The 57,671-nt window shown below is 45.7% G+C and carries 45 protein-coding genes and 1 pseudogene (1 of these 46 running past the window's edge); 10 read left to right on the top strand and 36 right to left on the bottom strand.

Annotation, left to right across the window (positions count from 1 at the left end):
- Nucleotides 1-128: 128 nt before the first annotated feature.
- The 3 genes from ACYVD3_RS00770 to ACYVD3_RS00780 form a co-directional block, all read right to left on the bottom strand.
- Nucleotides 129-941, bottom strand: coding sequence for a MurR/RpiR family transcriptional regulator (locus ACYVD3_RS00770; RefSeq protein WP_460640603.1), 813 nt, complete (start codon nt 939-941; stop codon nt 129-131).
- Between the two features lie 177 nt (nt 942-1,118).
- The gene (locus ACYVD3_RS00775) at nt 1,119-1,766 is read right to left on the bottom strand and encodes an N-acetylmannosamine-6-phosphate 2-epimerase (RefSeq protein ID WP_460640604.1); all 648 of its coding nucleotides are present in this window, start codon (nt 1,764-1,766) and stop codon (nt 1,119-1,121) included.
- Between the two features lie 15 nt (nt 1,767-1,781).
- Entirely contained in the window at nt 1,782-3,275 is a 1,494-nt protein-coding gene (locus ACYVD3_RS00780; RefSeq protein WP_460640605.1) for a PTS transporter subunit EIIC, read from the bottom strand.
- A gap of 472 nt (nt 3,276-3,747) precedes the next feature.
- Between ACYVD3_RS00780 and ACYVD3_RS00785 the strand changes: the two genes are divergently transcribed.
- Nucleotides 3,748-5,715 (top strand): methyl-accepting chemotaxis protein, encoded by a 1,968-nt coding sequence (locus tag ACYVD3_RS00785; RefSeq protein ID WP_460640606.1) that lies wholly within the window; start codon nt 3,748-3,750, stop codon nt 5,713-5,715.
- A gap of 167 nt (nt 5,716-5,882) precedes the next feature.
- On the opposite strand, the gene ACYVD3_RS00790 is transcribed toward ACYVD3_RS00785, so the two are convergent.
- Genes ACYVD3_RS00790 through ACYVD3_RS00800 form a run of 3 tightly spaced genes read right to left on the bottom strand, consistent with a single transcriptional unit; the run spans nt 5,883 to nt 11,112 of the window.
- A complete protein-coding gene (locus ACYVD3_RS00790) occupies nt 5,883-7,748 on the bottom strand; it encodes a hypothetical protein (protein WP_460640607.1) in 1,866 nt (621 codons plus the stop codon).
- Between the two features lie 3 nt (nt 7,749-7,751).
- A complete protein-coding gene (locus ACYVD3_RS00795; protein ID WP_460640608.1) occupies nt 7,752-10,022 on the bottom strand; it encodes a glycosyltransferase in 2,271 nt (756 codons plus the stop codon).
- Complete coding sequence (locus ACYVD3_RS00800; RefSeq protein ID WP_460640609.1) at nt 10,015-11,112, bottom strand: GtrA family protein; 1,098 nt, start codon at nt 11,110-11,112, stop codon at nt 10,015-10,017. Before ACYVD3_RS00800 ends, ACYVD3_RS00795 begins: the two co-directional genes overlap by 8 nt.
- A gap of 401 nt (nt 11,113-11,513) precedes the next feature.
- On the opposite strand from ACYVD3_RS00800, the gene ACYVD3_RS00805 reads away from it, so the two are divergent.
- On the top strand, nt 11,514-13,193 hold the full coding sequence (locus ACYVD3_RS00805) for a methyl-accepting chemotaxis protein (RefSeq protein WP_460640610.1): 1,680 nt from the start codon (nt 11,514-11,516) through the stop codon (nt 13,191-13,193).
- Nucleotides 13,194-13,282: 89 nt separating this feature from the next.
- Here the strand turns inward: ACYVD3_RS00805 and ACYVD3_RS00810 are convergent, their stop codons facing one another.
- The 4 genes from ACYVD3_RS00810 to ACYVD3_RS00825 form a co-directional block, all read right to left on the bottom strand.
- Entirely contained in the window at nt 13,283-13,810 is a 528-nt protein-coding gene (locus tag ACYVD3_RS00810) for a shikimate kinase (protein WP_460640611.1), read from the bottom strand.
- Entirely contained in the window at nt 13,807-14,445 is a 639-nt protein-coding gene (locus tag ACYVD3_RS00815) for a flavin reductase family protein (RefSeq protein ID WP_460640612.1), read from the bottom strand. Before ACYVD3_RS00815 ends, ACYVD3_RS00810 begins: the two co-directional genes overlap by 4 nt.
- 16 nt (nt 14,446-14,461) lie before the next feature.
- Nucleotides 14,462-16,132: a putative manganese-dependent inorganic diphosphatase gene (locus tag ACYVD3_RS00820; RefSeq protein ID WP_460640613.1), complete on the bottom strand. Its 1,671-nt coding sequence runs from the start codon at nt 16,130-16,132 to the stop codon at nt 14,462-14,464.
- A 459-nt stretch (nt 16,133-16,591) separates the two neighbouring features.
- Nucleotides 16,592-19,867 (bottom strand): DUF5107 domain-containing protein, encoded by a 3,276-nt coding sequence (locus ACYVD3_RS00825; protein ID WP_460640614.1) that lies wholly within the window; start codon nt 19,865-19,867, stop codon nt 16,592-16,594.
- Nucleotides 19,868-20,029: 162 nt separating this feature from the next.
- Here ACYVD3_RS00825 and ACYVD3_RS00830 point away from each other — a divergent pair, with 162 nt between their 5' ends.
- The gene (locus tag ACYVD3_RS00830; protein ID WP_460640615.1) at nt 20,030-20,878 is read left to right on the top strand and encodes a helix-turn-helix domain-containing protein; all 849 of its coding nucleotides are present in this window, start codon (nt 20,030-20,032) and stop codon (nt 20,876-20,878) included.
- Nucleotides 20,879-20,931: 53 nt separating this feature from the next.
- On the opposite strand, the gene ACYVD3_RS00835 is transcribed toward ACYVD3_RS00830, so the two are convergent.
- The 3 genes from ACYVD3_RS00835 to ACYVD3_RS00845 all read right to left on the bottom strand — a co-directional run bounded on the left by ACYVD3_RS00835 (nt 20,932) and on the right by ACYVD3_RS00845 (nt 24,568).
- Entirely contained in the window at nt 20,932-22,008 is a 1,077-nt protein-coding gene (locus tag ACYVD3_RS00835) for an arabinose ABC transporter substrate-binding protein (protein WP_460640616.1), read from the bottom strand.
- Between the two features lie 68 nt (nt 22,009-22,076).
- Nucleotides 22,077-23,063, bottom strand: a complete 987-nt coding sequence (locus ACYVD3_RS00840) for an ABC transporter permease (RefSeq protein ID WP_460640617.1) — start codon at nt 23,061-23,063, stop codon at nt 22,077-22,079.
- On the bottom strand, nt 23,063-24,568 hold the full coding sequence (locus ACYVD3_RS00845) for a sugar ABC transporter ATP-binding protein (RefSeq protein ID WP_460640618.1): 1,506 nt from the start codon (nt 24,566-24,568) through the stop codon (nt 23,063-23,065). The genes ACYVD3_RS00840 and ACYVD3_RS00845 overlap by 1 nt, the downstream gene beginning before the upstream one ends.
- 285 nt (nt 24,569-24,853) lie before the next feature.
- On the opposite strand from ACYVD3_RS00845, the gene ACYVD3_RS00850 reads away from it, so the two are divergent.
- The 4 genes from ACYVD3_RS00850 (at nt 24,854) to ACYVD3_RS00865 (ending at nt 28,789) form a co-directional block, all read left to right on the top strand.
- Nucleotides 24,854-25,951: an aldose epimerase family protein gene (locus tag ACYVD3_RS00850; RefSeq protein WP_460640619.1), complete on the top strand. Its 1,098-nt coding sequence runs from the start codon at nt 24,854-24,856 to the stop codon at nt 25,949-25,951.
- Between the two features lie 127 nt (nt 25,952-26,078).
- Entirely contained in the window at nt 26,079-26,768 is a 690-nt protein-coding gene (locus ACYVD3_RS00855) for a Crp/Fnr family transcriptional regulator (RefSeq protein ID WP_460640620.1), read from the top strand.
- A gap of 126 nt (nt 26,769-26,894) precedes the next feature.
- Nucleotides 26,895-27,596 (top strand): iron-sulfur cluster repair di-iron protein, encoded by a 702-nt coding sequence (gene ric / locus ACYVD3_RS00860; RefSeq protein ID WP_460640621.1) that lies wholly within the window; start codon nt 26,895-26,897, stop codon nt 27,594-27,596.
- The gene (locus ACYVD3_RS00865; RefSeq protein WP_460640622.1) at nt 27,596-28,789 is read left to right on the top strand and encodes an oxygen-binding di-iron domain-containing protein; all 1,194 of its coding nucleotides are present in this window, start codon (nt 27,596-27,598) and stop codon (nt 28,787-28,789) included. Before ric ends, ACYVD3_RS00865 begins: the two co-directional genes overlap by 1 nt.
- Nucleotides 28,790-28,870: 81 nt before the next feature.
- On the opposite strand, the gene ACYVD3_RS00870 is transcribed toward ACYVD3_RS00865, so the two are convergent.
- From ACYVD3_RS00870 to ACYVD3_RS00895, 6 genes are all read right to left on the bottom strand, one after another.
- Nucleotides 28,871-29,815 carry an ROK family glucokinase gene (locus tag ACYVD3_RS00870; RefSeq protein ID WP_460640623.1) on the bottom strand — a complete coding sequence of 315 codons (945 nt, stop codon included), beginning with the start codon at nt 29,813-29,815 and terminating at the stop codon, nt 28,871-28,873.
- Between the two features lie 172 nt (nt 29,816-29,987).
- Nucleotides 29,988-31,967 (bottom strand): transketolase, encoded by a 1,980-nt coding sequence (tkt, locus tag ACYVD3_RS00875; RefSeq protein ID WP_460640624.1) that lies wholly within the window; start codon nt 31,965-31,967, stop codon nt 29,988-29,990.
- Nucleotides 31,964-33,238, bottom strand: a complete 1,275-nt coding sequence (locus ACYVD3_RS00880) for a DUF5711 family protein (RefSeq protein ID WP_460640625.1) — start codon at nt 33,236-33,238, stop codon at nt 31,964-31,966. The genes tkt and ACYVD3_RS00880 overlap by 4 nt, the downstream gene beginning before the upstream one ends.
- A gap of 73 nt (nt 33,239-33,311) precedes the next feature.
- On the bottom strand, nt 33,312-34,514 hold the full coding sequence (locus ACYVD3_RS00885; RefSeq protein WP_460640626.1) for a LysM peptidoglycan-binding domain-containing protein: 1,203 nt from the start codon (nt 34,512-34,514) through the stop codon (nt 33,312-33,314).
- A 62-nt stretch (nt 34,515-34,576) separates the two neighbouring features.
- Entirely contained in the window at nt 34,577-35,176 is a 600-nt protein-coding gene (gene yyaC, locus ACYVD3_RS00890; protein ID WP_460640627.1) for a spore protease YyaC, read from the bottom strand.
- Between the two features lie 243 nt (nt 35,177-35,419).
- On the bottom strand, nt 35,420-36,511 hold the full coding sequence (locus tag ACYVD3_RS00895) for a hypothetical protein (protein ID WP_460640628.1): 1,092 nt from the start codon (nt 36,509-36,511) through the stop codon (nt 35,420-35,422).
- A 169-nt stretch (nt 36,512-36,680) separates the two neighbouring features.
- Here ACYVD3_RS00895 and ACYVD3_RS00900 point away from each other — a divergent pair, with 169 nt between their 5' ends.
- Nucleotides 36,681-36,947, top strand: a complete 267-nt coding sequence (locus tag ACYVD3_RS00900; protein WP_460640629.1) for a hypothetical protein — start codon at nt 36,681-36,683, stop codon at nt 36,945-36,947.
- Nucleotides 36,948-37,063: 116 nt separating this feature from the next.
- Here the strand turns inward: ACYVD3_RS00900 and ACYVD3_RS00905 are convergent, their stop codons facing one another.
- From ACYVD3_RS00905 to ACYVD3_RS00940, 8 genes are all read right to left on the bottom strand, one after another.
- Nucleotides 37,064-38,065, bottom strand: a complete 1,002-nt coding sequence (locus tag ACYVD3_RS00905; RefSeq protein ID WP_460640630.1) for a LacI family DNA-binding transcriptional regulator — start codon at nt 38,063-38,065, stop codon at nt 37,064-37,066.
- 155 nt (nt 38,066-38,220) lie between these two features.
- Nucleotides 38,221-38,859, bottom strand: coding sequence for a beta-phosphoglucomutase (pgmB, locus tag ACYVD3_RS00910; protein ID WP_460640631.1), 639 nt, complete (start codon nt 38,857-38,859; stop codon nt 38,221-38,223).
- Nucleotides 38,849-39,733: a DMT family transporter gene (locus ACYVD3_RS00915; protein ID WP_460640632.1), complete on the bottom strand. Its 885-nt coding sequence runs from the start codon at nt 39,731-39,733 to the stop codon at nt 38,849-38,851. Before ACYVD3_RS00915 ends, pgmB begins: the two co-directional genes overlap by 11 nt.
- Nucleotides 39,734-39,746: 13 nt before the next feature.
- On the bottom strand, nt 39,747-42,068 hold the full coding sequence (locus tag ACYVD3_RS00920; RefSeq protein WP_460640633.1) for a glycoside hydrolase family 65 protein: 2,322 nt from the start codon (nt 42,066-42,068) through the stop codon (nt 39,747-39,749).
- Between the two features lie 25 nt (nt 42,069-42,093).
- Nucleotides 42,094-45,084 (bottom strand): glycoside hydrolase family 2 TIM barrel-domain containing protein, encoded by a 2,991-nt coding sequence (locus ACYVD3_RS00925; RefSeq protein ID WP_460640634.1) that lies wholly within the window; start codon nt 45,082-45,084, stop codon nt 42,094-42,096.
- 44 nt (nt 45,085-45,128) lie between these two features.
- Nucleotides 45,129-45,950: a carbohydrate ABC transporter permease gene (locus ACYVD3_RS00930; RefSeq protein ID WP_460640635.1), complete on the bottom strand. Its 822-nt coding sequence runs from the start codon at nt 45,948-45,950 to the stop codon at nt 45,129-45,131.
- A complete protein-coding gene (locus tag ACYVD3_RS00935; protein WP_460640636.1) occupies nt 45,950-46,870 on the bottom strand; it encodes a carbohydrate ABC transporter permease in 921 nt (306 codons plus the stop codon). Before ACYVD3_RS00935 ends, ACYVD3_RS00930 begins: the two co-directional genes overlap by 1 nt.
- A gap of 106 nt (nt 46,871-46,976) precedes the next feature.
- Complete coding sequence (locus tag ACYVD3_RS00940; RefSeq protein ID WP_460640637.1) at nt 46,977-48,215, bottom strand: ABC transporter substrate-binding protein; 1,239 nt, start codon at nt 48,213-48,215, stop codon at nt 46,977-46,979.
- A 468-nt stretch (nt 48,216-48,683) separates the two neighbouring features.
- On the opposite strand from ACYVD3_RS00940, the gene ACYVD3_RS00945 reads away from it, so the two are divergent.
- A complete protein-coding gene (locus ACYVD3_RS00945) occupies nt 48,684-49,166 on the top strand; it encodes a GNAT family N-acetyltransferase (RefSeq protein WP_460640638.1) in 483 nt (160 codons plus the stop codon).
- A 121-nt stretch (nt 49,167-49,287) separates the two neighbouring features.
- On the opposite strand, the gene ACYVD3_RS00950 is transcribed toward ACYVD3_RS00945, so the two are convergent.
- The 4 genes from ACYVD3_RS00950 to ACYVD3_RS00965 all read right to left on the bottom strand — a co-directional run bounded on the left by ACYVD3_RS00950 (nt 49,288) and on the right by ACYVD3_RS00965 (nt 53,574).
- Nucleotides 49,288-50,058 (bottom strand): DUF6612 family protein, encoded by a 771-nt coding sequence (locus ACYVD3_RS00950; RefSeq protein WP_460640639.1) that lies wholly within the window; start codon nt 50,056-50,058, stop codon nt 49,288-49,290.
- A 195-nt stretch (nt 50,059-50,253) separates the two neighbouring features.
- The gene (locus ACYVD3_RS00955; protein ID WP_460640640.1) at nt 50,254-51,600 is read right to left on the bottom strand and encodes a glucose-6-phosphate isomerase; all 1,347 of its coding nucleotides are present in this window, start codon (nt 51,598-51,600) and stop codon (nt 50,254-50,256) included.
- Nucleotides 51,601-51,806: 206 nt separating this feature from the next.
- Nucleotides 51,807-52,748, bottom strand: coding sequence for a hypothetical protein (locus ACYVD3_RS00960; protein ID WP_460640641.1), 942 nt, complete (start codon nt 52,746-52,748; stop codon nt 51,807-51,809).
- Nucleotides 52,749-52,875: 127 nt separating this feature from the next.
- Complete coding sequence (locus ACYVD3_RS00965) at nt 52,876-53,574, bottom strand: 5'-methylthioadenosine/adenosylhomocysteine nucleosidase (protein WP_460640698.1); 699 nt, start codon at nt 53,572-53,574, stop codon at nt 52,876-52,878.
- A 156-nt stretch (nt 53,575-53,730) separates the two neighbouring features.
- Here ACYVD3_RS00965 and ACYVD3_RS00970 point away from each other — a divergent pair, with 156 nt between their 5' ends.
- Nucleotides 53,731-53,979, top strand: coding sequence for a TIGR03905 family TSCPD domain-containing protein (locus ACYVD3_RS00970; RefSeq protein ID WP_460640642.1), 249 nt, complete (start codon nt 53,731-53,733; stop codon nt 53,977-53,979).
- A 461-nt stretch (nt 53,980-54,440) separates the two neighbouring features.
- Here ACYVD3_RS00970 and ACYVD3_RS00975 read toward each other — a convergent pair.
- The 5 genes and pseudogenes from ACYVD3_RS00975 to cysT all read right to left on the bottom strand — a co-directional run.
- A pseudogene (locus ACYVD3_RS00975) lies at nt 54,441-54,557 on the bottom strand (transposase); the annotation flags it as partial.
- 84 nt (nt 54,558-54,641) lie between these two features.
- Nucleotides 54,642-55,178 (bottom strand): hypothetical protein, encoded by a 537-nt coding sequence (locus ACYVD3_RS00980; protein ID WP_460640643.1) that lies wholly within the window; start codon nt 55,176-55,178, stop codon nt 54,642-54,644.
- Between the two features lie 158 nt (nt 55,179-55,336).
- The gene (locus tag ACYVD3_RS00985) at nt 55,337-56,395 is read right to left on the bottom strand and encodes a sulfate/molybdate ABC transporter ATP-binding protein (RefSeq protein ID WP_460640644.1); all 1,059 of its coding nucleotides are present in this window, start codon (nt 56,393-56,395) and stop codon (nt 55,337-55,339) included.
- A 5-nt stretch (nt 56,396-56,400) separates the two neighbouring features.
- The gene (gene cysW, locus ACYVD3_RS00990; RefSeq protein ID WP_460640645.1) at nt 56,401-57,210 is read right to left on the bottom strand and encodes a sulfate ABC transporter permease subunit CysW; all 810 of its coding nucleotides are present in this window, start codon (nt 57,208-57,210) and stop codon (nt 56,401-56,403) included.
- A 6-nt stretch (nt 57,211-57,216) separates the two neighbouring features.
- Nucleotides 57,217-57,671, bottom strand: partial view of a sulfate ABC transporter permease subunit CysT gene (gene cysT, locus ACYVD3_RS00995; RefSeq protein WP_460640646.1) — the 3' portion only. Its footprint extends 394 nt past the window's final position; 455 of the gene's 849 nt are visible here — the last part of the coding sequence; the start codon falls outside the window, past its right edge — the gene reads right to left on this strand; its stop codon occupies nt 57,217-57,219.

The raw sequence follows: 57,671 nt of genomic DNA on the forward strand, positions 1-57,671 counted from the left end.
AAAGAAGAACCGGACTAATCCAGTTCTTCCAACACCCGACTCATTAAAGGTTCAAATACAACAATCACCTGGGCATAAAAATAATTGGACTGCAGATTCCGGTCATCCAGGAAGTCATATAATACAATTTACTTCAGGTGGGACTGCTTGACAATGGTTTCCACCGTAATATTCATCTTTTTCTTTCTTGTTTCATCCCTTAAAAGAACCAGGCAAAGAAGATCGATCACATAAAGCGCCGATAATTGGCTGTTCACAAACCTTTCCTGGTCAACAAACAGGGGGTTTACTACGGGAAAACAAAAATCCGCACATTGGGCGATGGTGCTGTTGGTGAAGCTGGTCAGGCAGATGGCCTTTGCCCCATTCTGCTTCGCCACCCTGACCGCATTGGCAACCTCAGCGGTTTCACCGGATATGGAAATTGCGATTATCAGATCTCCGGCTCCCAAAATAGAGCTGTAAATCAGCATCAAATGGGAATCCGTCACGCTTTGCACATGAAATCCCATTCGTGACAGGCGAAGCATGGTCTCATCGGCAGTCAGCCCCGAGGACCCGACTCCAAAAACATAGATATTTCCTGCCTGAACGATCTGGTCCGCCAGATCCCCCAGCGCCTCCATATCCATCATCTTATTAGAATTTTCAATTACGGTTTTATAAAAATCATAAACCTCCGTTACAAGGTCGTTGGAGTGGGCAATTTTGTTTCCTGCCCCTGCGCTCCCAATCTGGATTTTCAGTTCTGCAAAGGATGTGCTCCCTATCTTTTTGCAGAATCGGGTAATGGTGCCGTCAGAAACCCCCACGGTGGCAGCCAGCACAGAGATATTCATATTACGGATATTATTGCCCTCCTGAAGAATATAATCTGCAATGCTTCGTTCTTTATCTGTAAACGTCTGATATTCTTTTTGAATTGATGTTAGTATATCCATATTGGTACCCCTTGTACTTTTGTTGTTATTTTATCCAAAACACTAAGCCCGCCAAATATTTCACTAAGTGCTCATATTATATCATAATCACAATAAAAAAACAAAAAGGTTCCGCAGAAAGACAAAAAAGGCCCTTCCCAAGCTTTCCAAGAAAGCCATAGGAAGGGCGGCATAAATTTATTTAGAAACCTTTGATACTGCCTCGGCAAATCTTTGGGTGATGCATTGAGGACGTGTGATCGCTGTTCCCACCACCACTGCGTAAGCGCCTAGCTGGATAGCCTTAGCGGCCTGCTCCGGCGTGTTGAAATTTCCTTCTGCAATGACAGGGTGTTTACACTTTGCAATCAGAGACTGAAGCACCTGAAACTTATCCAGTCCCTGAGACTGAGGCGTATATCCCAGCAGGGTCAGGCCCACAAAGTCAAATCCCATTTCATCCGCTCGCAAGCCCTCTTCTTCCGTAGAAATATCCGCCATAAATTTCTGCTGGGGATACCTTTCATGGAGCTGATGGAGAAATTCCACATCCTGACTTATGGTAGCATCCACTGCAATCACATCCACGCCGGTCTTAGCCAAGGCGTCCACCTCTGTAAATGTGGGCGTTATAAAGGGCTTTCCCTCTGTATATACTTTCTTGATAATTCCAATAATCGGAAGATCCACATTCTTTTTGATCTCTTCGATATCTTCAACACTGTTGGCACGAATACCGATTGCGCCGCCTTCCTTTGCCGCCACTGCCATACGTCCCATGATAAACGAACTGTGCAGGGGTTCCTCTGGAAGAGCCTGACAGGATACAATTAAACCTCTATTCATAAGTAACACATCTCCTTAATCCTCACCGATTATTTCATTTATTTTTGACTTGATTAAATCTGCTTTCGCTCCGAATATTGCCTGGATACCTCCCTTGACCTCCAAAACGGCCGCTGCTCCTTCCCGCTTGATAGCGTCTTTGTCAACCTTACTCATATCCTTTACAGCCACACGCAGTCGGGTGATGCAGGCATCACAATCCTCAATATTTTCCTTACCTCCCAGAGCCGCAAGCACACGAACCGCAGTTTCGGCTATTGTGCCCTTTGTTTCTACAGCAATCTCGTCATCTTCCCCTTCTTCACGGCCTGGAGTTGGGATATTAAACTTTGTAATCAGGAAACGGAACAGCAGATAGTAAAGAGCCGCCCAAAAAACGCCTACAACCACCACATAGATCCAGTGGGTTTTTGCGTTGCCCTGTAAAACTCCAAACAAGGTAAAGTCAATGATCCCGCCGGAAAATGTATTGCCGATACGCACGCTGAGAAGATCTGCAATGGCAAAGGACAGGCCATCCAAAAATGCATGGAGCACATACAGCCATGGAGCTACAAACAGGAACATAAATTCAATGGGCTCGGTAATACCAGTTAAAAAGGATGTCAGCGCTGCTGAAAAGAATAAACCAAATACCATCTTGCGGCGTTTTACCGGTACACAGTGATACATGGCAAGACATGCTGCCGGCAAACCAAAGATCATAGTATCAAAACGGCCGGCAAAAAACCTGGTACCCTCGGTATACATTCCTGTAAAATTAGGATCAGCCAACTGGGCGAAGAAAATCTTCTGAGCGCCTGCAACCTGCTGGCCGGCCACAGTGGCAACTCCGCCTAATTCTGTATACCAGAACATGGGATAGATCATATGATGCAGTCCCACTGCCCCGCAGAGCCTCATCAAAAATCCATACAAAAAGGTTCCAAATACTCCCATGCCTGCGATGGTCTGCCCGCTGGAGATCAGTAATTTCTGAAATGGAGGCCAGATCAGGAAGAATACGGTGCCAACAAAGATTGCTGCAAAAGATGATATAATCGGAATGAAACGGGAACCTCCGAAAAATCCCAGAAATGCCGGAAGCTGAATATTGCGGTACCTGTTATGGAAATAGGTAACCATACAGCCAATAACAATTGATCCCACAACTCCGGTGTCTATGGCGCTTCCATCAGGATTAAAAACGGACAGTAATGCGCCGATTGATGCATTCATAACCAGAAACGCAACCGCAGCCGCCAGTCCTGCCGTTCCCTTGTCTTTTTTCGCAAGGCCTATCGCCAGACCAATACACATAATCAGCGCCAGATTTCCAAATACTACCTCTCCTGCCTTGCTCATAACGGTGAATAAGGCCTGGAGTGCAAAAATATTCAGAAACGGATAGGCAGCCACCGTGTTTGGATTAGAGAGCGCACCGCCTATTCCCAGAAGAAGACCTGCCGCCGGAAGTATGGCGATAGGCAGCATAAATGCCTTACCCAATTTTTGCAGTTGTTTAAACATAAAAAATACCCCCTTCTTTACGTGCATATTGCACAATTATCATTTAAACTTTTTATATCATTTAGGTATTTTCATTATATTATATAAAATAATTTTAGTCAATATATTTTTAATAATAATTATTTTAATACTTGACCTATTTATTAATCTAAGCTGCTTCCTCATTTTTTAAGAATATTCTGCTTTTTTTATTCTTTTTATAATCATCTGCAAACGTACAATTCTCACCGTCTTCTTTAAGTCAGACATTTTATTAAATCCGTTATTTTCTTTCTGTGTCAAGCTCTTCATAAAGAATTACACCTGTTCGGGCTTTTACTATTCCTTAAATCATTTGTCTATTGATGTTTTACATAGTAATTAGAAAAGGAATTAGACATTTTTACCAACATAAAGTATACTTAAATTAATGAATTTACGCTGTCAGTTCCAGTTATTTCTGGCTTAAGCGGAATACAAAGGAGAAATGATAATGAAGAGTATAAAAACAAAAATATTGCTTAGCATGGCTTTGACAGTATTTCTTTCCCTGTGTGCAGTGGGAGGCACCAGCATTTATTTAAACTATTCCAGCATGATCGGGACCATGAACCAGACCATGACGGAGCTGGCCCGCACCGCCTCACAGCGGGTTTCCAAAGAGCTGGATATTTATAAAAATATTGCCTATGAAGTCGGCAGCACCAACCGTCTTTCCAGCCCGGAAACCAGTGTGGAGGATAAAAAAATCCTCATGGACCAGAAGGCCAAGACCCACGGTTTCCAGAGGGGAAACATACTTGGAACAGACGGAGTCAGCATATTCGATGGAAAAGACTATTCTGACCGGGATTATTTCTTAAAATCCATAAAGGGCGAGACAGTGGTTTCCGATCCTCTGATCAGCAAGGTCACAGGACAGCTTACCATTATAATATCTGCCCCATTGTGGGATAAGGGAATTCCGGATACCAAAGTAGTCGGCGTCGTATATTTTGTCCCCACTGAGACCTTTTTAAATGATATCGTTGCCAGCATAAAGGTGAGTAAGGGAAGCAGCTCCTACATACTGAACAGAAACGGCGGGATCATTGCCGATGTGGATATGGAGAGGGTAACCAATGTGACAAATACCCAGGACCTTGCAAAGACAGATCCCGGACTGGCAGCCCTGGCCGCTCTTGAAAAAGGAATGACCGAAGGAAAAAGCGGCTTTGGCCGTTACAACAGGGGCCGTGTAAAGGACTTCCTGGCTTATGCCCCCATTGAAGGAACCGACGGCTGGAGCTACGGTCTTAAAGCGCCCATGACTGACTTTATGGGAGCCACCATGACCGGAATTGTCATTTCAGCGGTACTGCTTGTAGCAGCACTGTTTATAGCCGGAATCATATCCATTGTCCTGGCAGGAAAAATCGGAAATCCCGTAACTGCCTGTGCAGAACGCTTAAAAAGGCTGGTACAGGGTGACCTGGATTCCCCTGTTCCTGAAATCTCCACCCAGGATGAAACCGGCGTGCTGGCAGGAGCCACCCGGGAGCTGGTGGATGGGTTAAAAATGATCATCGGGGATGTGGATCATATTCTCAATGAAATGGCAGAAGGCAGCTTAACCGTAACTTCTACCTGTGAATCCGCCTATACGGGAGGATTTGGCGGGATCCTTCAGGCCATGACCCAATTGCGGTCAGGGCTTAGTGAGACGCTTTTAAAGATCAGCCAGTCCGCCGAGGAAGTAGCCTTTGGCGCAGAACAGGTTTCCGCAGGGGCACAGGCCCTCTCCCAGGGAGCCACGGAGCAGGCCAGTTCTGTGGAAGAGCTGGGAGCCACCATAAGCCTGATCTCTTCTCATGTTGACCTAAATGCCAAAAGTGCTGAAGAGGCCACCCTCCAGGCAAAAGAAACCTCTTCTCATCTGGAAAACGGAAAAGAACAGATGAAGAGAATGACTCATGCAATGAACGAGATCAACCAGACCTCCGGGGAAATCAGTAAAATCATAAAGACCATTGAAGACATCGCATTCCAGACCAATATTCTGGCCTTAAATGCGGCAGTGGAAGCCGCCCGTGCCGGTGAGGCCGGAAAGGGATTTGCCGTGGTTGCCGATGAAGTGCGCAATCTTGCATCAAAAAGTGCAGAGGCATCAAGGAATACTGCCAGCCTCATTGAAAGCTCTGCCCATTCGGTGCAGAAGGGAACAGACATCGCCGGGGAAACAGCGGCTTCACTGGACCGGATTGCCGCCTCCTCTGAAAAAATGGCTTCCCTGATATACGGAATCGCCGCAGCTTCCCAGGAACAGGCAAGCTCCATCGCCCAGGTGGCCCTGGGAATCGACCAGATATCCAGTGTGGTGCAGACCAATTCCGCTACGGCAGAAGAAAGCGCAGCCACCAGCGAAGAGCTTTCCGGCCAGGCCCAGATTTTAAAGGGACTTATGGAGCAGTTCCGGTTTTGATCCATGAGTAATGATATAAACAAATAAAGAGTGCTGCTTCATAAGGAACGATGATTAATGGCCAATCAGTCATCATCACTTCTAATGAAGCAGCACTCTCTTTATATATGGACTTGAAAAAATAACAGATATTTGTCAGACTCACAGAAAAACTTGCTTTCAGATCATCATTGAACCATCTCAATCGTCAATCCTTCCGGGGAATGATTGATCCTGTAAATCCCTTCCTTCCCAAAGACGCCGAAATACTTTTTCAGGAGATATTTTGCCTCCAAATCACTTTCCACCATAACCAGATAATCATAGCTGCCTAAAAGATGGATCAGGTTGTCCTCATAAAAGGCACAAATTCCATCTACATTGGGAGCATAAAGCATGTATTTCCCTATGTATTGCAGGTAATAATCCGTTACCTGACCGTCCTTATCCGATGCATAAAATAAATACCTGCTTTCATCCACCCTTCCTCCGGAATACCACCGGTCCCCTGTAACCTGGTACACCTTATAAGGCAGGGTGGTTTTATAGGTACCCCCTATGGTCTTCATGCCGTTGTATTCCGACATGAGCAGGATGATTGCCAGAGCCGTAAAAAAGAGGATGCCCTTTTGATACCGGTCCTTGTTCTCCACGGTTTTAAAGGCCCTGTAGCCCGGCAGCTCACCGGATCTATAATAAAACGAATTTTCAATATCAACAACTGCGCATAGCACCAGCCCTCCGGCAAACAAAACAACAATGCTTGATGCGTAACGCTCAAACCCTGCCAGCCGAAGAGCCTCATCCAGAGGCATGGAGAAAATATAAAGCCCAAGTATGCCAAGATAATATCCTATAAGAACCAGGTTTAATGCAATCAGCGCCTTCCATAAGTTCCAGCTTTTTTTTAATATGACGGCCGCAAACACACTGGCCATTATGGCTGCTAAGTTAAAGCCCAGAATCCCCATGGCAGGGCGGCTGGTGATATCAAACACGGATTTCATAAACAGATCCATGATCTGGTGTATCTCTTCCGAGCTTTTCCCTGCGGAAACCCTTCGGAGGCTGTTGGCGGAAACCTCAAACTTATTTTCTATCCCCTGGAAGCCCGCCGCCATATGGAGGTTCCATAACAGATATGGAATAAAAGACGCCCCAACAGAAAGAAGCACTTTCAGCCCGTTTTTCCAGAAAGCCTTGTCCCGGTTCTTTAACCAGACATAGATCAGATACAAAAACCCGATTCCCGCAAATACGGCCCCGGTGTTTTTTATGATCATTAAAAGCCCAGCTACCGGTATGATGCTGATACAGGCTTTGTTTATTTCCCTTTGATATCTGTATATCATCACAAACAACACAAGAGTATATATAGGAAGAAGAAAATCAACCAACAGGCTGGTGATCCGTATGGTAATGTTAAATACGGAAAGCTGGGAACAGCCCGCAGCCAAAAAAGCAAACAGCAGGAACCGTTTCTTTTCCCTGATCACCCCGAACATGGCATAAAAACAGGCAAAAATCAGAAGCCCCTGGGCGGCCAGCATCATCCCCTGGGAATTTCCGGTGAAACGGCAGATATAGTACAGAAACGAGGAGGTACCAAGGGGATAATTTTTAAAATCGATCAGAGCAGATGCTGCATGGGGAAATGCATTGGTGCTGAGCATCTGCTTGACTACAATGGCCCAGTGGGAAAAGTTGTCGTAATGGATCAGCCTGCTGTTCATCAGAAACTGAAAAAAGAACAGACTGCCAAGGGCAAACCCTGTGTGAAACAGGGAAAGGCGGAAATTTCTATATGACTTTACCCTGACCAGCCTTGATACATAGACGAAAAACAGAAGGATCCCTGAGGCAAACAGGGCAGCCGATCCTGGCAGCAAAAGACCGGCCAGACCGAAAAAATAAACGGCACAGGCAATGGCAGAACAGACAAAAGCAGGAATGAATTCCGCCTGAAACCTTAGCTTTGCCCTTGTAACCATCATATAACCGGACAGGGAGCACAAAAGCACCGTTATCATGATACTATGGACTATAACGCTCATCCTTTACCCCTCTTTTTTATCTGTGTTTGTCAGATCATCCAAAACCTGGTTGATCTGGTTTTTCCGAATGAGTTCATTTATGTTCACAACTGACAAAAGCTCCACCGATGAACGCCGTATGTATATCCCTGTCCGTTTCAGAATCAGGGAAATCCCGCTTTCTGTCTCAAAGACCAGCTTATCTTCCCGGTTTCCGTTATCATTAAAATCGGAAACTGAAAAATACCGGTAATTAAAATCCATGAGCCTGCAGACGGCCCCGTTTGAAAAAGCAATTTGCCTGTCCAGCCGGATCCTGGGCATCTTCCTTTTATCTGAAAACGGCTGTTTCAGCCTCTGCTTTATATTCCTCACCATATCGTCATAGACGGTGACCCATAAATCCATCTGCTTTGGAAGAGAATGGGGCCTGTCATATATGATCTGCATGTACTGGCGTTTGTTTCCGTCATCAACTGCCTCAACGGCTGCGGAATACCGCCAGCCTCCATTCTGTTCTTTCACGTAAACGATGGTTCCTTTAAGCCTTGCTTTATAGAAGGCTGTGGTGATCTCAAATCTCACAGTTTCATTTTCCGGAAGGTAAATGGGCTTTTCCGACCAGAAGGCTAATCCGTTTTCGGAAATGTCTGCTGTCTTCCCTTTATAGCTTAAGGCCATATACTCTATGGTGATATCTTCCTCCGCCCTGATCCTTTCACTGCTCCTGTAAGCACGTCTGCCCAGCATAAAAAATATGGCATAAAACAAGGAAACCATGTTATAAGTAATCCAGAACAGGATAATGCTGCTGTAGAATAATGCCCAGCCGTATTTTCCATGGACAAAACGTACCAGGGCGGCTGCGGACAAGGCCAGTAAAACCGCATGAGGGAGGGCAAACACGGCAAATCCAAAGCCGTTTCCTTCCTTCTTTTTATTTGTGACCTTAAATTTCCTTTGATGTATGTGAAGAGTCTCCAGCAATACAGGGACAATCAAATAAGGCATAAATATGGTGTCAATGATCTGGCTCCATCTCTGGTTCCTGATATTGCTTGATAAGCAGCACAAGGACATGTTGTAAAAAAAGTAGGCCGGAATCCACAGTGCCACCACATCCCAGAAATGGCTGTTTACCATCTTATAATCAAACAAAGCAAACAGGATGGGGGACATAATGAATATAAGCCTGTTAAAAAAAGACCACCAGTATAAAAAGCTGTTAAGATATGTAAGCCTTGCAAGCGGGGAAAGCCTGGAAGTAAATATGGCGTGGGTGTTCTGAAGGCTTTGTATGATGCCTCTTGCCCAACGCACTCTCTGCTTAATCATGCTTTTTACCGTTGTGGTCGTAAGCCCGGCCGCCTGTATCTCATCCGTTGCATAGGTGAGGTATCCGGCTTTCTGTATCCGTACACTTGTCTCAAAATCCTCTGTAATGGTGTTTAAAGGAAAACCTCCTATTTCTTCCATGGCCTCCCTTAAAATGACGGTGTTACTGCCGGTATAGGCGACTGCGTTGGAAGCATTTCTCATGATATTGACTTCCCTGGAAAAGTAATCCTGTTCATTGGGGATATTTCCTTCCGCATACAGATTGAACTGGAAAAGATCAGGATTATAAAAGCTCTGAGGCGTCTGGATTAATCCAAGCCGGAATTTTTTGTCAGCCTCCTCTTCCTTTTTAAGCCTCCACTTTCCCTTTTCCTTTATGAACCTGGAAAGGAGGAAATATGGAACGGTCTTCATGAGAAAACTATGACGGGGAATCATATCCGCATCAAAGGTGGCAATCAGGGGAGATGAGGTCTTCCTTAAGGCGTTATTGTAATTGCCGGATTTTGCGTCCTTATTATCAGCAAGTCCCAGGTAGCCAACTCCAAACTGTCCGGCCAGCTCTGCGATCTCTTCCCGGTTTCCGTCATCACAGATATAAATATGTACCTTGCTTTTATCGGGATAGGCCATGAACGTACATGCATTGACTGTTTTGTACAGGATATCAGACGGTTCGTTATGGGTGGCAATGAAAACGTCCACATGAGGAAAGTATTCATCCGGTATTTCCGGACATTCCAAATGAAATTTGTTCATCTGCATCTTCTGGTAGAAAAGCTCAAAGGAGGTAAATACCGTAATGGCCTCCGCCCCTACCAGCAATATTCCAAACACCAGATTCCATGTGCCCTCATGAAACGGCAGGGTGAATATGATACGCCAGCCCAGATAAATCGTCATCAGTATCATGGAAATGATAAAAATCATATTTCGTTTTTTCTCTTCTTTATTCATGGAACCAGTCCTCTGCGCGGGAAAATACCCAACGCTGTTGTATTTGATAGCCAAGGAGAAACAAACATCCATCACTGAGAAGCTTTGCCGCCTTTTCATGAAATCCCAGGGCTCCATGGAGTACATACACACCGGCGGAAGACAGCAGTATATTACATACGCACAAAACCAGATAACGGATCAGGCTGCAGCCCGGGCTATGCCTGTCCTTAAATACCACAGTTTTATTTAACAGATAATTGACAGCCACCGAAACCAATCTGGCTGCTGCCGTGGCAATCATGATCCTTAAAAAGTCCTTCCCCTGCATATAAGGCTTCAAATAGTCCAGAAGTGCCCAGGCCAGTCCCATATCCAGAAAGGAACAAGCAAGGGAAGAGGAAAGAAACTTTACAAAATCGGACCCAAGGAGGCGGATGATTTTTAAGCTGTCCCTTACGGCCTTAAAATGGGTGCCTCTGTTTTCATCCTCATAAATGGTCTGAATGGGGACTGTAAGAACAGGGATTTGAGACCGGATACAGGTGATCAGTACCTGGGTTTCATACTCAAACCCTTCCCCCTTTATGTCCATCATCCAGCCCGTAAGCTCCGGACCAAAGGCCCTTAATCCTGTCTGGGTATCAGGAAGGCATTTCCCATACAGCCCGGCAAATACTGCGGAGATTACACGGTTTCCAATAAGGGACTTGGCCGGTATACCCACCTTTTTAAAGTCTCTGACTCCCAATATCAATGCATCGGGACAGCCCTGGGCTTCCTTTGCCAGCTTATACACATCCTCCGGGGCATGCTGACCGTCAGAATCCGCGGTTACAATGCACCCATAGCCGGAGATATTTTCCTTAATATGCCGGTATCCCGTCTTAAGGGCAAGCCCCTTACCGCGGTTTACCATGTGCCGGAGTACTGTACAGCCTGCCTCTTCCAATTCTTTGAAAATATCCTGATAATCATCTCCAGAACCGTCATCTACGATTACAATATGAGACAATCCATATTCCCCCAGCTTTTTTACATAAACCGGAAGCCTTTTATCAGGTTCAAGAGAGGGGATCAGCACAATGCTGTGTTTTTCCGTCTGGTTCATCTCTGCTCCCGTTTCTGCCATCATCGATTTCAGCATATAAAAGTAAAGTTTTCGCTTAATAATATATGCTTGCGCAAATTATGTCAATCTTTGGAAGCTGGTGAATAGTGGATGGAAAAAACATACTAATACTGGTAAAATTGTGATTTTTAAAGGCTGGGGGGCTGATTTTTCTGCCGCTGTATAGGCCCCTGAGGGAAAGTTTTCACGGCAATATCTACTGTATTGACTAAATTCGGAAAAATAACTATAATTATTAGTAATTCCATAATTTGGAATTTTGTAAAAGATTGGAATATTATATAATAATGTAATAAAATGTCAAATTTTACATCTATTCAAAAGTTCACAGAATCAAGTGTTTTACGGCAATATAATTCAAAAACCAGGGAGGAAATTGTATGTTCAAAAAACTAAAGGTAGGGAACCGGCTGCTTCTTGCATTTCTCATTGTTGTGTTGTTTTCAGGTCTGGCCGGGACCATTGGGATCCTGCTCATTCGGACCGTTAATGAGGAATATCATAGGGAGCTGCAGGATTATGGATTTGCCCAGGGCGATATTGGAAGCCTGGGACAGGCGTTTCAGGCCCACCGCGCCACAGTCTTATACATAATCTTTTCAGAAGATGACGCTGAAACTGCCACACAGAAGGAAAACTTAGCCAAACAGATCGAAGTAATAAACGAAAAGATGGAGTTGGTTCAGGCACGGATGAAAACAGTCTCAGAAAAGGAGCTTTACAACCAGCTTTCGGAAAAGATGAAATCCTATGAAGAGATCCGCAGCCAGACCATTGAGCTTGCATCAAAATCCTCACAGGAGTCCATGGCCTTTTTCCGAAGCTATGCAGCTCCCCTGGCAGCGGAAATCGCCAATACGATTAATACCATGCTGTCGGATAAGTCAACCGGCGGAAACATAAAATCTGCCCAGCTCTCCCGCCAGGCCTCCGTATTCATTGCAATTATGGGTGCCATCATCTCCATTTCCATCATTACATCCGTGATCATTGCAATCGCAATTACAAGGGGAATCACCCGTCCCATTGATGAGCTGAAAAAGGTTGCGGACCGAATGGCCCAGGGAGACTTAAAATGCCGGCTGGAATACCGTTCAAAGGATGAACTGGGACATCTTGCCGACAGCATGAGGACGATGATGGAGCGTTTGTCCTACTATATGGATTATATCTCCACCACCACAAGCCAGATGGCGGAAGGAAATTTCCATATTCCCCATGATCCGGAGGAATTTAAAGGCGAGTTCCGTTCTGTACAGATCTCCATACAGAATCTTACAGACTCCCTAAATGATGTTATGGCAAAAATAACCCAGTCCTCCGACCAGGTGGCATCAGGATCAGAGCAGGTGGCAAGCAGCGCCCAGGCCTTAAGCCAGGGGGCCACCGAGCAGGCCTCTTCCATTGAAGAACTGGCCGCCACCATCAATGATATTTCCAATAACATAAACCTGAACGCGGAAAATGCAAAGGAAACCAACTTACAGGTGAGCAGTACTGCGGCAGAACTGGAATTTGGAAAAACCCAGATGCAGGAGCTGACCAATGCCATGGCGGACATCAGCAGTGCATCATCGGAAATCGGAAAGGTGATCAAAACCATAGAAGACATCGCCTTCCAGACCAACATCCTGGCCCTTAACGCAGCCGTGGAGGCAGCAAGAGCCGGAGAGGCAGGAAAGGGCTTTGCCGTGGTTGCTGATGAAGTCCGGAACCTTGCCAACAAAAGCCAGGAAGCTTCCAAGAACACGGCCGCATTAATCCAGCGCGCCCTGACTTCCATTGAATCCGGAAACCACATTGCCCAAGAGACTGCAACATCCATGGACCGCATTGTCCAGTCTTCTAAAATTGCGGCAGACTTATCATACCAGATCTCTACCGCGTCTAAGGACCAGGCCTATGCAGTCGCCCAGGTAACTCAGGGGATCGACCAGATATCCAGCGTGATCCAAACCAATTCCGCCACATCGGAAGAAAGCGCTGCCGCCAGCCAGGAAATGGCCGGACAGGCTCAGATGCTGAAGCTTTTAATGAAGAAGTTCCAATTAAAGATCTAAAACAGAAAAGGTGTCCCAAAAGCCGGAATTTGACTTTTGGGACACCTTTAAAATATTACGTATCATGTAACTTCTTTTGAAAGCTGCTGTTATGTTGTCAGGCCAAACTGTTCCTCCATTATGGCTCTAAGCTCATCCACGGTTTTTCCGGCATCAAGCCCGTTTTCATCCATGGTTATGTCTGCATATTTCTCATAATATGGGACCCGTTCCTCATATAAGTCTCTTAAGGTCATTCCATCCTTTAATACGACTCCCCGGTCTACCAGATCCTCCAGCCGCTCTTCTATGCTTTCATAGCTAAGCTTTAAATAAACCACTGTGCTGATCTCTTTTAAATGCTCCATAGCCTCTTTCCCATAGATCACACTTCCTCCCGGGGCAATGACGCTGTGGTGGACGGAAAGGCCGGCATTGATCCTGTTTTCCACAGCCATGAAGCCTTCCTGGCCCTCCCTTTCGATGATTTCCTTTAATAGACAGCCTTCCTGCTCCTGGATCACAATGTCCACGTCCACAAAGGAATATCCAAGTCGTTTTGCCAGCAGAACACCCACCGTGCTCTTGCCGGAAGCCGGCATGCCGATCAGCGTAATGTTATCAAGCTTACTTATCATTTGTTTTTCCTCCTGCCAGACGGCCTTTTTTCTGCCTTTTTCACAGAATAGCCGAAACTTCCAAGCTTTTTCCCCAGTTCAAAGTATTCCCCATGGGAATAAGATATAAGTCCTGTCTCATTAAGGCGGAATTTCCCCTTTTCATCCATATAACGGCTGTTTACGGTCACTCCAACCACCTCTGCCAAAAACAGGTCATGGCTTCCCAGAGGCTTGATTTCCACCACCCTGCAGGCCAAATTCACCGGACTTTCCTCTATTCCGGGGACTTTGATATGTTCCAGGGAACAGGGAGTCAGCTTCATTTGTGCAAATTTATCCACATCCCTGCCGGATTTCACTCCGCAGTAATCGGCGGCCCGCACAAGATCCTTTGTTACCAGATTTACTGCAAACTCTCCGGTTTCTTTTATGATCCCATAGGAATGACGTTCCGGGCGGATGGAGATGGACAGCATGGCCGGGGAAGAGCATACGGTTCCTGCCCATGCCACGGTAATGATATTGGGGGATTCCCCTTCCCTCTGACAGCTTACCATGACCGCAGGAACCGGGTAGAGCATGTTTCCCGGCTTCCATGTGACTCTGGGGCTTTTCATGGATTTTTTATTTTCGTTGGTTTCCTTCTTTTTCATTGACCCGGCAGCCCTCCTATTCCTGAACAGCCAGCATGATGCCAGGGATTAACTGTTTCTTTCTGGATACCACCCCAGGAAGGCTTACGATGTGGTCTTCCGCCCCAGTCTCTTCCTCTTCCGCCCGGAAAGCCCCTGCAATCATCTGCTTCGCTCCCTGTCCCTCGCACAGCAGCTCGGTGGACTCTGTCAGAATGTTGGTAAGCATAAAGAACATCATATCCACGCCATGCTCTTCTCTGGCCTTTTTCATGTAAGGCAGCATCCGGTCCTTTAGCTCCTCCAGTTCCTTGGCATTTAAGGAGCTGATCTGTCCCACTCCAAAAGCCACCTTCCCAAACGTAAATTTCTTGAAATCCTGATAAAAGATCTCTCCATCCGTCTTTCCCTTTAAATTGCTTCCTGCTGCAAACATGGAGGAAGCGTATTTTTCCACCTGGATTCCGGCAATATCCGAAAGGGTGAGGGCCGCCTGTTTATCTGATTCCGTACAGGTAGGGGAACGGAACAAGAGGGTATCGGAAATAATGGCGCTGCACAGCAGGCCTGCAATTTGGGGCTTGATCTCCACCCTGTTTTCCCGATACATCTGGTATACGATGGTGGCTGTACAGCCCACCGGCTGGTTGCGGAAAAATACAGGAGCAATGGTTTCCACTGTCCCAAGTCTGTGATGGTCTATGATCTCCAAAATCTCCGCATTTGCCATGCCTTCTACTGCCTGGGTTTTTTCATTATGATCCACCAGGATCAGGCGTTTTCCCTTTGCGCCCAGCAAGTTCCGGCGGGAGATCATTCCCATGTATTTCCCGTCCTTATCAAGAATCGGAAAATCCCGGTGACGTTTGCTTGCCATGACATCTTTTATGTCATCAATGTAATCTTCCTCTTCAAAGGAAATCAGCCCTTCGGTGGTCATGAAATAACTGATGGGAATGCTCTGGTTCACCAGGCGGGCTGCGGTATAGGTGTCATAAGGGGTGGTCATAACCGTACAGCCCCGTTCCTGGGCCAGCTTTTTTATGGTCATGGACACTGCCGCACCCTCGCATACAACGATGCAGGCCGCTTCCATCTCAATGGCGCAAAGCTGGGACTCATAACGGTTTCCCAGGATCACCAGGTCGCCCTTGGAAATGTAATATTCCATCATATCGGGATTTGCTGCCGCTATGAGCACCTTGCCGTGATTGAAATATTCGTTCTTCCCGCCCACCGCCAGGGCCCCTTCCAGGGTTTCCACGATATTTACATACTGGGTATTTGCCTTTGATAAAACGCTGCTGTCATACACATTCATGTAGGATCTGGCAATGTCGCCTACGGTGATCAGTCCTTCCAGCATCCCGTCGTCGGTCACGGTCGGAATGGTCACTACATTGGCTTCCTGCATCAGGTTCCATGCCTTTTTTAAGGACAGGTTTTTCTTTACACCCTTTGTTTCACGGATATCAATGTCACGAACCTGGGTCTTCACATTCTCCACAAGCTCCGGTGCTTCCACGCCAAAATAATGGAGCACAAATTGAGTCTCCTCGTTGACATGGCCCGCCCGGCCCGGCTGATACTCCTCTCCGGTCAGCACTCTTTTTAAATTTGCATAACAGATGGCGGAACAGATGGAATCTGTGTCCGGATTTTTATGTCCTATTACGATGGTCTTTCTGTTCTTATAATTTTCTCCCATACTTTCCTCCCTTTTTTCATAATGTGTTTACAGGACGTTCATATTCCGTTCATATATGTTTTTTATACTAAATACATAGAAAATATATGAGTCAAATTGATTAAATCGTCAAATTGCACATAGATTTTTCATAATTGCCCCGGTTGCCTGTCAACCGGGGTCTCCTCATTATATGAGCTTTTTCTTTGTTAAGTATTCCCATTATATCATAATTTAGTAAATTGTAAATAAGCGGAAGGGCTGTTGCTGTCCCTTGCGAAACTTAAAGGTCAGGATACAAAGGAAAAAGGGAAGAAAGGATGCCATAAAAACATCCTCTCTTCCCTCTTCTTTTCCTTAAACCGGAACGCAAATACCAGGACACGAGGCAGACCCTTATTTTTAGTCATAAAGGCATCTATGTATTTTAAATACATGTTTTAAAACAATGCCTATTAACCATCATACCGCTTAGCGGGGTTATATCATGTTTAAATACCGGATTGCGTTTAAGTGAGTGTGATCCAGCCTTATGGTCTCCATGAAGGCCTCTTTCGCCTCCGCCATGTCTCCAAGCCCCATTTTTCCCAGCCCTATGAGATAGTTGCAATGGGCTTTGTTCTTCTTATCCAGGTCTTCTTCATAAATCAGAAAATCCGGAAGGGATACGGCGAAATATTCGATCTTCATATGATCAGGCATATGCTTTTCCCCATAATCCAGCAGCTTATAGAACCTGGCTTTGGCCTCCACCGGTTTCCCCAGCTTTTCCTTTGCCAGACCCTGGTAATAAATCATATCCGCCGGCTGGTCATTGTAATACATCATGCCCGACGGTTCATCCGTTCCTACGCCAGCCATTTCAAAATACGCCCTTGCTTCCTCTGCTCTTCCCAGATTTTCCATAACCACGCCCAGATAGTAGTTGATATGATTATCCTTCGTGCCCTCCAGTTTCCCTTCTCCCAGGTTCTCCGGGTATTTTAGGGACTTTGTCAGGTATTCTTTTGCCCTGCCCCATTCCTTTTCATCCATGGCCTGCCTGGCCAGCTCCACAAGGGATACCACATACTGGGCGGTCACCTTTCCTTCCCCCCCTTCCCAGGGATGGAATTTGTGGTTCATAATGAATTCATACGCCTCTCCATGGCGTCCCAGAAGATTTAAAAGGGTTGCATATTCAATCATTAAGTCGTCACGCTTCATAAATACATCTCTTGCGGCCTCATATCTTTCCAGGCGTTCCGCTGCCGGCATATCCAGCTTTTTGTAAAGCTGATCCAGCTCCAGAAAGATCCTTGCATCGTCCGGATTTAAGCCATAGGCCGTTTCCATGGCCTTTTTGGCTTTTTCCCTGTCCTTTTCCTTGTTGTAATAAGCCAGTGATAAATTTCTCCACACCGTTGGGAACCGGGGATTTAACCGGGCGGACTGTTCCCAGTAAGAAAGGGCGGTACGGTACTGAAGCTTGTCATAATATAAATTCCCAAGATAATAATAGGCATTAGCCCCTGCCGGGTTCTTTTCCGTTGCAAGCTTTAACACCAGAATGTCCTCCAGCTTATTGGGGAAACAGTAATCCGTGGTGCAGTCCTCTGCCTGCTTTAAGGCTTCTGTACCGTCTTTTCCCATAAGCTCCTGATAATAAGCCTTATAGTAATAGACCATGGGCCATTTCCGGGAGCACTGATCCAGGGTCTGGACAGCAGCTTCATATGCGCCAAACTCCCCATAATACCGGGCTGCCATTAAGTAGTTTTCGTGAAAGCCTCTGGCCAGCCGGCTGATCTTTGCCCTGATTTCCGCCTGACGTTCAGGCTCCAGATATGCCGACTCCAGCCGGGATACATAATCAAAGGAATCCACCTTCAGATTCTCCCCAATGAGGGCCCTGGCCTCTGCGGTCCTGCCCAGTCTGCGAAGAAGATAAGCCTTTAAGGCTCTGGCCTTTACATTATGGGTATTTCTCACCAGTCCCTTTTCCACAAGCTCCAGGGCGCTTTCGTAATTTCCCCTCATGGATTCAATACAGGAAAGGTAATAAAAGCCCATTTCCTGCTGCTGGCCGGACCAGGTGGCCTTATAAAAGGCGTCAAAGGCGTTCTCCGTCTTCCCCTGATACAAAAGCGCCAGGCCCAGATTGTAGCAGGGTTCTGAATCGTAAGGATTGGGGTTTTTCCAGACGGCCCGTTTCAGTGCCTTCTTAAAATGCTCCTCCGCCTCCTCAAAACAGCCTCTGGCTAAGAGCAGGGAGCCGTAAGCGTTATTGATGCGCATATCCCCAGGATCCCTTTTTAAGCCTTCTATGTAATAGGGGTCCGGCCGGTAAGTGGCGTGACGGTACTGCTCAATATGAAGCCCGGTCAGATACAGTTCTTCATTTGTCATGATTTTTTCCGGGTCATCGGCCGCCTTTGCGGGGCTTGGAAGCTCTGGGATTTCTTTCTTTAAAGGCGTATAGGAAACCAGCTCCCTTCCGCCGGAAAGCACCTTAAGAGTCAGCCTTGTCTCATCCTCCACATCGGTATGCAGCGTCTTTTCATAGGTATGAACCGGAGAAAGGAGGGTAGTTTCATCTAACAGCGTCTCCTTGCCGTAAGTCAGCAGAATTCTTCCATGGGGATACTCCTGAGTTCCGTATGCCAGGATATGGATCTCATTTTCCCTTGTCTCTAAGTTTATGACGGCGTGAATGGAGGCGTTTTTTACAGGGCCAACGGCTTTATAAGGCATAAAATACTGGGTAAAAGTTTTTTCCTCCATGGGCTTTAGCCAGGTGAAATCCGGCTGGTTATCGGTGTAAACTCCGGTCATCAGTTCAATGTAAGGACCGTCTTCATCGGTTAAATTCCGGTCCCAGGCCTTTCCGAAATCGCCGCAGCCCCAGGTCCACTGCTTCTTGCCCGGGGAAATATGATGGTCCGCCACATGAAGAATACCTGCCCCTACCTGGTAATCATAGCCGCCTACAAAGTTAAACTCACTCTTTTCAGCCATGTAGGAGGTGGGGACCGGGATATTTTTATAACGGGAGATGTCAATGCCCTGGCTGTAGTCATGTTTATAATATACGCCCGTGGCAATGGGGAAACGGGATACATCCCTTTTTCCGTGGTCCATGACAGCATGGACATCCGGTGGGAAAACAGACTGGGTATAATCATTGACCGGGACTGCCGGATTTGCCCACCATAAAAAGGTCTGGGGCAGCGGCGTTGGATTGTAAAGCTGGCCCTTTATTTCTATATAAGCCTTTCCCGGATACAGAGTGAAACTGGCCTCCCCCTTGGTTCCGTACATCTGGTCCACGTCGCAGACCCGGCAGGTTTTGGAACCATCCTCATTTTCCATCAGCATATAGTCCACAGGGGAATAGGTGGTAGGCCGGTGGTGCTGGGGCCAGTTAAATTCGATCCCGCCGCTGATCCACGGGCCGCAGAGCCCTACCAGGGCAGGCTTTATAACGTGATTGTAATAGACGAAATCATATTGGTTGGTTTTATCAAAGGCCCGCTGGATCCTTCCGCCCAGCTCCGGGAGTATCATTACCTTCAAATACTCATTTTCCAGCCAGACCGCCTGATAGGCTTTGTCTGTCCTGGTATCATGGATCTTCTCAATGGTAGGATACGGATAAATCTTTCCCGAGCTTCCCTGATAAACGCGGCTTTCCAGAAACATCGGATTTTTATCTGCTTCCCCCACCTCATAGGTGGGTATGACCATGGATTCCTCCCAAATTTTTACTGTTTCCATTATTAGACCTCCTTTTTAGTTCTTGCCTATACTATATAACCTTTTATTCTTGTTTTCATTACGTTTAGTTGCCTATTCATTTATAAAAATTGCTTTAATATAATTGACGAATCACCGTTTTTTTTCTATAATGGTTTCATAGAAAGAAAGGAGGGCCCATGTATGCTGTCTACAGAACGGGGGGTCATCTCAGGGTCTGATTATTATGTGTACACGCCCAGTGCCCAGGCAAAAAGAATCTTCTTATATCCTATCAATATGGGACTTTTCCGGTACGAACCCGGCTATTCCCTTCATCGGAATGCCTATGACAGTTTCCTCATCATGTTCATCCGAAAAGGAGAATGCCAGGTGGAGACAGGAGGACGTATCTGTAACGCAGGCCCAGGACAGGTAGTATTATTAAACTGCTATGAGCCTCATTCCTACTGGACATCAAATGGCTGGGAAGCGGAATGGCTTCATTTTGACGGCAAAGGTGCGGCAGGATATTATGAAGCAATCCTGGATGGCGGCCCTCCGGTCATCTCCTTAAGGGATACCTACCGTCTGGAAAAATATCTCCACAAAATTTATCTGCAGTTTCGGGAATGTATTTCCACAAAAGAGGCCTGGCTGAACAATTACATTGTTAATATCCTAACGGAGCTTTTGGTTAACAGAGACTTTGAGCATTCCGAAAACGTCTCTTCCAGCATCATTGAGGACACCATTGCCTACATCAGCGAACATCTGACCGATCCCCTCACCTTAAAGGATATGGCGGACCAGGCCTCCTTAAGCCCCTTTTATTTCAGCAGGCTGTTTAAAAAGGAATCCGGATTTTCACCTCACGAATACGTGATCGCTGCCAGGGTCAACAATGCCAAGTTCCTTTTAAAGTCCCTGGATATCTCCATTAAGGACATCTGCTTCAGCACAGGCTTTACCAGCGAAAGCAGCTTTTGCACCACCTTTAAGAAAGTGACGGGAATCACACCTTCCCAGTACCGTTTTTCTATCAGAAACTGAAAAAAGAGCCCCTGCATTGCAGAGGCTGCTTTTTTCATCACCGGGCAATCGGTTTATTCCGCTGCTTTCCCCATCACTTCCTTGTAATTTTCGGGGGTAACGATCACCGCATCTACGGCTGTCTCCATTGGAACTTCTTTTCCGCTGACCACATCGTATAAAACATTGACTGAGCCTGCTCCTACGGAATCGGAGGAAAAGTAAGCGGATGCCTTCATACAGGTTCCGTCAGCTCCCTTGTTGTTCCATTCATCCTTTGCCATATAAGCTCCCAGGCCTACTACCGTTGCATTGACATCCAGGCCTGCGCTCTCTAAGGCGCGGACTGCACCGATGGTGCCTTCCTCATTGGCTCCTGTTACCAGCCATTTCTTGATTTCCGGATGGGCGGTAAAGACTGATGTGGCGGCTACATTTCCCTTATCCGTGGTTCCGTCATAATCAGCTTTGAAAATCTTCTCTTTCCCAAAATCAGGGCAGGCTTCCGTAAACTTGTCATATTCGCCTTCCGCCCGGGGAACACAGGAGGAAACCGTGTCCATGGTGAGAATCAGCAGTCCGCATTCCGGATCTTGTGCCAGATTATTTTTATTGGCGTAATCCGCCAGCCACTGGCCGTTGGCCTGTCCGATTACGTAAGCGTTAATGCCGACCCATGGAGCGATCTTTTCTCCCGCCTCCGTCTGAAGCGCGTCATCAGCCGCTATAATTGGGATACCCGCTTCCTTGCATTTATCAACAACGGCCTGGGACATGGTCTGGTCCGGGATGCAGGTAACGATTCCCTTAGCCTTATTGGCAATGGCATTGTCAATGGCCTTTAAGTATTCTTCCGGGTTCATTTTCGCATCCACATAGATAAACTCATCGCCCTTTTCCTCCACCACTTTCTGGGCCGCCGCCCCTTCGTCAATGAACCAGGTCTGATCCCCGGCCTTGTAAATTCCGTAAACAACACCCTTTCCCCCTGCCTGCGCCTGGGTCTTTTCTTCCCCCTGGGTACCGGCTGCCGTTGTCTCTGTGGTACCTGCCTTTGTGGTTGCCGCCGGCTCTTCAGCGGAAAATCCGCTGCAGGCTGTCAACCCCATTGCCATTGCTGCCGCCAAAATAATTACTGCTGTTTTTTTCATGATTTGTAACCCTCCTGTTTTAGTTTTTGCTTTATCTTAAGAAAACCTGCAGGTTTTCTATGGAACACCTATAAATTCTTCATGGATGCTGCCAATAAATCCTTCTCTCTTTTCTGCTTTCTCAAATAATCCGTTGCCAGAGCGAATAAGAGAAGTCCTCCCTTTGCCACAAACTGCCAGAAGCTGGGGACATTTACCATGGTAAGGCCCGTATTAAAGGACTGGATCAATATGATACCGAGAATGGTTCCTCCCATATTTCCCACTCCGCCGATAAAGGATACGCCGCCTAAGATTACCGCCGTAATGGCGTCAAATTCCAGATTCACATTGGCTGCCGGCTGACCGGAATTCATACGGGCCGCAAATATAATTCCGCCGATGGAGCAGAGGACTCCCATCATCACATAGCAGGTGGCAATGATCCTTTTGGGATTTAATCCGGCCAGTCTGGCTGCCTCCATGCTGCCGCCGATGGCATATACGCTTCTTCCGAATTTGGTTTTGGACAGGATGATCCCAAAGATGATGATGCAGATCACCATAATCCATACGGAAAGGGGAATATTCAGTATCCTGGCCTTTCCCAGAATGAGAAAGGTTTTATTGCTGATGGAAACCGGCTTTCCGCCGCATATGATATAGGCAAAACCCCTGATAATGGACTGGGTCACCAGGGTTGCAATAAATGCCTCTAAATGAATCCTGTTTACCATAAAGGAATTGAAAAGTCCCATGAGAACCCCGCCTGCAATGGTCAGAAGCACCGCAGCACCGAAGGGAACCCCTTTTCCCACCAGCAGAGCCGCCGCAACGCCGGAAAATGCTGCCACGGAGCCGGGGGACAAGTCATTTTGCCCTGCAATGATCAAATATGTATGACCCACAGCCACCAACCCCACCAGGGAAGCCGCCACCAAAATATTGATCAAGTTGGTAACCGAAAGAAAATTCCTGTTCAGAGAGGTAAAAAGCCCGAATACTACTACGATTGCTGCCAGCAGTACGATCTTGTCACCGTTAATTTTGATTCTGCTTTTGTTGTTTTTTCCCATTATTCCTGTACCTCCCCAATCATACCCAGGCTCAGAAGCTTGCTTTCGGTCGCTTCCGCCGCCGCTATTTCTCCTGTGATTCTCAATGATTTCATGACAATGATCCGGTCTGACAGGCCGATCACCTCAGGAAGCTCAGAGGATATCAGGATGATCCCCAGTCCTTCCCTGGCAAATTTACAGATCATATGATAAAATTCAGATTTGGCGCCTACGTCAATTCCCTTGGTAGGTTCATCTAAGATCAGCACCTTTGGATTGGTGCTGATCCAGCGTGCCACAATGCATTTCTGCTGGTTTCCGCCGGAAAGCTCCACGATTTTTTTGTCAGGAGACGGAGTCTTGATCTTAAAGTCCCGGATTCCGTCCAAGGCCAGCTTCTCTTCCTTTTCCCGGCTGACAAACCCCAGCTTGCTGGAATTGACATCCAGCATGGCAATGTTCATGTTGTCGCTGACGCTTAAATTTGAAAGGATGCCTTGCATCTTCCGGTCCTCCGGCACCAGGACGATCCCGTGCTCCATTGCTTCATGAGGGGAACGGTTGTGTATTTTCTTTCCTTCCAGATAAATCTCACCGCTTTTTGCCTCATCCGCTCCGATAATGGCCCGCATAAGCTCAGTCCTTCCCGCCCCCACAAGGCCGGAAAAACCCAGCACCTCTCCCCTTCGCAGCACAAAGGAATTCTCTTTCACATAGTCTGAGGATAAGTTTTTCACCTCCAGAAGCACATCTCCCATAACCTTGTTCCTGTCCAAGTTTCTGTAAATATCTCCCAAATCACGGCCCACCATCATGCGGATCAGCTCCGCTTCCGGCACCTTTCCCGTCTCCACCGTAGCCACATAGCGGCCGTCCTTGAAAATTACCGCCTTATCGGTAATCCGCCTAAGCTCGTCCATGCGGTGAGACACATAAATGATGATCTTTCCCTCTTCTTTCAGCTTCCCGATAATCTTAAACAGGGATTCAATTTCCGAATCCGACAGAGAGGCCGTAGGTTCGTCAAAACAGATCACCTTTAAATTTTCTCTGGAATAAGCCTTCATAATTTCCACCATCTGCTGATAGGCGATGCTTAAATCCTTCACCTTTGCGGTGGGACTGATGGGAAGGCCAAAATCCGCTATGATTTTCGTTGTCATCTCATTTGCCTTACGGGCATCGATGAACCCCAGCCTGGTCACAGGCATCCTTCCCAGATAAATGTTTTCCGCTACGGACAATTCCAGAAGAATCTGCCGCTCCTGATATATGACGGAAATCCCTTCCTCAATGGCCTCATGGGGGGACTGAAAATGCTTTTCAACCCCATCCAGAAGATATTTCCCTCCTGTAGGCTGGTAATCCCCATTAAGAACCTTTAACAAAGTGGACTTTCCTGCCCCGTTTTCCCCTAAAAACGCCAGAACCTCCCCGGAGTTCGCCTGGAAGGATACCTGGTCCAACGCCTTTACTCCGGGAAAATATTTGGATATATTCTGAAATTCCAATACACTCCCCATGCCTTGCCTCCTTTTTTATTCCAGCATTACGTTTTCATAGGTTAATTATATCATTTAATCAAAATTCATCATTACGTAGGTTTGCTCAATCATTGTAAAAAATTGCTTTTATCTTAAACCTGCCCCGAAACTTTCTTTCCATACCTGTTTTTCTGTCAGGCCGTTTATTTTCATACTTCCATTGCTTCCTCTTGCCCTGTCATTTTGAAAAATTGCTCTTCTTATCTTTTCCCCTTCATCTTACTGAGGAGAATCCTTATACTGGTTTTAAATGGAGGATATCTTATGAAAATCAAAACCAGAGAATTATGGAATCAGGAGGGAACCGCTTATAAGGTTTATGACATGACCACCAGCCTGGGCATGACGGTCTCCGTAACGGCGCTGGGTGCAGCCATTCAAAAGGTTGCCATAAGGGATGAAACCGGCAGGGAGCAGCCCGTCACCCTGGGTTTTGAAGATATGGGGCAGTATGAACGCTGCATCTGCTATGCAGGAACCACACTTGGTCCCAATGCCGGAAGAATTGGGGAGGCCCTGCTTCCTGTGGGATCCCGGATATACCGGCTTTCAAATAACGATGGAAAAAACCAGCTCCACGGAGGAGCAAATAATCTGTCCTCCCGGCTTTGGCAGACAGAGTCTATGGCATCCGGCCTGGAATCGGCCTCCATCCTCCTGTCTGCCTGCCAGCCTGACGGCCTGGACGGATATCCGGGCAACAGAACCTATCACACCAGATATACCCTGGAGGACACCAACTGGCTTACCATAGAATACACTGCCGCAACGGACGTTCCTACCTATATTAACATGTCCAATCACACCTACTGGAATCTTTCCGGTGATTTTTCCGTCTCCGGGCTGGAACAGGAAATCCAGATTTTTGCCAACAATGTGTGCGTAAATAATAAGGAGCATCTTCCGGCGGATCTCATTCCCGTGGCAGATACTGTCTTTGATTTCCGCTCTGCCGGGCAGCTTCTTTCCCGGATCCGGTCCGCCAAAAGCCCTGTCTGCAAGGAGCAGCTTTCCATTGGACGGGGATATAATAACGCCTATATTCTTAATAAAAACCAGACGTTCCGGCCGCTGAGGTTTGCGAAACGGCCGGAAGCGCTAAAAAAGGCCTGTATCCTGCGGGATAAGAGGACGGGCCGGACCTTGAAAATAATGACGGATGCGCCTGCCCTTGTTTTATATTCAGGCGGGTTTTTGCCCCATGGAATGGCCTTGTCCGGCGGCGCGCCCTCTTTCCCCTCCTGTGCCGTTGCACTGGAACCACAGGATATTCCCGATGTGATGCACCTGCTGCCTGAGAGTTACCGGCTCACCACTCCGGACCATCCCTTTTGCAGGACCATCCGGTACCATATTTCATAGTCCAGGCGTCCGAAACACGGTCAGAAGAAGAGATCCTGCAGAAATAAGAACCCCTCTTGCCATACTCGTCCTATTTGATATAATACAGTTATCCATCAAACACTCAATGCCCCGAAAGGAGAACGGCATGGAACTTAAGTGTAATTTCTGCAGCAAATTGTGCACCTCAAAAATCCCTCTTTTTGAGCCCCTTTCCTTAGAGGAACAGAAGGAACTGATATCAAAGGCCCGTCACCTGGATTACAAAAGAGGGGAAACCGTCTTTTATGAGTATGACCCGGCGGATAAAATAATGGTCATCCGTTACGGAAAGGTTAAAATCAACCGATACTCCCAGGAAGGAAAGGAATATGTCCTTGATATCCTGACAGAAGGCGATATTTACGGAGAGCAGAATATATTCGGCGGAAAAGCCTTTGACGCAAATGCCGTTGCCCTGGGAGAATGCGGGGTATGTCTCATCTCCTTAACAGACATTCAGGAACTGATATTAAAAAAACCTGAAATCGGAGTCAAACTATTAAACGTAGTAGGCCAGAAGCTGTCGGCGGCAAATGAACTGGTGCAGCTATTATCCGTAAACGATGCCAAGGCCAGGGTCGCCGGTTTCCTTTTATTCAGAAGCAGCCGGATCAAGGGGGAGACCATTGAATTGACCAGAGATGACATATCCGCTTATATCAATGTGAGAAGAGAGACCATCAGCAGAAAGCTGGGGGAACTGCGCAGGGAAGGCGCCATTGAACTGGAAGGGAACCGCAGGATCCGCATTGGGAACAAAGATATTTTAAGAGATGCTTTTGAAAACGAAACATGAAAAAACAAAAATTTTTAAATAATGATTCAAATCACATTTTTCCTTCTCTTTCCCGGTTATACTAGCCTTACAAACAGAACAACAATTTCTGAAAAAACAGGAATTTGGGGAAAGAGGAGGAGAATTATGATTACAGGTAAAATGAAAGTGAACGATGTTATTAAGATCTACCCGGAAGCAGTTGAACTCTTCAATGATTTTCATATTGATTACTGCTGCGGAGGAAAGGATGAGTTAGAGGAGGCCCTTCAAAAGCTGGGAATCGAATCAAAAAGCTTTATTGAGGTGCTGAATAAAAAGGTTGTGAATAAACCGCATCAATCAAATAAGGGACAAGTGCTGGCTGTGGAACGGCTGACAAAAATGAATGTCCCTGATCTGATTGATTATATTATAGACACCCATCATTCAAAGGAGAGAACCTTGCTGTCGGAAATCGATGAGCTGGTCAACAAGGTCCTGCTGGTTCATTATGAGCACCATCAAGCACAGTTGGTTCCTTTACACGGGTTATTTTCCGATTTGAGAAAGGAGCTTCAGGAACATTTTGCAAAGGAAGAAGCGTTTATTTTCCCCTATATGAAAAAGAGTTTTGCAGGGGAGAAAAATGCAGGATATGTGAAGGAGCTGGAGGATGAACATGAGGGAGCCGGAAACCTGATCAAAGAGATCACAGCCTGCACCCATGATTTTACCCCGCCGGAAGACGGCTGCGCCTCTTACCGCCTGGTCTTTCAGAAGCTGGAAGAACTGGTTAAGGATGTGTATATCCATATATTTACAGAGAACTCACTGCTGTTTCCAAAGTATGAAGGAGGAATTGAATAATGAAAAAACTTGTAAAAAACAACGTATACTGGGTAGGGTTTATGGACTGGGAGCTGGAATCCTTCCATGGAGCGGATTATTCCATTAACCACGGCTCCAGCCAGAATGCATATTTAATAAAGGAAGAGAAAACAGTCCTCATTGACACGGTCTGGAAGCCTCATTCCACGGAATTCATTGATAATCTGGAAAGAGAGATCGACTTAAAGGAAATCGATTTTATTGTTGCCAACCACGGAGAGGTGGATCACAGCGGTTCTCTTCCCGCACTGATGGAGAAAATCCCTGGCACACCTATTTACTGTACGGCAAACGGGGTGAAATCCCTTACCGGACAGTATCACCATCCGGAATGGAATTATCAGGTGGTGAAAACAGGAGATTCCATTGACATAGGCAATGGGAAAAAGCTGGTCTTTGTGGAAATGAAAATGCTTCACTGGCCTGACAGCATGGCTACTTATCTGACCGGTGACAATATCCTCTTTTCCAATGACGCTTTTGGACAGCATTTTGCCGTGGAGGAATTGTTTAACGACAAAGCCGACCAGTGCAGGCTTTGGGAAGAAGCCCTTAAGTATTATGCCAATATTCTGACTCCATTTTCTCCTCTTGTGAAAAAGAAAATTGAGGAAATACAGGGGCTGAACCTGCCCATCGATATCATCGCCACCAGCCACGGGTCCATCTGGAGGGAAAATCCATTACAGATCGTGGAAAAATATTATGAATGGTCCCAGAATTATCAGGAGGATCAGATCACCATTGTTTATGATACCATGTGGGATGGGACGAAACAGCTAGCCCATAAGATCAGCTCTGAGATCGCACGGATTTCACCGGATACCAGGGTGAAAATCTATAATATTTCCAAGATAAATAAGAACGATATTATGACAGAGGTGTTTAAATCAAAAGCAATTGCCCTGGGCTCTCCAACCGTAGGGGGCAGCATCCTCTCTTCTGTGGGCGGATGGCTTGATTTCCTCAAAGAGTTGAAATATAAGGGGAAAAAGGCGGCTGTGTTCGGATGCTACGGATGGAGCGGAGAGGGAACAAAGGTCCTTCGGGAACGGCTGACAGAGGCTGGATTCTCCGTAGTGGAGGAAGAAGCCAAGTGCCTTTGGAATCCGGAAGAGAAGGACTTTAACAAGGCTGAGGAGCTTGCCAGGGCCCTTTGCCAGCAGAGTTAATGACAGGATAAACGTCTGAGTTTCCTAAAGATGTTATAAGAAGTAAAAAGGCGGATTCTGAAGAATCCGCCTTTTTACTTCTTAATCCAGGATCAGCCTGGCAGCACCATAAATTCCTGCGTCATTTCCAAGCTTCGCCAGAACGATTCCGCTCTTATTTTGGGAAATAGGAGTATATTTATCAAAATGCTTAAAGAGCATATCTATCAAGAAGGCTCCGGCTTTTGAAACGCCTCCGCCAATGACAAAGACCTCAGGGTCTGAGACCATGGAAATCTGAGCCAGGGCAAGGCCAAGGTAATGGCCTACCACTTCCATAACCTCACAAGCCAGGGCATCTCCTTCCTTGGCAGCATCCAGCACATCTTTTGCGGTTACGTCGTCGCCAAATGATCTGAGAGCGGAGGGGGTATCCGTTGCAGCCATTTTTCTTCTGGCCTCTCTTGCAATGCCTGTGGCACTGGCGATCTGTTCCACGCAGCCCACGCCTCCGCAGTTGCAGCTTTCCGTTTCATCGTCACGGATATGGATATGTCCGATCTCTCCGGCTAAGCCGTGCTTTCCTGCAACGATTCTTTGGTCAATGATCACGCCTCCGCCCACTCCTGTGCCAAGAGTGACCATGACGATGTCATCATAGCCTTTACCGCCGCCCTGCCACATCTCGCCAAGAGCTGCCACATTGGCATCATTGCCGCTTTTTACCGGCAGGTCGTGAAGCATTTCACTCAGTGTCTTTTCTGGATACATGTCACGCCAGCCTAAGTTCACGCAGACCTCTACATATCCGCTGGGCATGACCGGGCCAGGGACTCCCATGCCTACGCCTTTTACTTCTTCTAAGGGAATCGCAAGTTCTTTTAGGGTTTTCAGAATGGACGCGGCGGTGTCATTTAGGATGTATTTTCCGCCTTCTTCCTTTCTGGTGGGTACTTCCCACTTATGGATGAGCTCTCCTGTTACTTCAAATATTCCGATCTTTACGGATGTACCGCCGACGTCAACGCCTACACATTTCATTTCCATTTTGTATATACTCCTTTTTAACTGTCGTACCTTTAGTCCGCAGTGGAGCTGGCAAAACCTGGGGTTTTGCCAGCTCACGGGCATTCGCCCTATGAAATAGGCCATGAGAAGATTTTCTTATGTGCAAGCACAACGAAAATCTTCTCCTGTCCTATTTCTCACTGCTCATTGCTTAGATGGATTTTGCAGCCTCTGCCACGCGCTCTGCTGCAAATCCGAAATGTTCAAATAAAAGATTTGCAGGGCCGCTGGCTCCAAAGCCGGTCATGGTTACATAAGTGCCGTCAAGGCCCACATATTTGCCCCAGCCGAAATCGCTTAATGCTTCCACTGCCACACGCTTGCGGACTGCTTTTGGAAGAACGGATTCCTTATACTCCTCTGTCTGCGCCTCAAATAAGTCCATGCAAGGCATGGAAACCACACGTACCTTTTTATCGGCAAGAAGGGTTTTCGCCTTGACTGCCAGTTCCACCTCGGAACCGCTTGCCATGAGAATGATCTCAGGCGTGCCTTCGCAGTCGTCGATCACATAGCCTCCTTTTAAGGCTTCCTTGCTGCTTCCCGGCATAGGAGTTAAGTTCTGCCTTGTGAGCACAAGGGCGGTAGGTGTTTTCTTCGAGGTCAGCGCAGAATACCAGGCTGCTTCTGTCTCTGTCTCATCACAGGGACGGAATACATGGAAATTCGGCATTGCCCTTAACATGGCAAGCTGCTCAATAGGCTCATGGGTGGGTCCGTCTTCTCCTACACCGATGCTGTCATGAGTGAATATATAGGTCAGGGGAACGCCCATTAATGCGGATAAGCGTGCCATTGGCTTTGTATAATCGCTGAACACAAAGAAGGTTGCCACATAGGTGCGGAGACCGCCGTGAAGCATCATTCCGTTTCCAATAGCCGTCATGCCAAGCTCTCTTACACCAAAGTGCAGATTGCGGCCGCTGCCGTCGGTTCTTGAAAAATCACCCACGTCGGACATGTTGGTCTTATTGGAAGGAGCCAGGTCCGCGGAACCTCCGATCAAGTTGGGCATATAGGTCTTTAAGCGGTTTAATACCTGTCCGGATAAATTCCTGGTGGCATCTGCCTTTTCAGACCTCTTCCAGAAGTCTTCGCATTTTTCAATGGCCTTTTCTCCTGCATCCGGATCATGGTACGCACTCCAAAGCTCTTCCATATCAGGATACTCCTGGCAGTATGCGGCAAACATCACGTTCCATGCCGCTTCTGTCTCCGCCTTTTCCTCTGCGATCTGACGGTAATGACTGTACACCTCTTCAGGAACGTAGAACGGCTCTGTGGAAGGCCAGCCTAAGTTTTCCTTTAAGGCTGTCACATTATCGGCTCCCAAAGGCTCCCCGTGGGCGCTGGCCTTTCCCTGCTTTGCAGGACAGCCATAGCCGATCTGGGTCTTAATGGTAATAAAGGAAGGATGCTCGGTATCTGATTTCGCTTCTTCAATGGCCCGTCCAATGGCTTCTAAGTCGTTGCCATCCTCAACGGTAATGGTCTGGAAATGAAAAGCTTCCATGCGCTTTTGAACATCCTCGGTAAATGCAATCTCAGTGCTTCCTTCAATGGAAATCTGGTTGGAATCATATAAAACGATCAGTTTCCCAAGGCCAAGGGTACCTGCCAGGGAAAAGACCTCGGAGGAAATACCTTCCATCATGCAGCCATCTCCGCCCAGCGCATAGGTATAATGGTCAACAACCGGATAATTTTCTTTGTTGAACACGGATGACAGATGTTTCTCGGCAATGGCCATTCCAACTGCCATACCCATACCGGCGCCCAAAGGTCCTGTGGTTGCTTCCACGCCGATTGTATGGCCATACTCCGGATGTCCGGGAGTTTTGGAACCATGCTGGCGGAAATTCATCAAATCCTCTTTTGACAGATTCCCATAACCGAATAAATGAAGCAGGGAATACAAAAGCATGGAGCCATGACCTCCGGATAAGATAAAGCGGTCCCTGTTGGTCCAGTCTGGATCTGCCGGGTTGTGATTCATGTGATTTGCCCACAATTCATAAGCTGCCGACGCGCAGCCTAAGGGAAGTCCCGGATGGCCGGAATTGGCTTTTTGGATAGCATCCGCGGAAAGAACACGGATTGCATTGACTGACATGGTATGGATGTTGCTCATTGGTATTGTCCTCCTATTTGTAATCTAATTTCTTTCATGTTTTGGGGGCCGGTTACGATCAGAGTATTGGGGAACCTGCCATTTCGGATCTTAGATATTGGAAAATCAAATGTCCCGGCAAATTTAAGCCTTCCGGACATATTATAGACTCTGCAAGAATCTTCATTATACAAAATTACATGGTCCCCGTCAATATCAGCATGGATGTACTGGTATTGGAAACCTTTGGAAAAGACAAGACTTCCATTGGGTTTGTATACATCCAGCCGGTAAGGATTTTCCCCTTCCGGGTTGTCCACAATAAGCCCCACATATTTCTCTGAATAAAACACACTCTTAATCTCCTCTTCCACAGCCACCTGCCGGATCATCTCCGGGGAAAGCTCATTCTTTGTGGAGTAAAAGGATATGCTGTTATCAGCAAAGGCACAGGAGTATGTATTGTCCAGAAACTGGACCTGGGCAACAAGCGAGGAATCATAAGGCTCATCAAAACCGCCCACCAGCCTGTCCGGAATGCTCTTTCCGATTTCCGCAAAATTGTGGAAGGCCACCCTGCCGTTTAAAGTACCGTTTTTCAAATATGCGTAAGCACCGATCAACTGGGTGCCGTCAGGAGACAGGCTGATATCCACCGGATAACCGGAATCACCGCCTAATAGCGCCTTGATCTTTACATCCAGGACGCTTCCATCTCTCTTAAAGAAATATACATAATTAGATGTGGAGTCCTCCAGGATGGCCGCCACCACTCCGTTAGAGGACACCGTCGCCTTCACAATAGGAAGCACGGTAGTCGCTATGCCCGTATTTCCCGTCTTGTCAAAGATATAGATGGAATTTCCCTGCTGGTCCGCAATGGCAGCATAATTCCCGCTGACCCATGCCTTGGGAGATTTCATCTCATAGCTTTGTATCCACACTTCTTTGCCCTGGGAATCCAGATAGGAGGCACCATCCTTGCTGTATTTCAGCACATTGGAGCCAAAACTAAGATATCCCACATAGCTTCCCTCATTCATCTGCTTTTCCCAGACCACGCCGTATTGGGTATACTGATAAAGCGTGAAGTATTCATACCCCCCTATAGCTCCTGCCAAAAGCACCAGAAGCAGCACCAGAGCAATCTTGATTTTTCTTTTTCTGACCCTGGTGAGGGCTTTTTTAATGATTTCCTGGCTGTTTTCGCCCTCCTGAGGAGAAGATGAAACAATCTGCCGCCGAAGCTGGTTTTTCTTAATCTCTCTGTTCATAGAGTTCCTGTCACTCATGCTCTTTTCTCCCAAAAATGCCCATATATATTGGTAGTATACATCATTTCAGGAAGAAACGCATTATATTTTTCTACGGTAGAAGTAATTTCTGTCCCGCAACAATCTTGTTTTCATCGTCCAGCCCGTTCAGCTCGCAAATTTCCCTCAGCTTGTTCATGGTATTGTATTCGGCAATGCAGATCCCGTAAAGAGTCTCGCCCTCTTGTACCACATGAACCCGCGGATTTCCGCTGGCGGCTGCTTCTGTTTCCTGGCTGGCCGGCTGGGTAGCCGCCTCTGTGGGCGCCTGGGTCGCCGGAGGCAATGTCTCTGCCGCCTTGCTTTCAGCCATTGTTTCTGCCCGGGACTCCACAGGCATTGTTTCAGACATGGTTTCCTTGCTCACCGCCGTGGTAGGATACACACCGCCGTCTGCCTCTTCTACAACCACTTTGGATTCGCCCCTGCTTTCCGTTTCAAGGCCCTTTTTCCCCATGAGGATCTGTTCCGCCTTGGCTGGAATGGCCGATGCGATCACGCTTTCCATATCTTGCATTCGTTCAAAGTTATTAAACATAACAATTCCGCCAGCTAATATGACGACTGACATGGCCATACACATGCCCCGGAGAAGTCCTACCGTCTGATGCCGGTCCGTTACTTCCACCTTATGCTCGTCCATCCGCTTGCGGAATTCCTCGATTACCTTATCATTTGTATCTGTTTCGATACGTTTTACATCCTTTCGCAGGACCATATAATCCTGCATCATCTGATTACGTTCATAATAAATGCTGTATCCCTGCAGCTTGTAAAATCCATCCTCAGATGTTATGTAAACTGTTTCCTCTCCGTCCGTACCATTGCATAAATACATCAGCTTGTTTGGCTCCCCAAAATACTGGATATGCTGTTTCCAATAATTGATGGGGCTTAGGTCATCACCAGGCCTGCCGCATATAAACCAGCCCTGTACAGACCTCTTGGGAAAAAGCTGCTCCATGCTGCGGTAGGCTCTCTTCCAGGACAGCTCGGAAAATATCACTCTCCTGCCTGCCTCCGTCACATCCTCCATTTCCAAAGCTCCGTCAATGAAGATATATGGCGTTCCGTCGTTGAATTCCACACCGCCTAACAGAAGACCAACCCGCAGTTCCTGTCCACCCGCAGGATACAGACGTTTCAAATAAGTATTTACATAATCTTCCATATAAAGTTTTACAATCTGATCCCTTTCCCCGATCTGCCTGATATTCTTCGGCAGCTTGGGGAACGGATTATATAATTCACCCATTGGCTCACCCCGCTATTCTTTTTAATCCAATGAATCATAGCATACAATGGGTGAGAATCGTGTCAAAGGAGTGCAGTGTTTTCCCATAACTTTTCGACAAGATAAATACTGTAGCTGATGCAGTCAGCCATTCGCATGACTATGGAAAGCCGTATGCTCTGCAGCATGAGAGGATCGTAATTCCCGCAGCTTCCTACGATGCCGGTAATAAAAATATCTCCCACGGCACGAAGCTCCTTGCTGACTCCAAGGCCCGGCTTTAATGCCCCTTTTCCAAGGGTCACATAGCCGATGTGTTCCATGCTTCCCACGGAAGCATCCACTGCTACCACCACATGATTGGGATAACGAATCTTTAAAATGGCCTGGTAAGTCTCCAGGTTCATGGCATGGACCGGCCGTTCCAGTGTTCCCAGGATCTCCAGATATTCCAGCTCTTTTTCCTTCAGCTTGTAGCCGATCAGCGGCCCAAGACTGTCCCCGGTGGAGCGGTCGGTTCCAATACATAAAAACAGCACCCCTGCTGCCTTTCGGTTTTCCTGCTCCGTGCGTATCATGTCGTAAAGCCTGGAAGCAAACTCCTCTGCTTCAAATGTCTGCCTTGTATCATAATAAAAAACGTCCCGGTTTCCGCGGATCGCAATTCTTTCCCATAATTTCATAATATCCTGCCTTGCTGTCCTTATTTCTGCAGGCAATGAGCCCTGTACAGGAATACTTGTATTTCTGCATTTGGCAAATGCTGCAGGAGTCAAATACCACATAGCCGGCTGCGGGATATTTGACTTTCTCTGTTCTATTATAAGCCGCCAATTATGGAATTATTCACCACACCCCTGGGGAAAATTATGAAAAAACAGGTGCAGGGTAAAAGCACACATATGCCCTTTTCCTGCACCTTGATCTTATTCCTTAAGACTTTTATAAAGGGTTTTCGCTTCACTGATGGTGGAAGCCTTGCCCATCCGGATCATATCGGCCAGTTCATCAAGCCTCTCCGGAACCATAAATTCTTTTCCAATATAGGATGCATAGTTGTCATTGATAAACAATGTCTGCTCCTTTACCCTGATTTCTGCCTCCTTGGCATTGCCTGCTGCCGCTTCATATTCTTCCTCAAGCTTTGCGATCTTTTCCCTGCTGTTGCCGGCAATCTCATCAGACAGAATGGTCCGTGTCACCTTATCAAAGGTGTTTAAGGCTTCCCGCTTTTTATCGGCGATGTTTGCTAGGTCCTGGTCGATCTGGGCAATCTCGTCATCGTACTTTTCCAGATTGTAAACGGCTTCGTCACGGTCCCGTTTTATGGAACGGATAATCACACGGATCTTCCGGTTGTTTGCCTTCATAAGATCCCTGATGGATCTCCCTTTCCGCAATGCATTCTGATGTCTCACCTTGGTAAGGTTATTAATAAGGATATATAGACCCCCGAAAAACAGGATGGCAACAAAGTATATCCCCATCAGGTAGAAGGGGGATTTCTCCGGAAGGAGCAGATAGACACCGCAGGGGATTGCGAGAAAGAACAGGAGTATGTTCAAAAGCAGTACAAATGACTCAGAAAATCCCCTGGGAAAATACAGGGCATAATACCAGCCGCTTTTGCAAAGACCAGGAACCCGGTCCTGCTGGAAAACAGTCTTCATCTGCAGCATTAATTCCCGGTTGTTTCCCTTAATCTCCGCCGTCTCCTCCTGGATCCGTTCCCTGATGCCCTGGGTTTTCGCCTTCTCCCGCTTACTTCTCACCCGTTTTAAGAGGTCCTGTTCCCTGGCGATCTCCCTGTCATAGGTGTCGTTAATTTCTTCCAGACGCTTCTTCACCGTAAGGCTGATGGCATCTGTCACAGCCCTTCTCTCTGCTTCCAGTTCCTTTTCCAGACGTTTTTCTTCCAGACGGAACTTTTCCAATAAATTTTTGCTTACAGATAACTCCTGAACAGCCCTGCAGGCCTCTCCAAGAAAACCAACCTGATCCGATATGGGTTGCGCCATCTTAAGTCTTCCTCCTTCGGTTTTTCCTACAAAGATTCTATCATATTTTTCATTGTTTTACAATGTCCGTCATTTTCCTTCTTGCCTTTTTCTGCAAGGTAATGCTATAATCGTTGCATTATAAAAACTACTGACGGCAGCCGCTTATTTCAGAAAGGAGTTTCCGCTTATGTTTCGCATGTGGGCAAAATTAATGAAAGACACCAGAATCGTGAAAGATACCGTCATCTCCATCTCAGACTACAGCCTTTCCAGGACTTCCATGGTCTTTCAGGCGCTTGATGATATCTGCCTCCAGTTTGATCTTGGAAAACCTATATGGCTGGATGCGACCATCAAGGGGTTTCAAAAACATTCCAAAGTCCGGTTTACCCAGGATAATTTTATTGAGCACATTGATTTTGATTTTCTGGAAATCCAGGTGATTGAGGAATAGGCTTTCAAAGAACCAGGTATTTCTTCTATATTTAAAAAGCCCTCCCCTGAAGTGACAAGGAAGGGCCGGTACGGGACAAATGGAGAATGGCAGCATCTCGAAAGGGCCCCTGAAACCTAAATCTCACCCTTCCATTTACTGACACTTCCCCGAACCATCAATTTTGTAGGCAAGGAAATATGCATACTGATTTCACGGCCGGAATATATCCTTTCCGCCAGTATACTTACTGCCTGAGAACCCATAAAATCCATATAAATGTGAACGGTCGTAAGAGGGGGAATCAAATATTTGGCAATGGAGATATCATTAAATCCGATGACACTGATATCCTCCGGAATTCCAAGCCCTGCCTCCTGTATGGCTTTATAACAGCCAACAGCTAAAGAATCGTTTGCAGTAAAGATAGCGCTTGGTCTTTCTTCCATGGCCAGGAGTTCCTTTCCAAGCCGGTATCCCTGCTTGGGGGTATAGCCGCCTATTTTAATATATCCCTCATTTAAAATCCCTCTCTCCTCCATGAAAGATCGAAAAATGGGAACCCTTAAATCCACCACTTCTTTCCCATCCACATCCACATCACGGCCCCCAATGAATGCAATCTTTCTGTGGCCCTCCTGCAAAAAATAGCTGAGCACCTTCTTTACAGAGTGTTTTAAATCTGTTACCACGGAATCAAATAGATCTAAGTCACCTAATGCATCCACAAAAACAGCAGGTTTATTAAATGCTTTTACCTTATTTACCATGGATTCACTAAAGGTCCCAAGGCAAATCAATCCGTCCAGATTAGAAGTGCTTTCTACAGAATCCCCCAGATTGACCGGGAACCGTTTAAACCCTTCCTCTTCTATTTTCCTCTCTATTGCAATGCGTACAGACAGATAAAAGGTATCTTCTAATTCCTCTTCAAGGGAATAGGAAGATATCATGCCAAGCTTTAATTTCTTTTTATACTTCTTCTTGTCCCGCATCTGATACTCTAACCGTTCTGCGGCCTCAAACACTCTTTGTTTCGTCTCGTCCTGTACATTTAACGTGTCATCAAAATTAAGGACACGAGATACGGTCGCAGCAGAAACACCTGCCATTTCAGCTATTTCTTTAATTGTTGCCACTATTTTTTCCTTCCTCGCTTCTTATATTGTCCTCATTTTATCATATCTGGTTTTGTGCCGCAACTATCATCATGTGCCTGCTGCAATATATAATTCCATACAATTGGGCCATATGATTCTATGGACCCCAACTGCAGCCCACATGTTGCTCATCGTCATTCCACTATTTTCAGCAGATCCGAAAACGTATTTAATTGATAAGCTGCAATCTTACAGGATATCCCATCCCCAATTGCCCCACAGTCCATATTTCCGGCTTTGGCAGCTTCCAGTCCGGCTTTGGCATCTTCTACCACAAGGCAGTCTTTGGGAGCCTCAGAAAGGAACCTGGCCGCTTTTAAAAACACTTCCGGGTCAGGTTTGGAATGAGTAATATTATTTCCGTCAGAAATGGCATCAAAGTACCCCAAAAGGCCAATTCGCTCTAAGATAAATCCTGCATTCTTACTGGAAGAGCCAATGGCAAGCTTTAACCCTTTTAGACGGAGGGCATCCAGTGTTGCCTTTACTTCCTGAGAAAGATTCTTTGGGCTCATATGTTTCAATAATTCCTTATAGATCTCATTTTTCTTTTCTGCTAAAGATGATTTTTCTTCCTGGTTTAAGTTCCCGTGATAATTCTCTAAAATGATCTCAAGGCTTTCCATGCGGCTTACTCCCCGCAAACGGTTATTGATTTCTTCATCAAAATAAACGCCCAGCTCATCTGCAACCTGTTTCCAGGCCTGATAATGGTATCTGTCTGTATGGCAGATAACCCCATCCAGATCAAAAATCACTGCCTTATATTTCATAAGGAATTCCTCCTAATTCTACCTGCCCGGCCTCTGAAAGATTTGATATTACAACTGCTCCCAAGATGATTATGCTGCCTGCCAGCATACGGGGGGTAAGGATTTCCCTGAGAATCAAAATAGAAAATAATGTTCCAAATACGGATTCCAGGGACAAAATAATGGCCGCTTTTGTTTCATCCACATATTTCTGGCTGGCAGTCTGAAGAAGGTAGCATACCGTTGTGCTGATCAAGCCTAAATACAGCACACTTAAAATTCCCTTCTCTGTAACGTGAAACTGTGTTTCTCCAAAAGCAATCAGACTAATGACAGATAAAAAGAATGCGGTTATCATCTGAATAAAGTTTAATACAGTAGCACGGTATTTCTTGACAAATTCACTTGTAAGAAATATTTGAAAAGCAAATCCAACAGCACAAATAAGCGTCAGCCCATCCCCAAGGCCTAAGGAAAAATTACGGTCCAATGACAGCAGAGCCACGCCTGCTACGGACATCACTGCCCCGGCTATCCCTCTTGCTCCTATTTTCTTTCTTAAAATCAGAAATGAAATAAACGGCACAATCACTACATTTAATGCTGTTAAAAATGCATTTTTAGAGGGTGTGGTGTATTGCAGCCCTATAATCTGAAATGCAAATCCGGCAAAGAGGGCAACCCCCATAAGCCCCCCTGCCATTACTTCTGATTTTGTGATTCCTCTTAAGGACCGGAGGCTGACCAGCCCCATTAAAATCGTGCCTAAGAGAAACCGGACCGTCATAATCTGGAATGGCCTCATGCTCTCCAGTGCCATGTCGCTGGCAACAAAGCCGCCGCCCCATATAATGGTTACTAAGATAAGCCCCCCGATTGCAAGCTTTTTTTTCATGAATATGTCCTCTCTATTCCCTGGATGCCTTTACGGTCTGCCCATTTATCTTTACTTCCAAAGCTTCCCCGTCCAATACCTTCACGATGACGCTGTTATCTCTGGTGATCGTGATTTTTAACCAGGAATTCAGATAGTGGAGGCAAAAATCCAGCCCCTCCCATTCCTTTGGCAGGTGAGGGCAAATAGACAAGATGCCGTGTTCCCCAATGGACACCCCGGCAAAGCCAAATACGACGGTCTGCCATACACCGCCGGTATTGGCAGCATGAATCCCTTCCCTTGTATTTTTCTGTAAGTTCAGCAAATCAAGGAAGGCTGCTCTTTTTAAATAGCGGTATGCTTTGGAATCATCTCCAACCTTTAATCCCATAACAGAGTAAATACTTGGACTTAAAGAAGAGCCATGAAGGGTACGTTTCTCATAATACTCGTAATTTTTCCGAATCTCATCTTCCGTAAATTCTTCTCCCATTAAGTGCAGCAGCATGACCACATCCGCCTGCTTAATGATCTGTGTCTGCCTTGCCTTCCTGGTTTTCAGAGCTTCCGGACGAACCGGCCAGTCATTTTCGTCGTACTTCTCAATCACCACATCTTCCAGCTTAAAGTAACCTTCAAACTGCTCCAACAGGCCCCCGCCTTCTTTTCCCGGAAGGTACATCTTTTCCTGGACAATCTCCCAAGCCTTGATTTCCTGGGCTGTCAACCCTGTTTTCCGGATCAGCATTTCATATTCTTTGGCATGCCCTTTTTTAAGGGTATCAATTAAGGAAATCACATAGCCCAGATTCCATTTTGCCAGATAATTTGTATAAAGATTGTTATTCACCGGCTCATGCCATTCATCAGGGCCGGTTACTTTGTTAATCTCATAACGGTCCTTCTCAGCCACATATTCACACCTGCTGGCCCAAAACCTTGCTGTCTCTGTTAAAATCTCCGCTCCCTGGTTCAGTAAAAAATCTGTGTCCCTGGTAATTTTTACATAATTATAAATTCCATAAGCAACTGCTGCCGTCACATGATGCTCATAAACTGCCACATAACAGCGGTAACAGGAACCATCCGGCTCAATGGTCCAATCAGGGCATTGCTCTGTGCCGTCATCTGCGGACTCCCATGGGTATTGTGCGCCTTTGTAGCCGTTTTTCCTGGCATTTGCCCTTGCTGCTTCCAGCAGATGATACCGGTAAGATTCCAGATTCTTTGCCGTTTTCGGAAAAATGTATGCAAAAAAAGGAAGCATGAAAATTTCCGTATCCCAAAAGGCATGTCCGCCGTATTCTTCGCCGGAAAGAAGCTTCGCGCCTACATTGACCCGGTCATCTCTCTCATTGCCCGTGCTCATTAAGTGGAAAATATTAAAACGGACTGCCCGGTCCAGCTCATAATCACCTGCAATGCGGATATCCGCTGCTTTCCACATGTCCTCATAAACTGACCTATGGGCTTCCAGCTCTTCTTCAAACCCTGTTTCCAAAAATCCATCTATTTCTTCTTTTACAGACCTATGAAGTGCATATCTGGCTTCTTCACGTTCCGTATACATAGACACATATTTTATGATTTCTATTGTTTCCCCTTCTATGGCATCAAAATCACTAAACTCCACCCCTTGTTCCCCAAAGGCATGGAACATCCTGTTTTTCAGAATACCCTTGCCGTTTCTATAGGCTTCTATCCGGCATCCTGCCCCTATATGAAGGTGGTTGTCTCTGGTGGCCACCTCCATATAAATACCGTCTTTATCCAGCGCTTCATTTGCTGTCATATATGTATGTTTCACTTTGAAGCGGGGGGCATCATGGAAGTTAATAATGGTACCGTCAATGATGTTCTCCACTTCTATGATGCCGCTGTAATTTAACGGTGTGACATATAGCTTGATTCCCATGCGGTGTACATTGGCACGGCTTACAAATCTTATTCCTTCCACCAGGGTTTCTCTTCCCTTTTTATCCCGCAATATAAAACTTTTTCCAAGAAGGGCCTGTTTCATATCAAGGACTCTGGTAAACTTAAGAATCTCACAGTTTTCTATTCCAATCAGCTCTTTTTCAATGGTAAGCTTTATCCCAAGCCAATTAGGAAGGGCAGCAAGCTCCCGCATAAAGGTTTCTGATTTATCAAATACCCCGTTAATGTATAAATAGGGAAGGGATATTTTTGTTCCTTCCTCATAGCTTCCCCTGATCCCCAGATAACCATTGGATAAACTGAATAAACTTTCAAATTTCAGATTTTCTTCCGGATCATATTCCGGCTGCAGAATCATCCAGTCATCGGAGCTTAACATCTCCTTTAATTTCCCTGAAAATCGCTCTTTTATCATTCTTTGACTGCTCCTTTATGTCTTCCTAGTCCAAATAACGCTTCTTTGCTTCCGTTCTCACTTCCCCTTCAGCAACCACCTGCAGAACAAATGCCATAGAAAAGTCCTGAAGCTTACCTTTAAATTCTTCTAACTGTTCCTCTCCGCAGCTATTGCTTCCAAGGCCGGACTGTAAATAATCCAGATGGATCTCCACATGGTCTGCCCGCTGTATCTGGAATGGGTGCTTTGCCTCTTCCAGGCTTTCATCGGTATAATTTGCAAGATTTAATCCCAAAGGCGCTTCCATCTTACATAACAGGCTCTTATTCCCGTCTCCTATCCCAAACCATTTCACTTCTTGCCTGTGGCCATTTTCCTGGGGGAATACATAGTTGGTTCCCATCCCATCCACAGTACTGGAATAAATCCCCATCACGCTGGCGGCTTTGCTGTCTGAATAGTTTTCACCAGGTCCAAGGCCGTACCACACTGCCTTTTGAAGGGATTGATTCCCCTTCATGACCACACCGATTCTGGGCAGGAAAGGAGGTTCCAGCTTTCCTCTCTGGATCGCCTTACCCTTCAAATCCACTTTGACCTGGCCGCAGGAATAGATGGTATATTCATAGTCACATTCAAAACCCCAGGACTGATTTAAGCATCCAAAATATTTTCCAATAGAAACAACTACTTTATCAGCCTCTGCTTCATAAGTAAAATACTCTGTCTGTTCACTGGATTTCTGAATAAAATATTTATTCATCCAGTCCTCTTTTTTATACATATCATTATCAATGGTGGCACGGTATACGCTCATTACCGGACCTTCCCTTAAAAATTCCTGACCTTCCGTCCCAACAGACAGCAGCTTCCCAAATATTTTATGGAACGTTACCGTGACGGCCCCGTTCCCTACCTTAAGGATATCCGTTGTTTCAGATACCTGCAGTGGTTCTCCTTTGGGGCGTTCCTCAAGGACATCACAGCATAGATCCAATGGAAACTGTACTTTTAAAATCTCATGGCCGGCATTGGCAAAGATTGTATCCTTTTTCTGGCATACCCTGATATTCAGATAATAATCGGTATTTGCTTCAGGCATGAAGGGAAGGAAGGGTATTGTTACCTTCTCAGCTTCATGAGGAAGGGCAGTCATATGAGAAATGCATCCTTCCTGAACAATATGTTCTTCTGCCTGGATCTCCCACCTTAAAGAAACATGGTCCAGTGTCAGGAAGTCATAATAGTTCCTCACAAGAATCTCCCGTCCGGCACCTGTCCTTGTCACTTCCACCGGTGCAATGACCTGTTTATATTCCAGCAGGGCCGGGGAAGGGGTTCTATCGGGCATCAGCAGCCCATCAATACAGAAATTCCCGTTTGTGGGGAAATCCCCGTAATTCCCCCCATAGCGGTAGTAGGTTCCCTTTTCGTCTTCAGTATAGATGCCATGGTCATACCATTCCCACAGAAAACCGCCTTGAAGCCGTTTATATTTGCGGTACATCTCCTGATATGAATTTAATCCGCCCGGTCCATTTCCCATGGCGTGTCCATATTCACACATAACATGGGGTTTATTCCCCTTAGAATCTGATTCTCCAATCTCTTTCAGCCTTTTTAACCTTGTGTACATGGTAGAATACACGTCGGCCACTTCTGCTTCATAATCTCCTTCATAGTGGATCAGCCTTGTAGGGTCCAGTTCTTTTATTGCCTTGGCAGCACTTTTAAAATTACAGCCAAAGCTGGATTCATTCCCCATGGACCACATAATAATGCAGGGATGATTCCGGTTCCTCTTTACCATGCGCACGCTTCTGTCCACATAGGCTTCTGCCCAGGACGGGTCATCGGTAATCCAGTCATACCTTTCTACCCATTCAAATCCATGGCATTCTAAATCTGCCTCATCAATCACATAAAGCCCATATTCATCGCATAAATCATAGAGATATCCATTGGCAGGATAGTGAGAACAGCGCAGTGCATTAATATTATGCTGTTTCATAAGCAGGATATCCGCTTCCGTCTGTTCCCTTGTGACACAGCGCCCTTCTTTTGGATGGTAGTCATGGTGATTCACACCGTTTAACAGAATCACCTGATTATTTACTCTGAAGTTATTATCTTTTATTTCAACCTTACGAAATCCCACACGCACCACGATTTCATGCTTGCCTGCAGATACTGTCAACTCATATAAATCAGGGGTTTCTGCCGTCCAGAGTTCTGCACCGGGAATCAACTCGTTTAAGTGTGCCTTTCCCTCTTTTGCCTGAAAGCTTCCACCGGTAACTGCCGTTCCATTTCTTTCTATTTTCCATGTACCCTCACATGTTTCCTGCTTTGTGGTAATATCTGCTCTTAAGATGCCATTTTCATAAGAGCTGTCCAAATCTCCATCCACCGTACAGTCAATAATACTGTCTTTGGGCTCATTGATTAATTCCACATCCCGGTAAATCCCGGAAAGCCACCACATATCCTGGTCTTCCAAATAAGTTCCATCAGACCATTTATAGACCCGCAGGGTAATGTCATTCTCCCCCTCCTGAACATAGGCTGTAATATCGAATTCACTTGGAAGGCGGCTGACCTTGCTGTATCCTGCATGTATCCCGTTGACCCATACATCAAATGCGCTGTCCACACCGTGGAATTTTAAAATAGTATCATTCTCAATCCATTCCCTGCTGATGTGGACTGTTTTTTTATAAATTCCCGTGGGATTTTCTGAGGGTACAAAAGGCGGATTGACCGGAAATAAATACAGCACATCCGTATAGTGCATCCGGTCATATCCTCTCAACTGCCACACAGAAGGCACGTCAATGATATCCCACTCTGTACCTGTTCCTTTGTTCATAAATCCTTCGGGTGACAGTTCCGGCGCTTCCAAATAGAGGAATCTCCACTCTCCATTTAAATTAATTCTGGAAGCAGAATCTTTATAAAATTCTGTACGGGCTTCCCTTCTTCCAATATGTCCCAGGGTCTGGTCTTCCCATCTCTTTTTTTCTCGCCTTATCATTTTTTGTTTCTCCTCTAAGTGTTTATGTCAAACAAATGCTCTTTCTATTTAATAGAACCACTTGTCCCTTCTACAATATACTTTTGCGCAATAATAAATATAATAATTGGCGGGATAATCATGATGATTGTAATACAAAGCATAGGGATAATCCGTGTGCTGTGAACTCCCTTAAAGGTTGCAAGCCCTAAAGCAAGCGTATATTTACTTCTGTCATGAAGGAAAATCAATGGTCCAAGATAATCGTTCCACACCGTAATCATATTTAAGACACCTACCAGAATGAGGGAGGGTTTTAAGATCGGCATGAAAATTTTCCAATAAATCTGAAATGCATTGGCACCGTCAATGCGCGCCGCCTCTTCAAAGTCCTTGGGAACTCCCATTAAAAATTGTCTCATTAAGAAAATGTAGTAGGCAGAACCAAACCATGCCGGCACAATCAGCGGTTTTAATGTGTTAATCCAGCCAAATAAATTAAATTCCATATATTGAGGTATCATGGTAACATCCCATGGAATCATCATAGTAGAAAGTAAAATCATAAATAACAGGTTTTTCCCTTTAAACTCAAACCTTGCAAAACCATATGCCACCAAAGAACAGGAAAGGATCTGCCCTGCAGTAGTCATAACCGCAATAATAATAGAATTTTTTAAATATGTACCAAAAGGCTGTGATTCCCATGCATTTTTAAAATTCTCAAACAGCCATTTGGAGGGAAATAACCGGGGCGGATAGGCAATGGCTTCTGCTTCCGTTTTAAAGGCAGTAAAGAACATATAAATAAAAGGTGCAAGAAAGTAAACTGCAATAGCCGTCAGCAGGGTATAGATAATAAATTTTGATTTCCTGGACATCTTCATTATTTTTTCCCTCCCTTTTTCTTCTTTCCAGCCTTTGCTTCCGTTTCATAAAATACCCATGTAGAAGAAGACTTAAAGATCAATGCCGTCAGAATTAAGATAATAATAAACATCGCCCATGCATTGGCGCTTGCATACCCCAGCTTATGGTGCTTAAACGCGTTGTTATAGGTATACAGTCCATAAAAATAGGTGGATTTTAACGGACCTCCCCCAGTCAGCAGCATTACCAGCGTCACCTGCTGGAAGGAACTGATGACAGAAGTGATTAAATTAAACAAAATTGTTGGTGTAATAATCGGCAGGGTAATGCTGAAAAACTGTTTCGCAGGACTGGCTCCATCTAAGGATGATGCTTCATATAAATCAATGGGGATATTCTTAATATCCGTATAAAAAATGAGCATCATTGTTCCCACACCAAAAGCACTGGCCAAAACAACTGCAAACAGGGCCCAGGCAGGATCTACCAGCCACCTGGGACCTTTAATCCCCAGTAAGGATAATAAATAATTCAATACGCCGTAGTCCCCATTTAAAATCCAGCCCCAGATAATCGACACTGCCACGCCGGAAATAACTGCGGGTATATAAAAAATCGTACGGTATATTTTTACCCCATTGACCGGCTGTGTGATTAACATAGCAAGGAACAGGGCAATTGCCATATTTAACGGTACAAAAATCGCTGCATACTTTAAGCTGATTGTAAGAGATTTCCAGAACTGATTATCCTTGGTAAACATTTCAATATAATTGCCGAACCCCTTAAATACCGGATCAGACGTCAATGGCCAGTCAAAAAAGCTCATGCCCAGGGACAGAATAAGCGGTCCGATTGTAAATACTAAAAACCCGATAATCCACGGAGTAATGAAGAAGTACGGAGTTGCATTCCTTATAAACTTTTTTTGCTTCATAGCGTTTCTCCCATTAAGCTGATTCTTTTTTTCTTGGCCCTTTAAAGGAATCTGGCTGTCTGGGATCTATGCACCAGACGGCCAAATTCATCTTTTCTATTTTGTTTTACTGCTGTGCTGCACTGTTCAATACATCCGGCACGCTCTGAAGGGAACTTGGATTAAACACTTCTTCAAAGGACAGGGACAGATCTTCTGATAGTTCAGACCAGTTTTTAATAATGAAGCTTGCTGGAGTATAGCCGGCACTTTGCTCAAGCATTAAGTAAAACGGCGCATATTCCGGCTGTTCCATGATCTTTTCTGATTCTACCACACTGTTCAGTACCGGTAATTCCAAGCCGATTCGTGCTTTATTGGATTCTTCATTGGTCCAGAACTTCACAAATTCCCATGCTGCTTCTTTATTCTTACTGTCTTTAGAAATGGAAATACCGGAAGAACTTAAAATGCTGACAGAATCTTTTCCTGCATTGGCAAAAGCAGGAATGGCAACCACACCATAGTTTAACCCGTCTTCTTTCAGAGAATTAATTGCCCATGAACCATATACATACATTGCCGCAGCTCCGGAACGGAATTCATCGGTACCGCTTTTTTCTGTGGCAATTGCATACCCTTCTTTCTCCATATCCTGGAACATCTGAAATACTTCCTCTGATCCTTTGGAATTAATATTTCCATCCAGTTTTCCATCTTTATCACAATATGCAGCTCCATTGCTCCATAAATACATTTCAAAATCATATGGATCCGGCTTCATAGGGAATGCAAAGCCTTTTGCAGAGGTTTTTTCAGATATGGTCTTTGCCGCCTGCTGCAAATCATCCCATGTCCAATCATTGGCTGGCTCAGAGATTCCTGCTTCCTGGAATAAATCCTTATTATAGAACAACGTGTGTGTTGTAAATCCGATGGGAATACCATATACCTGTCCATCCATGGAATTGTAATTCCACAAGGTATCATAGAAATTTGCTTTATATGCTTCCCCTTCTTTTTCAATGAAACTATCCAGCGGTTCTAACCCCTCATAGTATGACGGATAATTCCACATATACATGACATCGGGAGTATCCCCGGAGCCCATGCCTGCACTGATCTTTGTATCAAAATCACTTCCATAGGCTTCTAAAGCTACTTCAATGCCATCATGTGCCGCATTAAACTTATCCACCAGTTCCTGCTGGCGGTCTACATCTTCCGCCACATCCCAGGACGCAAAACGGATTTTTGTTTTTCCGCCTTTTGCTGTATCCTGATTGGCTTTACTGCCGCCACATCCACTTAATACGGCTACTGCTGTCAGAGATAACATACACAATGCTGTCAACTTTCTTTTCATAAATTACCCTCCTGTTTACTTGATAAAAACATTATATAATTTACTAGGTAATTTTTCAATAGTTTTAGTTGATTCCTTGTATTTTCTTCTATTTTTAACATTTTTATCGCACCATATTTGTGCATAATTCCTCATTTTAATAACAGTTTTTATTCTTTTTGATTTTTCCCCATTAGTTAACAATAAAACTTTTACCAACATGGATAAGGATTGTCCTTAACGTCCTTGCCAGGATTAAGAAAACAGATGATATGTCTTTTTTTTCACAAAGTAATTGTAAACCGCTTTAGAATGGTATATACTGCTTTCCATAACCCAGCCTTTCCCTAAATATGCGGTTGTTTTCTTTCCAAAAACAGTATTGCCGGGGCAGAATTGATGCTTTATATCGTTTGTGCAGTGTTTCAGATTTTCTCATTAACAGAGTTTAACAGATAAATTCAGATTTTGAAGGAAGAGGATATAAAAATGAAAACCTTAACATTAAAGAAATTATGTGACCACCCGGAATTTTTAGATGAGGCAGCTTCCTGGTTTTCTCAAAAATGGGGCATTCCTGTTGAGGCTTACAAGGAAAGCATGGAACAAAGTATCAATCAAAAAACAGGAATCCCTCAATGGTATATAGTTTTAAATGAAAACCTGGAAATGATAGCAGGGGCAGGAATAATAGAAAACGACTTCCATGACCGGAAAGACTTAAGCCCAAATTTGTGCGCATTGTATGTAAAAGAAAATTATCGGGGCCAGGGCATCGCAAAGTATCTTTTAGATTTTTCCAGAAAAGATTTAAGTAATATGGGATTTGAAACCCTATATCTGATAACAGACCATACAGAATTTTATGAAAAGTGCGGTTGGGATTTCCTTACAATGATAAATGGAGATGACGGCAACTCCCAACGAATGTATGCCGCTTCCACCTTAAAAGAACCTGAAACATTCCATTGATGGCAAGGGGGGAGCTTTTCCATAGGTTCTGCCATTTCAAATGCCGCTGCCCTCAAAGGAGGACAGCGGCATTTTCACAACAGTGCCGGTTAAGGCAGTATTTTATTCTATTTGGATCGTCTTACTGATTTTCCAGTGCACTGGCATCGATTTCCGTATAACCCTCCAGATCCGGCGCAGTGACTTCAACGGTCTGGCCGGGGCTGTTATAGGTGGAATCCGTATCCATAACCATGGCTATGGTCTGATCCTGGGCATTCATTTCAAGAGACATCTTTATCTTGGAGTTGGTAAAATACCCCTCCTTATTGACCGTGGCTTCGCCGCTGGCCTCCTTAATGGTATAGGTTACCCCTTCCATGTTGGTTCCAAGCTGGCCCATTAAATCCTGTACGTATGCATCCATCTTTTCAGCATCAACCGTAAAGGTAAGGACCCGGTTATCTCCATCCTTCTTTGCCGTGACATCCTTTAAATAAGAAGAATTTACGCTTGCACCTTCTGTGCTCTGCTTGATTTGTTTCATCATGGCATCTAAATCCATAGCGTATTTAATCTTCTGGCCCATGGAATCCATATAATAATATCCGTTCTCATAGTACATAAGTATATCCAGATCCTGGCCCATAAGTGAAGTAGTCCCCTTGGCCAGATACCTCATGTTCTCGGTGTTTATGTCCGCCATCTTCATATCCAGATCCATTTTGATATCCGTGGTGTCCTCTCCCTGGGTCATCTGCATGTTGATCGCAGAGATCACATCCATGGAAGCCAGCTCCGACGTTTTTTTCGAAGCCTCATCATAGAGCACCTTGGGATCCTTTTCCGCCTTGCAGGCAGCCAATGACAAAGCTGTGGCCAAAGCAAGGAAAAGCATTAAGCATTTTTTCATATCTTCCTCCTTAATCATGTTGTTTTTTTAGCATGCACTTTAAGTATACTATACTGCACCGCCATTTCATATCTAAGATTTTCTTAAATATCTCTTTATTATTTCCAAAAAATCTAAACAGCCAAAAGCGCCGGAGCCCCGGTCCGACCTTATATAAAAGTCTGAACCAGAACACCGACGCGGTCTGCCGACACCTTATAATCGTTTTAAAAGCTCCTCCCTTTCTTTCTCATATCCCGGTTTTCCAAGAAGGGCAAACATATTCTTCTTATAGCTTTCCACTCCCGGCTGGTTAAACGGATTCACGCCCAAAATATATCCGCTGATGCCGCATGCATATTCAAAGAAGTAGAAAAGCTGTCCCAGACTGTACTCATCCTGCTTAGGGATCCTGACCATTAAATTGGGCACGTCCCCGTCGGTATGAGCCAGAATGGTTCCGTTCATGGCGCTTTTATTGACAAAATCAACGCTCTTTCCTGCCAGATAGTTCATACCGTCGGTATCAACCTCTTCTTCCTTAAGAAGGATCTCCGCGGAAGATTCTTCTATATCCAGTACGGTTTCAAACATAATTCTGGCCCCATCCTGAATAAACTGTCCCATAGAGTGTAAGTCTGTGGTCAAATCCACTGCCGCCGGAAAGATCCCCCTTTGATCCTTTCCTTCACTTTCCCCAAACAACTGCTTCCACCACTCGGAAACATAATGAAGGCTTGGCTCATAGTTTGCCACGATCTCCACTGCTTTTCCCTTTCGAAGCAGGATATTGCGCACAGCCGCATACCGGAGGGCGCCGTTTGACTCATAGTCCGCTTCCAGGGCTTCCTTCCTGGCCGCCTCTGCGCCTTCCATCAATTTATCAATATCAGCGCCGGACACTGCAATCGGAAGAAGGCCGACTGCCGTAAGCACTGAGAAACGTCCTCCTACATCATCCGGAACTACAAAGGATTCATAGCCTTCCTCGTCAGCCAGATTCTTCAATGCGCCCCTTGCCTTATCCGTGGTGGCATAAATCCTTTTATTTGCCTCCTCACGGCCATATTTCTCAATCAGCATATCCTTAAATACCCGGAAGGCGATTGCCGGCTCTGTGGTTGTCCCAGACTTTGATATAATATTAACGGAGAAATCCTTTCCATCCAGCACATCCTTTAAATCCTGGATGTATTTGCTGCTGATGCTGTTTCCAACAAAATAGATCTCCGGAGTTTTACGTTTTCCTTTCGGCAATACATTGTAAAAGCTGTGGGATAAAAATTCTATGGCTGCCCTGGCTCCAAGATAGGAACCACCGATACCGATGACCAGCAGGACCTCAGAATCATTTTGAATCTTCTCTGCTGCCACCTTTATTCTCTGGAATTCTTCCTTATCATAATTCACCGGAAGGTCGATCCAACCTAAGAAATCACTGCCTGCACCGGATTTGTCCATCAGCACATTCTTGGCACACATTACCGTGGCCTTCATATTCTCCATTTCCTCTGCTGATACAAAACCTGCTGCCCTGGAATAATCAAAAATTACATTTCCCATTGCTAATATTCTCCTTTTCCTTATAATCTCACAAAGGCAACGAGCCGAAGTCAAGCGAACTTGACCTTGGCGACTGCCTGCAAAATCAAATAGCCCGCGGCTTGCTATGGGTTATCTGACTTCAGGTTCTTGACCCCCTGCTTAGGAAAATTATACCATAGAATAGTTCTAAATGCGACATGATTTTCGTTCTGCCTTCCAAAGGTTCATGTTAAATACTCCTGGAGAATTTCACCGATCAGCTTTAACTCATCAGGACTTAAATCCTTAAGCCAGTCCTCTCCCTGCCTGCCTCCCCGCTCTCTTTCCCGGCTGGCGGCAATCTGTTCCAGGCTCCGTTTTAAGTAATCCACATCCCGCCTGGAATTTTTCATATCCGGCTGCCCCTGGACCTCTCCCCTTTCGGTTCCGGCCTCAGGAGTTTCCGAAAATGCCTCCATGGACTGCTTTTGCGGGCGGTTCCTTATGGATTTTTCCAAGGAGCTGTTCCTCTGCCTTGCACTTCTCCTGTCCGCCTTCTTGTCCTGCTCCGGTTCGCTTTCCACCCCTCCCATTGATGATGGGGGATAAATAGATCTTATATTTTCACGGGTTTCCATATGAGGCCCCGATATTGCCTGTAAATCTTCTCTTTCCAGATCCAGTCGGTAAATCAACGTATTTTCCAAATAATTGTCCAGAGACGCAAATAGCTGCTGCCGTTTCTCCGGAATTCCTGCGCCGTGGTCCACCAGAATGGTAAACAGTCCGGCCATGATCCCTGCAGAGCCATACAAGACTATGTAATAAGAATCAGTGCGGTACCAGTAGGCTGCGAACGCCGCCGCCCCTCCTGTTAAAAAGCACCACAGCGTCATTTGGTTGGAAAACATATTCCATCCGTGAAGTGTTATTCCCATATGTTTAAAATCATACATCTGCCGTTCCAGATACGGCTTTACCTTTGGGATTCCCTGGTTCATCTGGTACGTGGTTTCTGTCTTCTGCTTAAACGCCCGAAGATTCTTGTTTTTAGTAAGTGTAAGGTTGTCCGATTCTTTAATCAGTCTTTTGTAGAGGTTACGTGTCAGCCATCTGGTGATAATGCCAATGCCGCATAGGGCTGCAAGCACGTACAGCGCTTTGCCTGTCTGTAAAAATTCCAGCATAATAATAGCTCCCCTTTCTTCCCGGCTATGACCGGTGATAGATCTATTATAATCACCTGGTCTGGCTTTGGGAAGATGAGAGAGCCTAGAATCGTTCGTCAAATCCCGTCAGGATTCGATTCTCAACTTAATATGAATACTGTTCAGCCATGGCTAAAATAAGGTTTACGGAGTGCCTTACCGCCTTCTCTTCAAACTCGCTGTAGTCCATGTTTGCGCTGTCATCCGCCTTATCTGAAATGGCTCTGATGATAAGAAATGGGATATGGTTTAGGTATGCCGCCTGTGCGATGGCAGCCCCTTCCATTTCCGTGCAGTATCCACCGAAAGTTTCAGATATCCACTGTTTTTTAACCCTATCAGAAATAAACTGGTCCCCGGAAACCACCCTTCCGGTAAAAACTCCGATCTCAGGATTAACCTTTTTACAGCATTCTTCAGCCAGATTCCGAAGCCTTTCATCGGCCCGGAAAGCAAATTCCTTCATCTGGGGAATCTGTCCCGCAGGGTATCCAAAGCCGGTGGCATCCATGTCGTGGTGCACCGTATCCGTGGACAGCACCACATCCCCGATATTGATCTCATTCTTTAAAGAACCGGCGATCCCGGTATTGATCACTGCATCCACATGGTAATGGTCTGCCAGGATCTGGGTGCAGATTGCTGCATTTACCTTGCCGATACCGGAACGGACCACCACCGCTTCCTTTCCTTTTAAAATCCCTCTATAAAAATCCATTGCAGCTATGGTTTCTACCGTAACATTCTCCATGGTTTTTTTTACTTCTGCCACTTCTACATCCATGGCACCGATGATTCCTAACATAGTTTTCTCCTTTTCCATGCATTTCTCTTTTTATTCTGCCTTCTATTATAACGGCTGGCAGCCAGTTTGCAAAGAACTATTGACAACCTCACCGGAATTTCGTTATAATTTTAAGGTTCAAAAGAATAAAGAATTTGAAAATTGGAGGAATCAGGAATGAAATATAAAACACATGGCGTCTGTTCCAGGGAAATCGATTTTGAAGTGGAAAACAATAAACTGGTTCACGTCCAGTTTGTAGGGGGATGCTCCGGCAATACCCAGGGTGTGTCCCGTCTGGTAGAGGGAATGGACGTAGATGAAGCCATAAGGAGACTGGAAGGGATCCAGTGCGGCTACAGGCCCACTTCCTGCCCGGACCAGCTTGCGGAAGCATTAAAGCAATACAAAGAAGGATTACAGTAAATAATAGAGCGGTGCAAAAATGGCGGTGGTATGCACACCGTCAAGTGGGCAATTGAAAAAAGGTTATCTTTGGAGCTGTCAAGGTTTTGCAGACACAAAGTTAAGCGGATTTTATGAATTTTATTCTTCGAATGGAGCCGGAGTTATATATCCGAGAGCAGAATGAATTTGCCTGGTATTATTATATAATTCAATGTATTTAAGATATTATTTTGAGCTTATTCAGGAGTCTCATAACGGGCATCTTGAATAAGCTCTTTTTTTATGGTCCTATAAAACGATTCCACTAGAGTTTTATCATAGGGGGGCCTTTTCTGCTTTCTTCTTCAGGAGGGCCTGATTTTTTTAATTGTTTGAGGTTTTTCAAAGTTCCAGGTTTTCTTGCGTTAGTTTTTTGATTTCATACTGATACGAATAAAGTGCGTCCCATGTCCTGGAAACGCACTTTCTCTGTATTCTTCCTATTCACTTATCCAACGGTATAAAGACTTATCATGAATGGAAATTTCTTCTGAAACTTCTGAAACAGACATGCCATCTCCAAGAACCGGTTTTACTGCAGCAATTTTAAATGCTTTTTCAAAGCTCCTTCAGCGCCATGCTAAGGTTAACTTTGTGGGGCGATTGCCATTGTCCTTCTGCAGGCACTGCTGTCCGTGCAGTTATACAATAGGTAATTCATTTTCCTGCTCCATATATCGGCAAAATATAAAGATACCGCACAAAAACTCGGGACGAAGCTCCTCCGCTGCGTCAAGATTCCAGCCACCGTAAAAGATTCCCCTGCGCAGGAGAGTGAGAATCACTTTACCGGAAGGGTCGGTCAAACGGTAGTTTTGACTGCTGATCATTCGGAGAAGCCCACTCCGGTCCTGAAACATGAGTTCAGCGGAGTTTACCCGTGGCATCCTGTAGATGAAGTGCCCTACAATGGAGGGGTCGTTTTCGTCTGCATATCTTGGAATGCCGGATAACAGAATCTCGCCGTCAGAATTTTTCAGCAGATATTGCCTGGAGCAGACACCAGGAAATCGCTCCCCTGTGAGTATCTCCGTCCGGATTTGGGTGCGGAACTGCTTTTCTCCTGCAATGATTTGCTTTTCCAAACCGAACAAACGGCTGTGAATATTGGCCAATGCCGGACCGGAATCCATATTGTCTGTCCGGTACAGGGTGCCTGACTTTAAAAAAAGGTTCATCTTATCGCCTCCAGAATGAGCTGATAACAAAAGAGACACATATCAACGACGCGTACCATGACAAGAACAGAGTTTAATTTCCACTTATACAAGGCCAAAAGCGCACCTGGGAAAATAAAGTCACCACAACGGGGTTCAGCCCAAAGAAAACTGAACTGTCAGATCGTAAATATATCGCTGGGCTGAAAAGACCTGTTTTCTGCCAGGCGCACCTGCGTGTCGTTGTAAAGATACAGACGGTAAATCAGCACACTGACTTCCTCCCCGACAGCAAGAAGTTCATCTTCTAAGGATCGGTATGCAACAAGCTTTATCCCACCGACATTCAATCTCAACTCTAACATATTGCCGCGAAAAAAGCTGTCTTCTACGATTGCACGTTGAGAAGCGTGCGGATAAACCTCTTTGTCCGTTCTTGTGACCCTTATAAATTCAGGACGAAGAACGGCTTTTTCATAGCCTTCTTCAAATTCAAAGCCGCTGAGCCGGCTGTAATCCTCTACAATCATGGATTCACCAATAAATCTCGCAGCAAAAGGTGTAGCCGGATTTTTATAAATCTCCACCGGTGACCCGATTTGTTCAATATGGCCTGTATTGGTGATGATGATTTCATCCGCTACCTCGACTGCTTCCTCCTGATCGTGGGTAACAAAGATACTGGTGATCCCAACCTTGTTTATAGTCTCTCTCAGCCATGTACGCAATTCTTTGCGCACCTTGGCATCAATAGCGGCAAAGGGTTCGTCAAGCAGCAGCACATGAGGTTTCGGTGCAAGCGCCCTGGCAAAAGCCACACGCTGCTTCTGTCCTCCTGAAAGCTGGTGAGGCCGGCGGTTTTCCAACCCTTTCAGCCCGATGAGCTCGATGAGTTCGTTTACTCTCTGCTTGGTATACTCCTTATCTTTTTTCTGTACCTCCAGGCCAAATGCAATATTATCAAAAACCGTCATATATCGAAAAAGGGCGTAGTTTTGAAATACAAAACCGATACCGCGTTTGCTGGCAGGAAGAACATTTACACACTGGCCATCGATAAAAATGTCACCGCTATCCGGTACTTCCAGCCCTGCAATCATACGTAAAATAGTTGTTTTCCCGCTCCCTGAGGGACCCAGTAACCCAATCAGCTTACCTTTTTCAATGGAAAAACTGATGTTTTCCGCTGCCTGATAAGAACCGAACTTTTTATTGATATTTTTTAGCTGTACATACATAGGCTCTACCTCTCTTCCCGTTTGACACGGTACTCCACAATGTTGCGCAGAATCAGGATCAATACCGCAATCAACACCAAAATGGAGGAAACGGCAAAAGCCGCAGTCAGTTTAAATTCATTGAACAAAATTTCCACGTGAAGCGGCAATGTGTTTGTCTTGCCCCGCAGATGGCCGGATACCACCGACACCGCCCCAAACTCGCCCAGAGCGCGTGCTGTGCAGAGAATGATGCCGTACAAAAGTCCCCACTTGATATGTGGAAAGGTAACCTTGCGAAAAATCCGCAGCCCCTTCGCACCCATCAGGGCAGCGGCTTCTTCCTCATCGCTTCCCTGTGCCTGCATCAAGGGAATCAGCTCACGGGAAACAAAGGGGAAGGTAACAAAAATCGTTGCTAATACAATTCCAGGTACTGCAAATACAATTTTAATATCCCATGCCTCCAGCAACGGGTATGCCCAACCAATTCGCCCGAATACCAGAATAAATACCAGCCCCGCGATAATGGGGGAAATAGAAAATGGGATATCGATCAGCGTAGTAAGCGCCTGCTTTCCCCGGAACTGGAATTTAGAAATAGCCCAGGCAGCAAAGACGCCGAACAGTGTATTCACAGTCACAGAAATGACAGTAGTAAATAACGTCAGCTTTAGTGCTTTCACTGTATAGTCATCTGTGACGGCCTGGAAGAAAACCTCAAAGCCTTGACGCAATGAATATACCAACACGGTGGCAAGAGGCAATACAAGCATAATGCCCAGAAACGCCGCTCCAAGAAAAATCAAAAGCCATTTTATAATTTTCTCTTTCATCCGCTCTTACCCCCTTGCAATTTTTTGGATGCGGGCCTGAATCAAGTTGATACCGAACAGGAGCAGGAACGCAAATACCACCATTACGAAAGCAATTGATGTTGCAGCCGGATAGTTGAACTGTTCCAGCTTGTTCATGATCATGAGCGGTACGATCTGTGTTTCGTAGGGAATATTTCCTGCGATAAACACCACGCTGCCGTATTCACCAACGGACCTGGCAAACGCAAGGCCGAAACCAGTCAGGGCAGCCGGCAGAATTTCAGGAAGTACTACTTTAAAAAAAGTACGGGAGCGGCTGGCTCCTAAAGCCTGTGCCGCTTCCTCATACTGTGGGTCCAGCTTTTCCAGAACCGGCTGAATGGAGCGTACCACAAATGGAATTCCGATAAAAATCATAGCAATCACAATTCCACTCTTTGAATAGGCAATTTCCACTCCTATTTTCGCAAACAATTTGC

The organism is Lacrimispora brassicae (genome assembly GCF_054772055.1).

What these genes read in the sequence shown, in the direction of transcription:
- ACYVD3_RS00770 (WP_460640603.1), bottom strand. Translation starts at nt 941, where the DNA reads ATGGATATACTAACATCAATTCAAAAAGAATATCAGACGTTTACAGAT.
- ACYVD3_RS00775 (WP_460640604.1), bottom strand. Translation starts at nt 1,766, where the DNA reads ATGAATAGAGGTTTAATTGTATCCTGTCAGGCTCTTCCAGAGGAACCC.
- ACYVD3_RS00780 (WP_460640605.1), bottom strand. Translation starts at nt 3,275, where the DNA reads ATGTTTAAACAACTGCAAAAATTGGGTAAGGCATTTATGCTGCCTATC.
- ACYVD3_RS00785 (WP_460640606.1), top strand. Translation starts at nt 3,748, where the DNA reads ATGAAGAGTATAAAAACAAAAATATTGCTTAGCATGGCTTTGACAGTA.
- ACYVD3_RS00790 (WP_460640607.1), bottom strand. Translation starts at nt 7,748, where the DNA reads ATGAGCGTTATAGTCCATAGTATCATGATAACGGTGCTTTTGTGCTCC.
- ACYVD3_RS00795 (WP_460640608.1), bottom strand. Translation starts at nt 10,022, where the DNA reads ATGAATAAAGAAGAGAAAAAACGAAATATGATTTTTATCATTTCCATG.
- ACYVD3_RS00800 (WP_460640609.1), bottom strand. Translation starts at nt 11,112, where the DNA reads ATGAACCAGACGGAAAAACACAGCATTGTGCTGATCCCCTCTCTTGAA.
- ACYVD3_RS00805 (WP_460640610.1), top strand. Translation starts at nt 11,514, where the DNA reads ATGTTCAAAAAACTAAAGGTAGGGAACCGGCTGCTTCTTGCATTTCTC.
- ACYVD3_RS00810 (WP_460640611.1), bottom strand. Translation starts at nt 13,810, where the DNA reads ATGATAAGTAAGCTTGATAACATTACGCTGATCGGCATGCCGGCTTCC.
- ACYVD3_RS00815 (WP_460640612.1), bottom strand. Translation starts at nt 14,445, where the DNA reads ATGAAAAAGAAGGAAACCAACGAAAATAAAAAATCCATGAAAAGCCCC.
- ACYVD3_RS00820 (WP_460640613.1), bottom strand. Translation starts at nt 16,132, where the DNA reads ATGGGAGAAAATTATAAGAACAGAAAGACCATCGTAATAGGACATAAA.
- ACYVD3_RS00825 (WP_460640614.1), bottom strand. Translation starts at nt 19,867, where the DNA reads ATGGAAACAGTAAAAATTTGGGAGGAATCCATGGTCATACCCACCTAT.
- ACYVD3_RS00830 (WP_460640615.1), top strand. Translation starts at nt 20,030, where the DNA reads ATGCTGTCTACAGAACGGGGGGTCATCTCAGGGTCTGATTATTATGTG.
- ACYVD3_RS00835 (WP_460640616.1), bottom strand. Translation starts at nt 22,008, where the DNA reads ATGAAAAAAACAGCAGTAATTATTTTGGCGGCAGCAATGGCAATGGGG.
- ACYVD3_RS00840 (WP_460640617.1), bottom strand. Translation starts at nt 23,063, where the DNA reads ATGGGAAAAAACAACAAAAGCAGAATCAAAATTAACGGTGACAAGATC.
- ACYVD3_RS00845 (WP_460640618.1), bottom strand. Translation starts at nt 24,568, where the DNA reads ATGGGGAGTGTATTGGAATTTCAGAATATATCCAAATATTTTCCCGGA.
- ACYVD3_RS00850 (WP_460640619.1), top strand. Translation starts at nt 24,854, where the DNA reads ATGAAAATCAAAACCAGAGAATTATGGAATCAGGAGGGAACCGCTTAT.
- ACYVD3_RS00855 (WP_460640620.1), top strand. Translation starts at nt 26,079, where the DNA reads ATGGAACTTAAGTGTAATTTCTGCAGCAAATTGTGCACCTCAAAAATC.
- ric (WP_460640621.1), top strand. Translation starts at nt 26,895, where the DNA reads ATGATTACAGGTAAAATGAAAGTGAACGATGTTATTAAGATCTACCCG.
- ACYVD3_RS00865 (WP_460640622.1), top strand. Translation starts at nt 27,596, where the DNA reads ATGAAAAAACTTGTAAAAAACAACGTATACTGGGTAGGGTTTATGGAC.
- ACYVD3_RS00870 (WP_460640623.1), bottom strand. Translation starts at nt 29,815, where the DNA reads ATGGAAATGAAATGTGTAGGCGTTGACGTCGGCGGTACATCCGTAAAG.
- tkt (WP_460640624.1), bottom strand. Translation starts at nt 31,967, where the DNA reads ATGAGCAACATCCATACCATGTCAGTCAATGCAATCCGTGTTCTTTCC.
- ACYVD3_RS00880 (WP_460640625.1), bottom strand. Translation starts at nt 33,238, where the DNA reads ATGAGTGACAGGAACTCTATGAACAGAGAGATTAAGAAAAACCAGCTT.
- ACYVD3_RS00885 (WP_460640626.1), bottom strand. Translation starts at nt 34,514, where the DNA reads ATGGGTGAATTATATAATCCGTTCCCCAAGCTGCCGAAGAATATCAGG.
- yyaC (WP_460640627.1), bottom strand. Translation starts at nt 35,176, where the DNA reads ATGAAATTATGGGAAAGAATTGCGATCCGCGGAAACCGGGACGTTTTT.
- ACYVD3_RS00895 (WP_460640628.1), bottom strand. Translation starts at nt 36,511, where the DNA reads ATGGCGCAACCCATATCGGATCAGGTTGGTTTTCTTGGAGAGGCCTGC.
- ACYVD3_RS00900 (WP_460640629.1), top strand. Translation starts at nt 36,681, where the DNA reads ATGTTTCGCATGTGGGCAAAATTAATGAAAGACACCAGAATCGTGAAA.
- pgmB (WP_460640631.1), bottom strand. Translation starts at nt 38,859, where the DNA reads ATGAAATATAAGGCAGTGATTTTTGATCTGGATGGGGTTATCTGCCAT.
- ACYVD3_RS00915 (WP_460640632.1), bottom strand. Translation starts at nt 39,733, where the DNA reads ATGAAAAAAAAGCTTGCAATCGGGGGGCTTATCTTAGTAACCATTATA.
- ACYVD3_RS00920 (WP_460640633.1), bottom strand. Translation starts at nt 42,068, where the DNA reads ATGATAAAAGAGCGATTTTCAGGGAAATTAAAGGAGATGTTAAGCTCC.
- ACYVD3_RS00925 (WP_460640634.1), bottom strand. Translation starts at nt 45,084, where the DNA reads ATGATAAGGCGAGAAAAAAAGAGATGGGAAGACCAGACCCTGGGACAT.
- ACYVD3_RS00930 (WP_460640635.1), bottom strand. Translation starts at nt 45,950, where the DNA reads ATGAAGATGTCCAGGAAATCAAAATTTATTATCTATACCCTGCTGACG.
- ACYVD3_RS00935 (WP_460640636.1), bottom strand. Translation starts at nt 46,870, where the DNA reads ATGAAGCAAAAAAAGTTTATAAGGAATGCAACTCCGTACTTCTTCATT.
- ACYVD3_RS00940 (WP_460640637.1), bottom strand. Translation starts at nt 48,215, where the DNA reads ATGAAAAGAAAGTTGACAGCATTGTGTATGTTATCTCTGACAGCAGTA.
- ACYVD3_RS00945 (WP_460640638.1), top strand. Translation starts at nt 48,684, where the DNA reads ATGAAAACCTTAACATTAAAGAAATTATGTGACCACCCGGAATTTTTA.
- ACYVD3_RS00950 (WP_460640639.1), bottom strand. Translation starts at nt 50,058, where the DNA reads ATGAAAAAATGCTTAATGCTTTTCCTTGCTTTGGCCACAGCTTTGTCA.
- ACYVD3_RS00955 (WP_460640640.1), bottom strand. Translation starts at nt 51,600, where the DNA reads ATGGGAAATGTAATTTTTGATTATTCCAGGGCAGCAGGTTTTGTATCA.
- ACYVD3_RS00960 (WP_460640641.1), bottom strand. Translation starts at nt 52,748, where the DNA reads ATGCTGGAATTTTTACAGACAGGCAAAGCGCTGTACGTGCTTGCAGCC.
- ACYVD3_RS00965 (WP_460640698.1), bottom strand. Translation starts at nt 53,574, where the DNA reads ATGTTAGGAATCATCGGTGCCATGGATGTAGAAGTGGCAGAAGTAAAA.
- ACYVD3_RS00970 (WP_460640642.1), top strand. Translation starts at nt 53,731, where the DNA reads ATGAAATATAAAACACATGGCGTCTGTTCCAGGGAAATCGATTTTGAA.
- ACYVD3_RS00980 (WP_460640643.1), bottom strand. Translation starts at nt 55,178, where the DNA reads ATGAACCTTTTTTTAAAGTCAGGCACCCTGTACCGGACAGACAATATG.
- ACYVD3_RS00985 (WP_460640644.1), bottom strand. Translation starts at nt 56,395, where the DNA reads ATGTATGTACAGCTAAAAAATATCAATAAAAAGTTCGGTTCTTATCAG.
- cysW (WP_460640645.1), bottom strand. Translation starts at nt 57,210, where the DNA reads ATGAAAGAGAAAATTATAAAATGGCTTTTGATTTTTCTTGGAGCGGCG.